Annotated in this window: 48 protein-coding genes and 1 pseudogene; 34 read left to right on the top strand and 15 right to left on the bottom strand. The window is 71.3% G+C overall.

The genetic code is table 11. The features are described 5' to 3' along the window. Positions 1-50 precede the first annotated feature (50 nt). Complete coding sequence (locus MET2598_RS40175) at positions 51-818, bottom strand: YncE family protein (RefSeq protein WP_198293041.1); 768 nt, start codon at positions 816-818, stop codon at positions 51-53. 176 nt (positions 819-994) lie between these two features. On the opposite strand from MET2598_RS40175, the gene MET2598_RS0133100 reads away from it, so the two are divergent. After that, on the top strand, positions 995-2,941 hold the full coding sequence (locus MET2598_RS0133100; protein WP_026191062.1) for an adenylate/guanylate cyclase domain-containing protein: 1,947 nt from the start codon (positions 995-997) through the stop codon (positions 2,939-2,941). 1,216 nt (positions 2,942-4,157) lie between these two features. After that, positions 4,158-5,180 carry a hypothetical protein gene (locus MET2598_RS0133090; protein WP_157182311.1) on the top strand — a complete coding sequence of 341 codons (1,023 nt, stop codon included), beginning with the start codon at positions 4,158-4,160 and terminating at the stop codon, positions 5,178-5,180. Here the strand turns inward: MET2598_RS0133090 and MET2598_RS40550 are convergent. Next, positions 5,159-6,294 (bottom strand): annotated as a pseudogene (locus MET2598_RS40550) (IS630 family transposase). The gene MET2598_RS0133090 and the pseudogene MET2598_RS40550 sit on opposite strands and share 22 nt — an antisense overlap. 150 nt (positions 6,295-6,444) lie before the next feature. On the opposite strand from MET2598_RS40550, the gene MET2598_RS41790 reads away from it, so the two are divergent. The 3 genes from MET2598_RS41790 to MET2598_RS0133055 all read left to right on the top strand — a co-directional run bounded on the left by MET2598_RS41790 (position 6,445) and on the right by MET2598_RS0133055 (position 10,617). Next, positions 6,445-6,954, top strand: a complete 510-nt coding sequence (locus MET2598_RS41790) for a PAS domain-containing protein (protein ID WP_018263749.1) — start codon at positions 6,445-6,447, stop codon at positions 6,952-6,954. A gap of 30 nt (positions 6,955-6,984) precedes the next feature. Further along, positions 6,985-8,171, top strand: a protein-coding gene (locus tag MET2598_RS0133060) for an IS3 family transposase (RefSeq protein WP_442918999.1) whose coding sequence is annotated in 2 segments (ribosomal slippage) — positions 6,985-7,279 and positions 7,279-8,171 — 1,188 coding nt in all. Because the reading frame shifts where the segments join, the coding sequence is not laid out codon by codon here. A 457-nt stretch (positions 8,172-8,628) separates the two neighbouring features. Further along, positions 8,629-10,617 (top strand): class I SAM-dependent methyltransferase, encoded by a 1,989-nt coding sequence (locus MET2598_RS0133055; RefSeq protein WP_018263746.1) that lies wholly within the window; start codon positions 8,629-8,631, stop codon positions 10,615-10,617. 127 nt (positions 10,618-10,744) lie between these two features. On the opposite strand, the gene MET2598_RS0133050 is transcribed toward MET2598_RS0133055, so the two are convergent. From MET2598_RS0133050 to MET2598_RS0133035, 4 genes are all read right to left on the bottom strand, one after another. Continuing rightward, positions 10,745-11,374, bottom strand: coding sequence for a L,D-transpeptidase (locus tag MET2598_RS0133050; protein ID WP_018263745.1), 630 nt, complete (start codon positions 11,372-11,374; stop codon positions 10,745-10,747). 96 nt (positions 11,375-11,470) lie between these two features. Further along, the gene (locus tag MET2598_RS43490; RefSeq protein WP_012335573.1) at positions 11,471-11,602 is read right to left on the bottom strand and encodes a hypothetical protein; all 132 of its coding nucleotides are present in this window, start codon (positions 11,600-11,602) and stop codon (positions 11,471-11,473) included. A gap of 194 nt (positions 11,603-11,796) precedes the next feature. After that, positions 11,797-12,063 (bottom strand): hypothetical protein, encoded by a 267-nt coding sequence (locus tag MET2598_RS0133040; RefSeq protein WP_012335574.1) that lies wholly within the window; start codon positions 12,061-12,063, stop codon positions 11,797-11,799. Positions 12,064-12,184: 121 nt separating this feature from the next. Beyond that, on the bottom strand, positions 12,185-12,484 hold the full coding sequence (locus tag MET2598_RS0133035) for a hypothetical protein (protein WP_012335575.1): 300 nt from the start codon (positions 12,482-12,484) through the stop codon (positions 12,185-12,187). Between the two features lie 178 nt (positions 12,485-12,662). Here MET2598_RS0133035 and MET2598_RS0133030 point away from each other — a divergent pair, with 178 nt between their 5' ends. Beyond that, on the top strand, positions 12,663-12,971 hold the full coding sequence (locus tag MET2598_RS0133030; RefSeq protein WP_012335576.1) for a hypothetical protein: 309 nt from the start codon (positions 12,663-12,665) through the stop codon (positions 12,969-12,971). 100 nt (positions 12,972-13,071) lie between these two features. Beyond that, positions 13,072-13,356, top strand: coding sequence for a hypothetical protein (locus MET2598_RS0133025; protein ID WP_012335577.1), 285 nt, complete (start codon positions 13,072-13,074; stop codon positions 13,354-13,356). A gap of 173 nt (positions 13,357-13,529) precedes the next feature. Here MET2598_RS0133025 and MET2598_RS0133020 read toward each other — a convergent pair whose 3' ends face one another. Then, positions 13,530-14,261 carry an alpha/beta fold hydrolase gene (locus MET2598_RS0133020; protein ID WP_012335578.1) on the bottom strand — a complete coding sequence of 244 codons (732 nt, stop codon included), beginning with the start codon at positions 14,259-14,261 and terminating at the stop codon, positions 13,530-13,532. A 102-nt stretch (positions 14,262-14,363) separates the two neighbouring features. After that, the gene (locus tag MET2598_RS0133015) at positions 14,364-14,840 is read right to left on the bottom strand and encodes a hypothetical protein (RefSeq protein ID WP_236728865.1); all 477 of its coding nucleotides are present in this window, start codon (positions 14,838-14,840) and stop codon (positions 14,364-14,366) included. 252 nt (positions 14,841-15,092) lie between these two features. On the opposite strand from MET2598_RS0133015, the gene MET2598_RS0133010 reads away from it, so the two are divergent. The 5 genes from MET2598_RS0133010 to MET2598_RS0132990 all read left to right on the top strand — a co-directional run bounded on the left by MET2598_RS0133010 (position 15,093) and on the right by MET2598_RS0132990 (position 19,513). Further along, on the top strand, positions 15,093-16,601 hold the full coding sequence (locus MET2598_RS0133010; protein WP_012335580.1) for an ATPase domain-containing protein: 1,509 nt from the start codon (positions 15,093-15,095) through the stop codon (positions 16,599-16,601). Beyond that, positions 16,588-17,628, top strand: coding sequence for a sensor histidine kinase (locus tag MET2598_RS0133005; protein WP_012335581.1), 1,041 nt, complete (start codon positions 16,588-16,590; stop codon positions 17,626-17,628). Before MET2598_RS0133010 ends, MET2598_RS0133005 begins: the two co-directional genes overlap by 14 nt. Before the next feature lie 69 nt (positions 17,629-17,697). Next, positions 17,698-17,988, top strand: a complete 291-nt coding sequence (locus MET2598_RS0133000; protein WP_012335582.1) for a GlsB/YeaQ/YmgE family stress response membrane protein — start codon at positions 17,698-17,700, stop codon at positions 17,986-17,988. Between the two features lie 105 nt (positions 17,989-18,093). Continuing rightward, the gene (lipA, locus tag MET2598_RS0132995; RefSeq protein WP_012335583.1) at positions 18,094-19,056 is read left to right on the top strand and encodes a lipoyl synthase; all 963 of its coding nucleotides are present in this window, start codon (positions 18,094-18,096) and stop codon (positions 19,054-19,056) included. Between the two features lies 1 nt (position 19,057). Then, positions 19,058-19,513 carry a type II toxin-antitoxin system RatA family toxin gene (locus MET2598_RS0132990; RefSeq protein ID WP_012335584.1) on the top strand — a complete coding sequence of 152 codons (456 nt, stop codon included), beginning with the start codon at positions 19,058-19,060 and terminating at the stop codon, positions 19,511-19,513. An 80-nt stretch (positions 19,514-19,593) separates the two neighbouring features. Here MET2598_RS0132990 and MET2598_RS0132985 read toward each other — a convergent pair whose 3' ends face one another. Next, positions 19,594-20,094, bottom strand: coding sequence for a CinA family protein (locus MET2598_RS0132985; protein ID WP_018263744.1), 501 nt, complete (start codon positions 20,092-20,094; stop codon positions 19,594-19,596). Positions 20,095-20,105: 11 nt separating this feature from the next. Continuing rightward, the gene (locus MET2598_RS0132980; protein ID WP_012335586.1) at positions 20,106-21,338 is read right to left on the bottom strand and encodes a bifunctional 2-C-methyl-D-erythritol 4-phosphate cytidylyltransferase/2-C-methyl-D-erythritol 2,4-cyclodiphosphate synthase; all 1,233 of its coding nucleotides are present in this window, start codon (positions 21,336-21,338) and stop codon (positions 20,106-20,108) included. A gap of 140 nt (positions 21,339-21,478) precedes the next feature. Here MET2598_RS0132980 and dusB point away from each other — a divergent pair, with 140 nt between their 5' ends. From dusB to ntrC, 3 genes are read left to right on the top strand one after another with little or no spacing between them, the layout of a single operon-like run. Continuing rightward, on the top strand, positions 21,479-22,534 hold the full coding sequence (dusB, locus tag MET2598_RS0132975; RefSeq protein ID WP_026191060.1) for a tRNA dihydrouridine synthase DusB: 1,056 nt from the start codon (positions 21,479-21,481) through the stop codon (positions 22,532-22,534). Beyond that, positions 22,531-23,634 (top strand): two-component system sensor histidine kinase NtrB, encoded by a 1,104-nt coding sequence (locus MET2598_RS0132970; RefSeq protein ID WP_012335588.1) that lies wholly within the window; start codon positions 22,531-22,533, stop codon positions 23,632-23,634. The genes dusB and MET2598_RS0132970 overlap by 4 nt, the downstream gene beginning before the upstream one ends. 18 nt (positions 23,635-23,652) lie before the next feature. Further along, positions 23,653-25,113 carry a nitrogen regulation protein NR(I) gene (gene ntrC, locus MET2598_RS0132965; protein ID WP_012335589.1) on the top strand — a complete coding sequence of 487 codons (1,461 nt, stop codon included), beginning with the start codon at positions 23,653-23,655 and terminating at the stop codon, positions 25,111-25,113. A gap of 202 nt (positions 25,114-25,315) precedes the next feature. On the opposite strand, the gene MET2598_RS0132960 is transcribed toward ntrC, so the two are convergent. Beyond that, complete coding sequence (locus MET2598_RS0132960) at positions 25,316-25,558, bottom strand: hypothetical protein (protein ID WP_018263741.1); 243 nt, start codon at positions 25,556-25,558, stop codon at positions 25,316-25,318. 476 nt (positions 25,559-26,034) lie between these two features. Here MET2598_RS0132960 and MET2598_RS0132955 point away from each other — a divergent pair, with 476 nt between their 5' ends. The 3 genes from MET2598_RS0132955 (at position 26,035) to MET2598_RS0132940 (ending at position 29,279) form a co-directional block, all read left to right on the top strand. Then, positions 26,035-26,472: a MucR family transcriptional regulator gene (locus tag MET2598_RS0132955; protein WP_012335591.1), complete on the top strand. Its 438-nt coding sequence runs from the start codon at positions 26,035-26,037 to the stop codon at positions 26,470-26,472. Positions 26,473-27,520: 1,048 nt separating this feature from the next. Continuing rightward, positions 27,521-28,639, top strand: coding sequence for an MBL fold metallo-hydrolase (locus MET2598_RS0132945; RefSeq protein ID WP_026191059.1), 1,119 nt, complete (start codon positions 27,521-27,523; stop codon positions 28,637-28,639). Beyond that, positions 28,632-29,279 carry an SCO family protein gene (locus MET2598_RS0132940; RefSeq protein ID WP_012335594.1) on the top strand — a complete coding sequence of 216 codons (648 nt, stop codon included), beginning with the start codon at positions 28,632-28,634 and terminating at the stop codon, positions 29,277-29,279. The genes MET2598_RS0132945 and MET2598_RS0132940 overlap by 8 nt, the downstream gene beginning before the upstream one ends. Before the next feature lie 148 nt (positions 29,280-29,427). Here the strand turns inward: MET2598_RS0132940 and MET2598_RS37830 are convergent, their stop codons facing one another. Then, complete coding sequence (locus MET2598_RS37830) at positions 29,428-30,219, bottom strand: adenylate/guanylate cyclase domain-containing protein (RefSeq protein ID WP_018263736.1); 792 nt, start codon at positions 30,217-30,219, stop codon at positions 29,428-29,430. A gap of 255 nt (positions 30,220-30,474) precedes the next feature. On the opposite strand from MET2598_RS37830, the gene MET2598_RS0132930 reads away from it, so the two are divergent. From MET2598_RS0132930 to MET2598_RS0132890, 8 genes are all read left to right on the top strand, one after another. Further along, positions 30,475-31,239, top strand: coding sequence for an SDR family oxidoreductase (locus MET2598_RS0132930; RefSeq protein WP_018263735.1), 765 nt, complete (start codon positions 30,475-30,477; stop codon positions 31,237-31,239). A gap of 178 nt (positions 31,240-31,417) precedes the next feature. Next, entirely contained in the window at positions 31,418-32,341 is a 924-nt protein-coding gene (sigJ, locus tag MET2598_RS0132920) for an RNA polymerase sigma factor SigJ (RefSeq protein ID WP_018263733.1), read from the top strand. A 79-nt stretch (positions 32,342-32,420) separates the two neighbouring features. Further along, complete coding sequence (locus MET2598_RS0132915; protein ID WP_018263732.1) at positions 32,421-34,790, top strand: sensor histidine kinase NtrY-like; 2,370 nt, start codon at positions 32,421-32,423, stop codon at positions 34,788-34,790. A gap of 212 nt (positions 34,791-35,002) precedes the next feature. Next, on the top strand, positions 35,003-36,373 hold the full coding sequence (ntrX, locus tag MET2598_RS0132910) for a nitrogen assimilation response regulator NtrX (protein ID WP_012335599.1): 1,371 nt from the start codon (positions 35,003-35,005) through the stop codon (positions 36,371-36,373). A gap of 249 nt (positions 36,374-36,622) precedes the next feature. Further along, complete coding sequence (hfq, locus tag MET2598_RS0132905) at positions 36,623-36,877, top strand: RNA chaperone Hfq (RefSeq protein ID WP_018263731.1); 255 nt, start codon at positions 36,623-36,625, stop codon at positions 36,875-36,877. 141 nt (positions 36,878-37,018) lie between these two features. Then, entirely contained in the window at positions 37,019-38,443 is a 1,425-nt protein-coding gene (hflX, locus tag MET2598_RS0132900) for a GTPase HflX (protein WP_012335601.1), read from the top strand. A 76-nt stretch (positions 38,444-38,519) separates the two neighbouring features. Next, positions 38,520-39,569, top strand: a complete 1,050-nt coding sequence (locus MET2598_RS0132895) for a hypothetical protein (protein ID WP_012335602.1) — start codon at positions 38,520-38,522, stop codon at positions 39,567-39,569. Between the two features lie 199 nt (positions 39,570-39,768). Continuing rightward, positions 39,769-41,001, top strand: coding sequence for a glycosyltransferase family 61 protein (locus MET2598_RS0132890; protein WP_012335603.1), 1,233 nt, complete (start codon positions 39,769-39,771; stop codon positions 40,999-41,001). Between the two features lie 46 nt (positions 41,002-41,047). Here MET2598_RS0132890 and MET2598_RS0132885 read toward each other — a convergent pair whose 3' ends face one another. Together MET2598_RS0132885 and mazG are read right to left on the bottom strand one after the other, a co-directional pair. After that, positions 41,048-42,040 (bottom strand): catalase family peroxidase, encoded by a 993-nt coding sequence (locus tag MET2598_RS0132885; RefSeq protein ID WP_012335604.1) that lies wholly within the window; start codon positions 42,038-42,040, stop codon positions 41,048-41,050. A 244-nt stretch (positions 42,041-42,284) separates the two neighbouring features. Beyond that, entirely contained in the window at positions 42,285-43,070 is a 786-nt protein-coding gene (gene mazG, locus MET2598_RS0132880) for a nucleoside triphosphate pyrophosphohydrolase (RefSeq protein WP_012335605.1), read from the bottom strand. 893 nt (positions 43,071-43,963) lie between these two features. Between mazG and MET2598_RS0132875 the strand changes: the two genes are divergently transcribed. Then, the gene (locus tag MET2598_RS0132875; protein ID WP_012335606.1) at positions 43,964-45,040 is read left to right on the top strand and encodes a replication protein RepA; all 1,077 of its coding nucleotides are present in this window, start codon (positions 43,964-43,966) and stop codon (positions 45,038-45,040) included. A gap of 459 nt (positions 45,041-45,499) precedes the next feature. Beyond that, positions 45,500-46,033 carry an HTH domain-containing protein gene (locus MET2598_RS0132870; RefSeq protein ID WP_018263730.1) on the top strand — a complete coding sequence of 178 codons (534 nt, stop codon included), beginning with the start codon at positions 45,500-45,502 and terminating at the stop codon, positions 46,031-46,033. On the opposite strand, the gene MET2598_RS0132865 is transcribed toward MET2598_RS0132870, so the two are convergent. Continuing rightward, positions 46,017-46,700: a S24 family peptidase gene (locus tag MET2598_RS0132865; RefSeq protein ID WP_012335608.1), complete on the bottom strand. Its 684-nt coding sequence runs from the start codon at positions 46,698-46,700 to the stop codon at positions 46,017-46,019. The two genes, MET2598_RS0132870 and MET2598_RS0132865, sit on opposite strands and share 17 nt — an antisense overlap. Positions 46,701-47,062: 362 nt before the next feature. Between MET2598_RS0132865 and MET2598_RS42460 the strand changes: the two genes are divergently transcribed. The 6 genes from MET2598_RS42460 (at position 47,063) to MET2598_RS0132825 (ending at position 53,612) form a co-directional block, all read left to right on the top strand. Continuing rightward, a complete protein-coding gene (locus tag MET2598_RS42460; protein ID WP_012335609.1) occupies positions 47,063-47,212 on the top strand; it encodes a hypothetical protein in 150 nt (49 codons plus the stop codon). A gap of 64 nt (positions 47,213-47,276) precedes the next feature. Next, positions 47,277-47,954, top strand: coding sequence for a transcription termination/antitermination protein NusG (nusG, locus tag MET2598_RS0132855; RefSeq protein WP_012335610.1), 678 nt, complete (start codon positions 47,277-47,279; stop codon positions 47,952-47,954). A gap of 229 nt (positions 47,955-48,183) precedes the next feature. After that, on the top strand, positions 48,184-48,804 hold the full coding sequence (locus MET2598_RS0132850; protein WP_018263729.1) for a hypothetical protein: 621 nt from the start codon (positions 48,184-48,186) through the stop codon (positions 48,802-48,804). A gap of 11 nt (positions 48,805-48,815) precedes the next feature. Next, positions 48,816-49,823, top strand: a complete 1,008-nt coding sequence (locus tag MET2598_RS0132845; protein WP_018263728.1) for a lipase family protein — start codon at positions 48,816-48,818, stop codon at positions 49,821-49,823. A 994-nt stretch (positions 49,824-50,817) separates the two neighbouring features. After that, positions 50,818-52,350, top strand: a complete 1,533-nt coding sequence (gene terL / locus MET2598_RS0132830; protein ID WP_236728864.1) for a phage terminase large subunit — start codon at positions 50,818-50,820, stop codon at positions 52,348-52,350. Then, a complete protein-coding gene (locus MET2598_RS0132825) occupies positions 52,350-53,612 on the top strand; it encodes a DUF1073 domain-containing protein (RefSeq protein WP_018263725.1) in 1,263 nt (420 codons plus the stop codon). The genes terL and MET2598_RS0132825 overlap by 1 nt, the downstream gene beginning before the upstream one ends. The last annotated feature ends 197 nt before the right edge of the window (positions 53,613-53,809 follow it).

Raw genomic sequence — 53,809 nt, 5'->3', positions numbered from 1 at the left:
TGACCCGCGGGGATGCGCCGTGGCCGATGCCGGCTACCGAGTGGCCGGCTTCATCTCGGAACGCTGGCCGACATCAAATCGGAACGCTGGCCGGCTTCGCCTCGGAACCGGTGGCCGACTTCAATCGGAATCCGCAGCCACAAGCCGACTGGTAGGTCCTGCTTATTATAACTTACCTTCTTGTTGGATTCAATGCTCAGCAAGGCTACCTTATGATTGACGAACTTACTTGCAATGGCCGTCTTTCCGTTCGGGGTGAATTCGACATGGGAGACCAGCTCATCAACGGGCACCTTCTGAGTCAGTTCGACATTCTTCCCATTAATCGAGAGGACACCCACGGCATTCTCGGCGCGGAGCGCAACAAGCGCCATTGTTCCATCGTGACTTATATCGAGGCCGGATGGCTGCTTACCAATCTCAAGAGTTTTCAGGAGCTTCGGCGGGCTGGCCTCAAGATCAATGACGTACAACTTGGTATCCGGAACCTGCTTAAGCGCGTCCCCATCCTTCACGACATCAACGGAATCAGCGACAAGGGCTAAGGTGCCGGACGGGTTTATGGCCAAATTGACGGGAGGGCCGACAACAGAATTCTTCAATGGCAGATTGGCGGCTATCTTCGGATTCTCAGGATCTTCAAGGTCCACAATCAACACGCTGTCACGGCCGCTTGGCGACAACACCGGTTTCCCATTCTCATCCCAGTTCAGTTTCTCGTCATTGCCGACGATCATGTAGGGCTTGGCTGCCACCGGGGGAGCTGCAAGTAATAATAAGGACGCGCAAACAAACAGATTCGCTTTATGGCTCCGCATCGTTTTCTCCCTAATATTCCTTGCCACTGTTATTTTTTTGGCCTGCTCACCTGATCATAGTCGCTCCAGTGAGGCAATGGGTTCAGCGTCCCGTCGACGTAGTGAGCGGTGAGGTGGATACGGACCTTCAGGAGGGGCGCGTTTCATCGTAACATTTGGGCTTGGGGGCTCTCGCCATGGTGCAGGCAGTTGCAGACAGGCGATTGGTCACGATCCTGGTGGCCGATGTGGTGGGCTACTCGCGCCTCATCGGACTGGACGAGAGTGGGACGCTCCGACGCCTGAAGGCACTCCGGCGCGAGATCATCGAACCGGCTGTGGTCTCCGCCAAGGGCCGAATCATTAAGACGGTCGGGGACGGGTTCATTGCCGAGTTCGGGAGTGCGGTTCGAGCGGTCTCCTGTGCGGTGGTGATCCAGCAAGGCGTTCCTCGTCACGAGGCCGGGGCAGGTGAGGACCGTGCCCTCCGCCTGCGCATCGGGATCAACCTCGGCGAGGTCGTCGTAGAAGCCGACGGGGACCTCTACGGGGACGGCATCAACATCGCGGCAAGGCTCGAGCCCTTGGCCGAGACCGGAGGGATCTGTGTCGCTCAGGCTGTCTACGACCAAGTGCGGGACCGGCTTGGCTACCCATTCGAGGATCGCGGCAGGCTCGAGCTCAAGAACATCATGAGGCCGGTCGGGGTGTTCGCTCTTTCAGCCTCGGCCATAGAGGGACTGGGCAGCGTGGCGACGGCTGAGACCCAAGAGGGGGGGTCCAAGCCGAGCAAAAGGCCGTGGAAGGCGATCGGTGCCGGAGCCAGTATCATTACCCTCCTTGCTGCGGGTGGGCTTCTCTGGCGCTCCTACACGGCCCCGACCACGATCCCAGCTGGCCAAACCATCGCTGCCAAGCTGACCGGAGAGGCCAAGGAGGCTCCTCGCCTATCAGTCGTGGTCCTCCCCTTCACGAACCTGAGCAGCGACCCGGAGCAGGAGTTCTTCGCGGACGGCATCACTGAGGATCTGACCACCGATCTGTCCCACCTCGCTGGCAGCTTCGTCATCGCCCGCAACACCGCCTTTACGTACAAGGGCAAAGCGGTCGACGTGAAACAACTCGGTCGCGATCTGGGTGTGCGCTACGTGCTGGAGGGCAGCGTCCGCAGGATTGGGGACAAGATAATCATTAATGCGCAGCTGATCTCTTCCGAGACCGGCTCTCACTTGTGGGCCGATCGGCTTGAAGGGGAGAGGAGTAGACTTGGTGAGTTGCAGGCGGAATTCGTCGCAAGGTTGGCGCGCCCCCTTGATGTCCAGCTGATACAGGAAGAGAGCCTCCGCTCGTTACGGGAGCGACCCAATAATCCTGACGTTGTTGATCTTACCCTTCGAGGATGGGCAGCACTGAATAGACCTCGCAGTAAGGTTAATGTCGCTGAGGCTATAAACCAGTTCGAGCAAGCACTGAGGCTTGATCCTGAGTCGCTGCAGGCCGTCGTTGGAATGTCGAGGGCTCTAGCCGTCCGGGCTCGTGCTGGATGGAGTGACAACCCTGTTTCAGAAGCCAACAAGATTGAGGAGATGATTGCCCCTGTCCTTGAGAAGAGGCCTCATAATGCGATGGCTCATTGGTCCAAGGGGCAGGCACTGGCCTTCAAGAAACAGTTCGAACAAGCCATATACGAGTTAGATGCCGCTGTTGATAGCAACGCAAACTTCGCTGATGGTCACGCGTTCTCAGGTCTCCTAAGGATATTCGCAGGGAGGTCGTCCGAGTCGATCCCATATTTCGAGAAAGCAATCCGCCTCAGTCCACGGGATCCGAACCTCAATATCTGGCTGTTCGATATATGTCATGCACACTCTCATATGGGAAATTGGGAGCAAGCGATTGATTGGTGTCATAAAGCAAATGCGATCGCGCCATACTATATGTCTTACATTGATCTTGCAACCTCATATGGGTGGCTAGGGCGTTACGACGAGGCGAAGGCGGCGAACGAAGGGCTACTGCGGCTGATGCCTGGATATACCGTCAAGAAGTGGGCCACGGCTGATTGGTCGAATAATCCTAAGTTCGTCGCCGAATACACGCGAATGGTAGAGGGACTTCGAAGGTCAGGGCTTCAGGAGGAATGATAATATCATTGGTGTAGCGGGCTGAGGGGTGGTGAGACATGCCGGCGATGCTGCCCGATCCTAAGCGCGGCCACAATAGCAGTGGGGCCGAACTCAGTATTGATATGGGTCGGTCGCGCCGGAAGGCCCCCACCCCTGAATAACCAGATGCTAAGCCTCGAACGGGTGGGATGGAACGCGCTCAGGGAGCCGCATACGTGACCACACCGCCGCGACCACCCCGCCTTCGTGTGTCCGTCACGAACCACGCGCAGTTCGAGGATGGTTCAGGGGAGCAGGTGCTGTGCTTTCTCCTCAACCTGTCGAACGAAGGAGCGTGTGTGTCGTTCCCTGATAGCGTGGCTACCCCCCGCGCTTCAGCTTTATCCTGGAGCCTATGGGCGATCCACACCCGGCGAAGGTGCACTGGCCGAACGGCAACACGGTCGGCATCAAGTTCGCCGTGGTGCTGACAAGCGGGGCGAGGAGACGGGTTACGCCCCACCTCATGGGGGCCGACTGAGGCCGCTCCGTCGAGGAGGTAGGCGCTTCTCAACCGCCGATGAACTGCCTCGCGGCGTAGCCTCGACCGATGAGCCGGCTGCGCTCCCGCGTGCGTCTGTCAGCCACCAAGAGGTCGGCCAGAGCATCAGTGACAGCCCACCTCAGCGCGAGTTCGGCATCACCACCCGTGAGCATGAGGTAGGCTGCGACGATGTCCCCGACAGGGCAGGTTGCCGCTGACTCTGGTGTCTCTGATACGCGCTGGTGCAACATAGGTTGTCCCTACCACACTAACTCAGCCGAGGGCCAATCTAAGAACGCACAGATCAGACCTGTGGTTCATTCGAGAGCGGGTAAATCGGTTTCAGCACTAACATCATGGGAGAGGATGGGGGGACGCGAGTCCCAGCCTGAGCTTAGATGATCTAGAGCATTTTCCGACGAAGTGGATGCCGGTTCGTCGCAGAAAATGCGGCAAGATCAAAGACCTAGAGCAGCACCCGATTGCAACGTGATCGGGTGCTGCTCTAGGGTCAAAACTCAATCAGCTTGACCATGCGAAGGGCCGCTGAAGGTGGACAGCGGCTGTTAGTGACGCGGCAGGAAGCGGACATAGCCCAGTGCCTCCGTCATGGAGCTGGAGATAACATGCGATAGTTGACCTTCGCTCGTGCCCCTGCCTCTTGGATCCATGACGCAGATCGACACGCGATGGCCCTTCGGGGACGGGGAGATGGCAGGGCGCATCCGTGACTTCGACTGGTCGGCAACGCCGCTCGGGCCGATCGCAGACTGGTCGGAGCGCCTGAAGCTGGCAGTCGAACTCATGCTTGCCAGTCCGCTCGTGTCGACACTTGCGTGCGGGCCGCACCGCCTCCTCCTCTACAACGCCGCCGCCGCCCGGCAGTTCGGCGACCACCATCCCGCCGCACTTGGCCGGCCCCTGCCCGATACCTTCTCCCTGGGGTGGGCGACCGTGGCGCCCTACTACGCGCGTGCCTTCGACGGCGAGACGGTGATGATCGAGGTGCTCCAGGACGGCGCCGGCAAGTGGGTGGATTTCCGGTTCCTCAATGTGAACCGCGCCTTCGTGAAGCAGACGTCGATGCCCTACCCCGTGGGCAAGACAGCGACGGAGCTACTTGGGTCACCGAACCCGCGCTGGACGGAACTCTATGGCCAGGCGCTCGATACCGGCGAGCCGATCCGGATCGAAGAAACCGAACATACGCTCGGCCGCACGTTCGACCTCAACATCTTCACCTTAGATGGGGCCCAGAACCAAGTCGCCGTTCTCTTCACCGACATCACCGCACGCAAGCGCGCCGAGGCTGCGTTGCGCGAGGGTGAGGAGCGGCAGGCGTTCCTGCTGAAGCTCAGCGACGCGCTGCGCCCCATCGGTGACGCGCAAACGTTGCGAGCAACGGCCTGCCGCATGTTGGGCGAGGGCCTGTCCGCCTCGCGCGTGTACTACGTGGGGTACGAGCCGCAGGCGGGCTACGGACAGGTTGCGGACGACTATTTGGTGGATGGTCTGCCGAGCCTCGCCGGGCAGTACCCGTTCGAGGCGTTTCGCGCGACCTACGGGCGTATCGCGGACGGCGCCACCTGGATCGTTCCCAACGTGTGGGAGGCCACCGACCTGCCCGAGCACGAACGTGAGTATTACGCCGCGCAAGATGTGAGCGCTTGGGTCAGCGTGCCCTTGGCGAGGGACGGGACACTAGCACCCTGTCAGGCTTCGATTGATGGGTAGAGGCTGCGCAGCTTGTCGCGAGCTTGCCCGGCGGTGAGGTGCCAGTTCACCTTTGTCTGCCCGGCGTTGCGGGCCTCCTCCCACCGAGCAACCTGTTGGGTGAGCGTGTTCACCTGGGCGATGCGCCGGGCCAAGCATTGCTGCCCCAGCGCGCTCAACTCGATCTCGGCCATGTTGAGCCACGAGCCGTGCTTGGGCGTGTGATGAAGCTCGATGCGCGCGGCCAAGCGGCGCGCCTCGGCGGCCGGGAAGGCCTCGTACAGGCTGGCCAGGGCATGAGTGTTGAGTTGATCCATCACCAGCACCACCCGCTCGGCCTCGCGCTAGCGCCCGTCGAGCAGGTCGCGCACGACGCGCGCCCAGTCCACGCGGCGTCGCTGGGCGGTGACGGCCACGTGCCGCCAGCCCGCCAGCGGCTCGCAGGCGAGGAACAGGCTCGCCACGCCGTTGCGCACGTAGACGTGGTCGTGGCGCGCCACTGCCCCGCGGCGCGGGGGCAGCGCCGGGCGGGTCTCGCCGATCAGTTGTTTGAAGCTCTCGTCCAGGCACACCACCGGCCGACGCGGATCATAGGGNCGGCAGTAGACCTCCAGCACGTCCTCCATGTGGAAGACGAACTCCGCCGAGTGCTTGGGCGGGATGCACCACATCTTCCTCAGGTGCGGCTTGAGAGTGTTTTTTTGAGTGTCTGACGCACCGTCTCGTGAGATACGCCCGGCACGTGCTGCAGTTCAACCATGCGGCCGGCCAACAGGCGCAGCGTCCAGCGCGCCCGTCCTTGAGGCGGCGACGAACAGGCCAGGGCGATCAGGTGAGCCTCCGCTTCGCCGTCGAGCGCGCGGGCGTAGAGGCGCTGGCCCTTGCGGTAGGGGCTCAGCGCCCGCTCCAGCCCCTCCTCGACGAAGCGCCGTCGCACCCGCTCCACGCTCGCCGTTCCGACCCCGACCCCTTCGGCGATTCGCTCGTCGGGCCAGCCCGGTCCCGCGGCGCTCGCGTCCGCCTTGAGCAACACCTGCGCGTGCTTGAGCCGGCGCACCTCGGCCTTCCCGCGCGACACCAGCCCAGAAAGCTCATCCCGCTCCGCCGCCGTGAGCGTCACAACGTACTTCTTCATCGCGCGCCTCCCGGGATACAGCCCCACCAACGCGCAACTCATCAAATCAGACCAGACAAGCCACTAGAGGCGGCGCTCTGCATCGTGCAGTCTTCGGCGCGAGGATGGACCCCGGTTGAGATCGCCCTCGTTGAGGAGACAGCAGAACGCTTGTGGTCAGCGATCCAGCGTGACCGCGCGGAGACGGCGCTGCGCGAGAGCGAGCAACGCTTCCAGCAGTTCGCTCGTGCCTCCTCCGCCGGTCTCTGGATCAGGGTAGCCGAGACCCTGGAGATGGAGTTCGTCAGCCCTGCTGTCGGCGCCATCTACGGCATGGAGCCGGACGCCTTGCTCGGTGATGTGAAGCGCTGGGCTTCGGTAATAGTACCGGAGGAGCGCGAGGCAGCGATGGGGCACCTGCAGGCAGCACGCGCCGGCAACACGTCCGTTCATGAGTTCCGCATCCAACGCCCTTCCGATGGCGCCTTTCGCTGGATCAGGAACACGGACTTCCCGTTGCGCGACGACGGCTACATCCCCCGCGTGGGCGGCATCGCCGAGGACATCACCGAGACGCAACGGCTCAACGAGCACCAGGGTGTGCTGCTGCATGAGTTGCAGCACCGGGTTCGCAACATCATGGGCATGGTGACCCTCCCTCGAGTTGGTGGACGCCTCTGATCCGCTCGTGGGGAGCGAGGAAGGCGTTCAATGGCGACGAAGGCGCGACGGGAGTTCACCCCCGAATTCAAGCGCGAGGCGGTGGCCCTCCTGGAGAGCAGCGGGCGCCCGCAGATGCAGATCGCGGCGGAACTTGGCATCCAGCCCTCGATGCTGCGCAACTGGCGCGCTGTTCTCACCGGCGAGGCGCCCCGCTCGCGGGCGGCCGCTCCGGCAGCACAGCCCTCCTCACCCGTGGCCTCACCCGCCGAGCAGGCTGCTGAGATCGCGCGGCTGCGTCGCGAGCTGGAGCGCGCCCGCACGGAGCGCGACATTTTAAAAAAGGCCATCGGCATCTTCGCGGAGACGCCGCGATGAAGTTCCGTTTCATCGATGACCACCAGGGCACTTGGCCCGTGCGCACCCTCTGCCGCGCGCTGCGGGGCTGGCCATCCGGCTACGACGCGTGGCGCTCGCGGTCCGAGAGCACCCGGGCAGCCGAGAACCGCGGGCTCCTCGAGGAGGTGCGCCGCCTGCATGCGCGTCATCACGGCCGCTACGGCTCGCCCCGCATGCACGCGGCTTTGCGTGCCGAGGGCCGGGGCGTCAGCCGTGGTCGCATCGAGCGGCTCATGCGGCGACACGGCATCCGCGCCACGGCGGCAGGCCGCGACCGGCCCGGCACGACCGACAGCCGTCACGGCCTGCCGGTTGCCCCCAACCTGCTCGAGCAGCGCTTCACCGCCTCGGCTCCCAACCAGATCTGGCTGGCGGACATCACCTACGTGCCCACCGGTGAGGGCTGGCTCTCCCTCGCCGCCGTTCTCGATCTCGCGACGCGCAAGGTCGTGGGCTGGGCGATGCGCGAGCATCTCCGCACGGAGCTGGCAGCAGCCGCTCTCCTGATGGCCGTTCAGCGGCAGCGCCCCGCGCCGGGGCTGATCCAACACACCGACCGCGGCTGCCAATATGCGTCGGGAGAGTACCGGCGGCTCCTGGACGCGGCAGGCCTCAAGGCCTCCATGAGCCGACGTGGCAACGGCCTGGACAACGCACCGATGGAGAGCTTCTTCCACACGCTTAAGGTCGAGCTCGTCCATCAGCGCCGCTGGGCAACCCGGGACGAGGCGCGGCGCGAGCTCTTCTCCTACAGCGAGGGCTACGCCAATCGGCAACGGATCCACTCGGCCCTCGGATATACGACACCCGAGCAGGCCGAGCGGCAGATGGTGAGCTAACTGCGTCCACCGAAACGCTGGAGGATCATCCCGGGTGACCGGCGAACGGAACCCCGTGCGGATCCTGTCTCGACGCAGCGGCGCGGGCGCTTTCCGGCGGCGAAGCGCCGGACCGGACGACGGCGCCGGTCCCGCCGCCCGGAACCAGCGGGCCGGACGGTAACCATCTCACCCAGGGTCGGCACGGCAAGCGATCCGGATCCTCGGGCAGATCCGACTCGATCATGGCCCATTCACCAAGCGTTCACCCGGCTCGATGATGCCTGAACGTGCATTCGTGCTGCCGGTGCGCCGCGAGGACGATGCGGCCTCCGGCGATCTGGGCATGGACCTGAAGTCGGATTATATTTACCTTTGGTCAGATCCCTGCGCGAAGGGCGTGCGGAGCCGAATGAAGCACGCTCCAGCCGTTCGGAACGGGCTGTCCCCGTCGCGAACGAGGATCGGGAGTTACGACGTGACCGCCGCCCAGCGCTTCGAGAGAGCCGTGTCCCTCATGCACGCGGGAGAGCATCGCGCCTCCCTCGACATCGCGGACGGCCTCCTCTCCGAGAATCCTCGCGATGCGCGCGCCAATCTGCTGTCCGCCCGCATGCTGCACATCGCGGGCCGCCACGCCGAGGCGCGGCGGCGGCTCGACGGCATCGCGGTCGAGGGCCATCCCGAGCGCGAACGCCTGGAGAACGATATCCGGGTGATGCGGGAATTCGGCCTGTTCCAGGAGGCCTTCCCGCGCGACGCGGCGATCGGAATGGCGCGCGCGCGCGAGCGCGCTCCGGCGCACCTGCGAGCGGGCGCCGTCGCCGACGCGATCGCCGCCGCGCTCCGCGAGCGGCGGGGCTTCAGCCTGATCCGCATCGGCGACGGCGAAGGCGCGTTCGTCTCCCTCGGAGCCGAGGACGAGGCGCGCTTCGCGGCCCTCTACGCCCACAACCGGCGCGATCGGGCCCAGATCTGGTTCGGGGGCGCCGTCGACCCCAACGCGGATCCGTGGATCTCGCAGGCCAGGACGATCACGGACGCGATCGCCGAAGCGGACATCGTGGGTCTGCCCTACCCGAGCTGGCTGGAGCACGAATACCGCATCGCCAGCATCACGGGCATCTCCGCGCTCACCAACGCGCTGCGCGCGTCCCGGGCAACCAACGGGCACACGTGCACGCAGCTGATCCATGTCGAACTGCACAATGCCGGCCTGATCCAAGACCTGCTGCGAGGGCAGAGGACAATCGGGCTGATCTCCTGCCACCAGGAATTGACTCGGTTGCTCCCCGAGGCGTTCGGCATCGCGGACATCGAGTTTCACCACGTCCCGGGGGAGAAGGGACACGACCACCTGCTGCCGGACTCGGCGACGCGGGGCGAGCATTGGCCGACCCGCTACCGCCAGATCATGGCCGATTTGTCCTCGCGGTCTCTTCACGGCAGGCTGTTCGTCGTGGCGGCCGGCATCCTCGGCAAGTTCTACTGCAACCAGATCCGCCGAGCCGGCGGCGTTGCGGTCGATCTGGGCTCGATCGCCGACGGCTGGGTCGGCATCGTCTCGCGCCCGGGCATGTCGGCCGACCTTCACCTGTCCCGGACCGCGCGCCCGAGCGCCCCGCCGAACGACCCGCCGAGCGATCTGGCGCTCGGGGCTTTCGTGCGGGACATCCTGGAAAGCGGGAGCAAGACCGCGCTGGACGGATCCTTCGTGGCCGAGATCGGCGATCTGGTCGACCAGCACTCCACGCGCATCATGGCGCCGGAGGAGATGCTGGCCGAAGCCTACCAACCGGACCGACGCCGCCTGCTCGATTACCGGTGCGGAACGGGCGGCTGGCGGCAGGCGATCGAGGGAATGGGCTACGCGTGGCGCGGCGTGAACTATCTCGCGGGCATGGCCGAAGGCGTCCGCGCCGAAGCCCGTGCCGAGACGGGCATCGATTTCTACGATGGAACGGCGCTCCCCTACCCCGATTCATCCTTCGACGTCGTCTTCTCGTTTCAAGTCTTCGAGCACGTTCACGACCCTCGCGGAGCGCTGCCGGAGATCGCGCGCGTCCTGAAACCCGGCGGGCGCCTGATCGGATCCGTCAGTTATCTTGAGCAGTTTCATGACTATTCCACCTTCAATTTTACTCCATATGGATTGAAATTGGCAGCGCAAAGCGCCGGACTGCGTCTGTCCCGGGTCTACCCGAGCTACGATGTTTTCACCTGGATGGGACGGCGGCTTCTGATCGTCACCAGGAGCCGGGACGACAACAAGCTGTCGGCCATGCTGTCACGAGAAAACGTCATTCATGAAGAGTTTCTGAAATACGGCGCTCGCATGGGACACACGCCGGCGGAGATCAACCTGATACGGCTGATGTTCTCGGCACACTTCTCGTTTCTCATCACGAAGCCCGACCGTGGAGACGGCTCCCACGACGCGGATGGGGATGCTTCACGATCGCGGTGAGACGATCGACGGCGCGGATGCCGCCGAACGAAACCCGGATGATTGCTGCGCCAAGCGGATGTCGGCGTCGCTCAGGCGCCGCGCAGGCTTGTGATGCGGGATCCGCTTCGATCAAGCGGAGCCCGGATCACTGGTCGGACCAGGGATCGTAGGCGGCCGGCCGGCCCGCGCGCAGCAGCAGCACGGGCCGGGCGCTCCGCTCGAAGCCGTCCACCGGGCGCGTCCAGGCCTCCGGCCCGGCCCCGTCCTCCTCGTAGAAGTCGAGGGGCCGCGGCCCCGCCAGCCTCCGGGCCGGCCCCTGGTGCCGGCGCGCCACGAGCCCGCCCCCGCCCTCCTCGATCACGATGCGGGTGCGGCCCAGGCCCTCGCGGCCGACCAGGGCGAAGAGGGCCGCGGCGTTGCGCACGCTCAGGCGCACGCAGCCGTGGGAGGCGCGGCGGCCGAGCGCGCGGCCGTGGCTCGTCCCGTGGATGGCGTGGCCCGCCTGCGTGAAGAAGAGCGAGAAGGGCATGGGCGCGTCGTCCCACTCCCGCGAGACGTGCTGCCGCTCCATCCGGAAGGGACGGAACGACCCGCTCGGGGTCTCGTGGGCCGGCAGGCCGGTCGAGACCGGCCACAGGTAGCGGGGCTGCCCGTCGACGCTCACCGCCATGCGCTGGGCGGTCTTGTCGATCCGGATCGTCACCTCGGCCCGGGCGGCCGAGAGCAGGCCCATCAGGAGGAGACTCGACAGGAGAACCAGGAGGCGGGGACGCATGGCTGACCTCGGCAGGGGGCCGCGGTATGACGGTCTTCCCCGGCCCCCGGTTCCCGGCAATCCGCATCGCGCCCGGATGCGGCGCCTCGCCCCGGCTCAGGGCGCGTCGCCCCGGGCGAGCAGGATCTCGGTCATGCGCTCCTGCTCGGCGTCGCGCAGCGCCGCGATCCGCGCCGCCTGCTCGACCCGCGCGACCTCCTCCGCCTCCTCGTCGTGCTGGTCCGCCATCCGGCCCCTCCGCTCCCAGGCTCGCCGGGGGGCCGTCGGCCCGCCTCCTGCGAGAACATAAAGAGAACAGATGGAGCGTCGGGCGGCGGCCCGCAAGCGGCCCGTCGCGTGGGCGCGTTGGGCGACGGCCCGCAGGCGGCCCGTCGCGTGGGTGGTTGGGCGGCGGCCCGCAGGCGGTCCGCCGCCCGGGCGCGTCAACCGCACATCCGGCGGTAGCGGCGGCAATTGCCGGCGCCCTGCTCGCCGAGTTCCTCCTTGTGCAGGCAGGCCTGCCGCAATTCGCGGCACATGCCGCGGCGGCGCCCGCCCTCCTCGGAATAGCCGCGGCGATAGCCGGGCGGGCCGCGGCCGTCGTCGATGCGCACGCCGCCCGGCCCGATCGAGAGGCCCTGGGCGAGACTCGCCCCCGGGCCGGCGATGATGGTGGAGAACGCAACCACTCCGAGCAGGAACCGTCTCATCTCTGCCCTCCCTAGCGTTTCGCGCGTCGCGCGTGGGCCCTTCAACGCGCGCCCTGCTGGGAAGTTTCCAGGCCGGGCGGGGCCCGGCGAGGTTCGAGGACGAGCCTTTCGCCCGCCGGGATCAGGCGGCCCGGCGCGGCGTCAGCAGGGCCGCGACCTCGCTCCAGCCGCGCAGGACGCCGTAGAGAAGGGCCGGCCAGGCGAAGAGCACCACGGCGGCGGGCAGGGACCAGTGCCACCCCACCACCGCCCCGAGGATGCCGGCCACCGATCCCACGTAGCGGAAATAGAAGAACGGGATCGCCACCAGGAAGGCGAGCGGCCAGGGCAGGCCCAGGACCTGGATCAGCCCGGCCTGCACGGCCAGCAGGTTGGTCACCCCCATGACGAGGAAGACCCCGAAGGCCAGCTTCTGCTGCATCCCACCCCCCGTGGCCGATTCGCGCGCGGCCCTTATCTTGGTGCAGAGAGCACGGCCCGGTCCGCGGGGCAAGCGGAGGCGGGCGCTCCGCCGCCGGTGCGGGTGCCGGCGAACCCGGAGCGTGTCTTTAGGGTTGGTTGAGGGACGGGCCGCACGGTGGCCCGGTGGAGGGTCGGTCATGGCCATAACGGGTCGCTTCAACTTCCGCCGCACCCTGACCGGCAAGCTGGTGCTGCAGGTCGAGGCCGTCCGCCCGGGCTGGTGGCCCTTCGGCAAGACCTCGTCGCCGGGCCATGTCTGGCGCGACGCCACCATGGCGGACCTCGCGGCGATCGAGCTCCAGCCGCTGCTCAACCTGCGCGGCAATCCGGGATACACGCCCCGCAGCCCGGTGATCTTCATGATGCACCCGGACAAGCCGGCCACCCCGCCGAGCGCCGAGGTGGTCACCCTCGCCTCCCACCGGGCCGCGAGCCAAGGGAGCTGAGGGCGCGGGCCGAGGCGCGGCCGAGCGCAACGCCGGCGGGGCTGCGGTGTTGTTGGGGACCGGCCGACGGAGCCGCGATCGCCCGGAGGGACACGCCCACATGGTCATGACTTCCGTGAACCAGGCCGTCATCGAGACCCTGTCGCGCCAGATCGTCGGCGCCTATCTGGCCGCCGCGGGCCAGGCCGACACGGCGAGCCGGACGAGGCTGATCGAGGAGGTGGCCCACGCCCTCGCGGCGCCGGTGGGCCGCCGCGCCCTGGCCGAGGAGGGGCCGGACGAGGTCAACGCCGCCCTGGCCGACTGGGAGGCGCGGGAGGGCCGCCCGTTCGGTCTCAGGCTGATCGAGATCGATCAGGCCCAGGCCACCGTCACCATGGCCTGACAGCGGCGGTCATGTCCCATGACCGTTCCCACGACCGTCGATCCTCTCGCAGTCCCGGCACGCGCGATTGGCGCGTGCCGGGACTGCGAGAGGATCGACGGCCCGATGCGTCCGCATCCTGGGCCGTCCGGACGGATCGGCGCCGGATCCGAACAGGCCGCGCGGAACCCGGATCAGGCGCCCGCGCAGTCCAGCAGGAGGCGGGCGGTGGCCTCGGGCGCGCTCACCATGGCGTCGTGCCCCGTCGCGAGGTCGGCGAAGCGCCAGCCCGGCTGGCGCCGGACCCACTCCTTCACGCCGTCGAGGGCCGGGTAGGTGGGGGCGGTGCAATCCACGTAGGTGCGCGGCAGCCCGTTGCCGACCGGGTTGCGCAGGACGAGCGGGCTCTCGTAGGTGCCGAGCGGGTGGGGCGTCAGGCGCCGGGCGAGCCAGGCGGCGTCGGCGGGATCGAACACCCCGAAGGCCTCGGGGGGCGGCACCGGCAGGCTCACACCCCCGCTCGTCTCGGCGGCGGCCCGGCGCCGGGCGGCGGCGAGGTCCGGCGGCACCGCGTCGAAGGGCGCGCGCCCGGGCTCGACCAGCATCGCGTCGAGGAGGACGAGGTGGCGGATCCGCTCCGGCATCGCGTCGGCGACGCCGCTGACCGGGAGCCCGCCGAAGGAATGGCCGACGAGCACGACGTCGTCGAGTTCCTCCGCGACGATCAGGCCCGCCACGTCCCGCACGAAGGTGTCGAGGGTGACGGCGCGGGAGAGGAGATGCGCCCGCTCGCCGAGCCCGGTGCAGGTCGGGGCGAAGACGCGGTGGCCCCGCCCGCGCAGCAGGTCGGCCACCCGCCGCCAGCACCAGCCGCCGTGCCACGCCCCGTGCACCAGCACGAAGGCCGGTCGCTCCCGCTCCGCCATGCGCCCCTCCCGGCCGGGGCGGCGCCGCGCCGCCCGGGCCCCACCCAAGCGCGCGCGGCGCCGGAGCGCAAGGCGGGGCGCCCGCGGCGGGCGCAGCCGCCCTCACTCCTCGTCGGCGGCGGGACGGCTGGCGCGGGCCGCGAGCAGCCGCTCCAGCGCCTGGAACTCGCGCAGGGCGTCGCGGGTGCGGCCCGCCGCGCAGGCGCCCTCGGCGGCCTGCTTCCACAGCAGCAACTCGTTGAAGGCGGCCTGGCCCGGGGCCGCGCCGATCCGGGCCCGGCGGGCAATCTCGGCCTCCATCAGGGTGCGGACCTCGTGCCCCGCATTCCGGCACAGGTCGGCCCCGGCCGGCAGGGCGGCCTGGGACACCGGCGGCGTGCTCAGCATCATCAGCCAGAACCCCGCCGTGGCGAGGCCGAGCGCCGCCGCCGCCGCCCCGAGCGCGGCGCGCAGGCGCCGGCCCATCCGGGCCGGGCGATCCGTCCGCTCGAAGGCCGGGAGCGCCTCGACGGCCTCGGCGCAGCAATGGGTGTAATGAACCGATCCGTCACAGTGACGGTGAGGCCAAGCAATCTGCATGACACGCCCCTGATCTCGGGCAAGCGCGGCAGCATTCTGCGTCGCTCGCAATCGGCGTCGTCCCCCTCAATAGCGCCGCTGTGGCGGAAATGATGTGTCCTGGCGCACATTGCGCGGGCATTCGCGCGTCGTTTGTGCCGTCTAATCCTGGCAAGACTAAAAGTAATCTGGAACACTGAATATCCTGGAGGCCGCGTGCAACCGCAGGCGGCATCTGTTAGGGGGGCGGCAGGATTCCACCCAGGGGCCGCCATGACCGCACCATCCGACGACGCGACTCGGATCGCCACCGGCGTTCCCGGCCTGGATTACATCCTCGGCGGGGGCTACGCGGCGAACCGCGCGCATCTGATCGAGGGGCGGCCCGGCTCGGGCAAGACCACGCTGGCCCTGCAATTCCTGCTCGACGGCGCGCGTGCGGGGGAGCGCTGCCTCTACATCACGCTCTCGGAGAGCCGGCGCGAGCTCCTCAACGTCGCAGAGCGGCACGGCTGGAGCCTCGACGGGATCGAGGTGTTCGAACTGGTGCCGCCGGAACTCTCCCTCGATCCCTCCCAGCAGCAGAGCCTCGTCCACTCGTCCGACCTCGAACTCGGCGAGACGGTCCGGATGGCGATCGCCGAGATCGACCGCATCAAGCCGCAGCGGGTGGTGGTCGACAGCCTGTCGGAGATCCGCCTGCTCTCGCAGGGCTCGCTGCGCTTCCGGCGCCAAGTGCTCGCCCTGCGCAGCTTCCTGCTCATCCACGACACGACCGCGCTGCTCCTCGACGACATCACCTCCGAGCAGGACGACCTGAACCTGCACAGCCTCTGCCACGCGGTGGTGCGGCTGGAGCAGCTCGCGCCCCTCTACGGCGGCGAGCGGCGGCGGCTGCGGGTGATCAAGATGCGGGCCACCGCCTTCCGGGGCGGCTACCACGACTTCGTGATCCGGAAGGGGGGCGTGTCGATCTTCCCCCGCCTGATCGCGGCCGAGCACGGCCACGCCTTCCCGGAGGAGAGGCTCACGAGCGGCATCGCCGCCTTCGACGCGCTGCTCGGCGGCGGGCTCGACCGGGGCACCAGCACGATGCTGCTCGGCCCCTCCGGGGTCGGCAAGTCGTCGAGCGCGCTCGCCTTCCTGGTGAGCGCCCTGCAGCGCGGCGATCACGCGCTGATCCTGAGCTTCGACGAGGCGTCGAGCGTGCTCAAGCGGCGGGCGCGGGGTCTCGGCATGGATATCGAGCCCTACTGCCAGTCGGGCCTGCTGCGGCTGGAGCAGATCGACCCGGCCGAGGTCTCGCCCGGCGAGCTCACGGCGATCGTGCGCGAGGCGGTGGAGCGGGACGATGCCCGCGTCGTGCTGATCGACTCGCTCACCGGCTACCACAACGCCATGCCGGAGGAGCAGTACCTGCTGCTCCAGATGCACGAGATCCTGACCTACCTGAACCAGCAGGGGGTCACGACCCTGCTGGTGCTGGCCCAGCACGGGCTGATCGGGCAGATGTCGTCGCCGATCGATCTCACCTACCTCAGCGACACGATCCTGCTGTTCCGGTTCTTCGAGGCCGGGGGAGCGCTGCGGCGGGCGATCTCGGTGATCAAGAAGCGGGTCGGCCCGCACGAGGCCGCGATCCGGGAACTGCGGATCGGCGGTGACGGTTTGCAGGTGGGCGAGCCCCTCTCGGCCTTCCGGGGCGTGCTGACGGGCGTTCCGACCTACGTGGGAGATCTCGGCCGGCTGCTGGCCGATCAGGGCGGTGATGAGCGAGACTGATCCACCGGTCCTGATCCTGGCTCCCACGGGCCGCGACGCCGTCGTGGCGAGCGCCATCCTGAGCGAGGGCGGCCTGCGGGCGGCCCTCTGCGCGGGGCTGCCCGACCTCGTGGCGCGCCTCGACGCGGGCAGCTGCGCGGTCGTCACCGAGGAGGCGCTGCGCGACGCCGACCGGCGCGACCTCGCGGCCTGGATCGCCGGCCAGGAACCCTGGTCGGACTACCCGTTCCTGCTCCTGACCCTGCGCGGCTCCCCGCCCGATCCGCGGCTGATGGAGATCCTGGGCAACGTGACGCTCCTGGAGCGGCCCTTCCACCCGACCACCCTGCTGACGGCGGCGCGCTTCGCCGTGCGGGCGCGCCGGCGCCAGCGCGAGGCCGCCGCCTTCCTGCGCGAGCGCCAGCAGACCGCCGAGCGCCAGACCCTCCTCATCCGCGAGCTGCACCACCGGGTGAAGAACACCCTGGCCACCGTGCAGGCCCTGCTCGGCGCCTCGTCGCGCTCGGCCACCAGCGTCGACGAGTTCTACCAGAGCTTCTCCGCCCGGGTGATCTCGCTCGCCAAGACCCACAATCTCCTCACCGACGATTACTGGCAGATGGCCTCGCTGCAGGAGATGCTGGAGAACGAACTCGCCCCCTACAACGACGCGGAGGGGCGGCGCATCGCCCTCGACGGCCCGCCCGTGGAGCTGACGGCGGACCTCGCGGTGCCGACCGGGATGGCGATCCACGAACTCACCACCAACGCCGCCAAGCACGGGGCGCTCTCGGTGCCGGAGGGCCGCATCGCGGTGCGCTGGGAGATCAGGGCGGCGGAGGGCGCCCGGCGGCTGCGGCTCGACTGGACCGAGCGCGGCGGCCCGCCGGCCCGCCCGCCCACCCGCAAGGGCTTCGGCTCGACCCTGCTGCAACGGGTGCTGACCATGCAGTGCGGGGCGGATATCCGCTTCGACTTCGCCCCGGCCGGCCTGCATTTCCGGATGGAGGCGCCCCTGGTGGAGACCCGCACGGTCCCCCATTATTGACCGGCACGGAATCGGATGCGCCGCGCCGCCCGGCCCGGCGCGCGGGACCCAGGGTCAAGGAGGGGATCAATGAACGGTCACATCTACGGGGCGCTCGGACAACCGGGCGTCGGCTTCTTCATGGCGATCGTCATCGGGGCGCTGGCGGGCTGGCTCGCGGAGAAATTCACCTCCTCGACCATGGGCCTCCTCGCCAACATCGTGCTCGGCATCATCGGCGGCGTGGTCGGCAACTTCCTGGCGGCGCAGCTCCACATCCCGATCTTCGGCTTCTGGCGCAACCTGATCTCCGCGACGGTCGGCGCCGTGATCGTCATCACCGTCTACCGGGCCGTGAAGGGGCAGCGCCCGACCTACTGAGCCGGGCGCGCGGCGGGGCGTCACGTCCCATTTGCCCCGCGGGCGGCGAGCCCTTAAGTCAGGGCCTCGGCGCCCCAGGGGTTGGGCGCCGCGCCCGGATCGCCCATGGCCGTCGTCCTCGATCTCCTCGCCCACGATGCCCGCCCGCGCCACCCGGAGAAGGCGCACCGGCCCGACCAGCCGATCCAGCGCAAGCCCGACTGGATCCGCGTCAAGGCGCCGGGCTCGCCCGGCTGGGCCGAGACCAACCGGATCGTGCGCGAGCACGGGCTCGTCACGGTCTGCGAGGAGGCGGGCTGCCCCAACATCGGCGAGTGCTGGGAGAAGAAGCACGCCACCTTCATGATCATGGGGGATACCTGCACGCGGGCCTGCGCCTTCTGCAACGTGCGCACCGGCCTGCCGCAGGCCCTCGACGGGGAGGAGCCCGCCCGCGTCGCCGACGCGGTGGCGAGGCTCGGCCTCTCGCACGTGGTCGTCACCTCGGTCGACCGGGACGACCTCGGGGACGGGGGCGCGGGCCATTTCGCGGCGGTGATCGGGGCGATCCGGCGGGCGAGCCCGGGCACCACCATCGAGGTGCTCACCCCCGACTTCCTGCGCAAGGACGGGGCCCTGGAGGTGGTGGTCGCGGCCAAGCCCGACGTCTTCAACCACAACCTCGAGACGGTGCCGTCGAAGTACCTCACGGTCCGCCCGGGCGCCCGCTACTTCCACTCGATGCGCCTCCTCCAGAAGGTGAAGGAGCTCGATCCGACCATGTTCACCAAGTCGGGGATCATGGTGGGCCTCGGTGAGGAGCGCAACGAGGTGCTTCAGCTGATGGACGACCTGCGCTCGGCCGACGTCGATTTCCTCACCATCGGCCAGTACCTGCAGCCGACGAAGAAGCACCATCCGGTGCTGCGCTTCGTGCCGCCCGAGGAGTTCCGGGCCTATGAAACCACGGCCTACGCCAAGGGTTTCCTCCTGGTCTCGGCGACGCCGCTGACGCGCTCCTCCCACCATGCCGGGGCGGATTTCGCAAGGCTCTCCCAAGCCCGGCGCGACCGCCTCGCCACCGCCTGACATGCCGAGCTTCCGCACCACCCGCAGCGTCCGCCACAGCCCGGACGACATGTTCGCCCTCGTCGCCGACGTCGAGCGCTACCCCGAATTCCTGCCGCTCTGCGACGCGCTGCGGGTGCTGCGGCGCCAGCCGGGCGAGGCCGGGGGCGAGATCCTCGTCGCCGAGATGAGCGTCGGCTACAAGGCGATCTCGGAGCGCTTCACCACCCGCGTCCAGCTCGACCGCCCCAACCTGCGCATCGTGGCCGAGTACATCGACGGCCCGTTCCGCCACCTGGAGAACCGCTGGACCTTCCGGGAGGCGCCGGGCGGGGGCTGCCTGGTCGAATTCTACATCACCTACGAGTTCAAGAGCCTCGCCCTCGGGCTGCTCATGGGCAAGATGTTCGACCGCGCCTTCCGCAAGTTCACGGACGCGTTCGAGAGCCGGGCGGACCGGATCTACGCGCGGGCCTGATACGCCATCCGGTTGATGGCGAAGCCATCAACCGGATGGCGTATCAGGCGCTGTCCGGACGTGATCGTCCGGGCAGCGCATCACACCTCGGTCAGCGCCGCCTCCAGCAGCCCGAGGGCGTCCTCCACCGCCTTGCGGCGCACCTCCGCCCGGCCGATATCGCCGTAGCGCCGCTCCAGGTGGCGCATCGTGCGCCCGGCCGTGACGAGGCCGAAATGCACGAGGCCGACCGGCTTCGTGGCGGTGGCGCCGGAAGGGCCGGCGATGCCCGTGATGGCGAGCGCCACGTCGGCGCGGGAATGGGCGAGCGCCCCGTCCGCCATCGCCCGGGCCACCGGCTCGCTCACCGCGCCGTGCTCGGAGATCAGGCCGAAATCGACGCCCAGCACCTCGGCCTTGGCCTCGTTCGAGTAGGTGACGAAGCCCCGCTCCACCACCGCGGAGGAGCCTGCCACTTCGGTGAGCAGCCCCGCCAGCAGGCCCCCGGTGCAGGATTCGGCGGTGACGATCCGGCGCCTGCGCTCCCGGTAGGCGGCGATGAGCACGCCCGCGCGGGCGATGAGGGCGGTGTCGGTGATCACGCGGCGCTCCCTCAGGCGGCGGGCAGGCGGAGCGTCGCGGCGGCCTGGGCGGCGAGCCCCTCGGCCCGCCCCACGAAGCCGAGCGCCTCGGTCGTGGTCGCCTTGATCGAGACCGATCCGACGGGGATCCCCGCCACCTCGGCGATGCGGGCGCGGATCGCCTCCCGGTGCGGGCCGATGCGGGGCTGCTCGCACAGCACCGTGACGTCGAGATGGTCGATGACGCCGCCGCGGGCCGCCACCCGGGCGACCGCGTCGGCCAGGAACTGATCCGAGGAGGCGCCGCGCCAGCGCGGGTCGCTCGGCGGGAAGTGCACGCCGATGTCGCCGTCCGCCAGCGCCCCCAGGATCGCGTCGGTGAGCGCGTGCAGCACCACGTCGCCGTCCGAATGGGCGAGCACGCCGCGCGCGGCCGGGATGCGCACGCCGCCGAGCCAGACGTGGTCGCCCTCCGTGAAGGCGTGCACGTCGAAGCCGGTGCCGAGACGGGTGACGAGGGTCATGGCATCTCCTGGAGCATCCCCTGGGGCGGGCGCGGCGCCGCCCGGGCCCGCGAAGGCGCGGTCCGCCTCCTCGAGGTCGGCCGCCTGCGTGATCTTGCGGTTGCGGACGTCGCCGGGGAAGACCGTCACGGGCAGGCCCGCCCACTCGGCGAGCGCCCCGTCATCCGTGAAGGCGTCGAGGCCCTGGGCGGCGGCGCGGCGATGCGCGTCGCGCAGCAGCGCGAAGCCGAAGGCCTGCGGGGTCTGCACGGCCCGCAGGGCATCCCGCGGCGGGGTCTCGCGCACCACGCCCGCCGCGTCCACGCGCTTGATCGTGTCGCTGACCGGCACGCCCGGGACCGCGGCGCCGTGGAGGCGCGCCGCCGCGATCGCCCGCTCGATCAGCGCCTCGTCCACGAAGGGCCGCGCGGCGTCGTGGACGAGCACGAGGTCCGGCGCCCCGGCGCGCTCCAGCGCGTCCAGTCCCGCCCGCACCGAATCCTGGCGCGTCGCCCCGCCCGGGACCGGCGGGAGCAGCTTGGCGGCGAGATCGCCCAGACCGGCGAGGCACTCCGCGTAGAAGGCGGCGGCGTCGGGCGCGATCACGACCTGGATCCGCGCCAGGCCCGGATGCCGCGCCAGCGCCTCGAGCGTCCGGGTCAGGACCGCCTTGCCGCCGACGCGGCGATATTGCTTGGGAGTGCCGCCGCCGACGCGGATGCCGCGGCCCGCGGCGACGACGACCGCGGCAGTCTCGGACATGGACCGGATCCTCACACGGCGGGGACGCGCGTCCCGACGGGATGCCCGTTCCTAGAAGGGGTGCGGCGCAAAATCAAATCGGCGGCCTGCGAAGCTTCTCCGCTTGCGCACGGCCGAGTTTTGGCTATTTGTTGTGCAGAATGAAGATTGACCATTCTTTGAGCGGCCAGCGGCCCGGGCCCGATCCGGGAGCGCCGCCACCCGAACCGGGGGCGCGCGCGCCCGGCGCCCTGCTCGCCCCCCTGTCGGGCGTGACCGACCTGCATCTGCGCCGGATCGCCCGCCGGTGCGGGGCCAGCGCGGTCGTCTCCGAGATGGTGGCGGCGGAGGATCTCGCCCGCGGCAGCGCGGAGGCGCGGCTGCGGGCCGAGGGCGAGGGGGTGCGGCCGCACGTGGTCCAGCTCGCCGGCTGCGACCCGCGCTGGATGGCGGAGGGCGCCCGGCTGGCGGAGGCGAACGGCGCCGACGTGATCGACGTCAACATGGGCTGCCCGGCCAAGAAGGTCACGGGCGGGGAGGCGGGATCGGCGCTGATGCGCGACCTCGACCACGCGGCGCGGCTGCTGGCGGCGGTGCGGGAGGCGGTGGCGGTGCCGGTCACGGTCAAGATGCGCCTCGGCTGGGACGACGCGTCCCGCAACGCGCCGGACCTCGCGCGCCGGGCCGAGGCCCTCGGCCTGTCCGCCGTCACGGTGCATGGCCGCACGCGCCAGCAATTCTACGCCGGCCGGGCCGATTGGGCGGCGATCCGCGCGGTGGTCGAGGCGGTGTCGATCCCGGTCGTGGCCAACGGAGATGTGGGCAGCCTCGCCGAGGCCCGCGCCTGCCTGGCGGAATCCGGGGCGGCGGCGGTGATGATCGGCCGGGCGGCGGTCGGCCGGCCCTGGCTCGTCGGCGCGGTGGCGGCCGGCTTGCGCGGCGCGCCCGCGCCCGCCCTGACGCGGGCGGCGCAGGCGGACCTCGCGGGGGAGCATTACGAGGGCCTGCTCGCCCTCTACGGCGTCGCCATGGGGGTGCGGCACGCCCGCAAGCACCTGGCGGCCTACGCGGACCACGCGGGCGGCCTCGCCGCAGGCGAGCGGGCGCGCCTCGTCACCACGACCGACCCGGCCGAGGCGCTGGCGCTGCTGCGCCGGGCCTTCGCGGGCGAGGGAGTCGCGGGGGAGGCGGCACCGGCCGCGGAGTGGGCGGCATGAGCGCGCCCACCTGCGACGCGATCATCAACGCGCTGCCGCTGCCGGTGCTCACCATCGGGCCGGACGAGCGCATCCTCCAGGTCAACATGGCCGCGGAGCACTTCTTCGACTATTCGCGCCGGCTGATGCAGCGCCAGCGCCTGCGCGACATCATCCCGTTCTCCTCGCCGATCATCGCCCTGGTGAACGAGGTGCGGCGGCGGCACGCGAGCGTCAGCGAGTACCGGGTGGAGCTCGGCTCGCCGCGCTCCGGCGTCGAGCGCAGCGTCGACGTGTTCGCGACCTATCTCGACGACGAGATGGTGGTCCTGATGCTGCAGGAGCGCACCATCGCGGACAAGATGAACCGCCAGCTCACCCATCGGCAGGCGGCCCGCTCGATGGTGGCGCTCGGCGCCATGCTGGCCCACGAGATCAAGAACCCGCTCGCCGGCATCCGGGGCGCCGCCCAGCTGCTGGAGCAGTCGGCGGGCGAGGACGACCGCATGCTGACGCGGCTGATCTGCGACGAGGCCGACCGGATCGTGCGCCTCGTCGAGCGCATGGAGCTGTTCGGGGACGAGCGCCCGGTCGAGCGCGGGCCGGTCAACGTCCACGGCGTCCTCGACCAGGTGAAGCGCTCGGCCCAGTCCGGCTTCGCCCGCCACATCCGCTTCGTCGAGAATTACGACCCCTCGCTGCCGCCGGTGCTCGGCAACCGCGACCAGCTGGTCCAGGTGATCCTCAACCTCGTGAAGAATGCCGCCGAGGCGATCGGCGCGGACGCGGTCGACGGCGAGATCACCCTCTCGACCGCCTTCCGCACGGGGTTGCGCCTGCAGGTGCCGGGCTCGCGCGAGCGGGTGAGCCTGCCGATCGAGGTCGCGGTGCGCGACAACGGGCCGGGCGTGAGCGCCGACCTGCTCCCCGACCTCTTCGACCCTTTCGTGACCACCAAGGCCCAGGGGTCGGGGCTCGGCCTCGCCCTCGTCGCCAAGATCGTCGGGGACCACGGCGGCATCGTCGAGTGCGATCCCGCCCCCCGCCGGACCACCTTCCGCGTACTCCTGCCGATGTCCCACGCCCGCGACGGGCGCGAATCGGCCCCGGATGCCGAGTGACCCCAGAAGAGCGGTTCCATGCCGAACGGACACATCATCGTGGCGGATGACGACGCCGCCATCCGCACCGTCCTCAACCAGGCGCTCTCCCGGGCCGGCTACGAGGTGCGCTCGACGGGCAACGCCGCCACGCTCTGGCGCTGGGTGGCGCAGGGCGACGGCGATCTCGTGATCACCGACGTGGTGATGCCCGACGAGAACGCCTTCGACCTGCTGCCCCGGATCAAGCGGGTGCGGCCGGACCTGCCGATCATCGTCATGAGCGCCCAGAACACCTTCATGACGGCGATCCGGGCCTCCGAGCGGGGCGCCTACGAGTACCTGCCCAAGCCCTTCGACCTCAAGGAACTCACCGCCATCGTGGGGCGGGCCCTGTCGCGGCCGCGGGGCAACGCGCTTCCCGGCGCGGCGCCCGAGAACGAGGACATCCCGCTGGTCGGGCGCTCGCCCGCCATGCAGGAGATCTACCGCTCGCTCGCCCGGCTGATGCCCACCGACCTCACGGTGATGATCACGGGCGAGTCCGGCACCGGCAAGGAGCTCGTCGCCCGGGCCCTGCACGATTACGGCCGCCGCCGGGCGGGGCCCTTCGTCCCGGTCAACATGGCGGCGATCCCGCGCGACCTCATCGAATCCGAGCTGTTCGGCCACGAGAAGGGCGCCTTCACGGGGGCGACCGCCCGCTCGGCCGGGCGCTTCGAGCAGGCGGAGGGCGGAACCCTCTTCCTCGACGAGATCGGCGACATGCCGATGGAGGCCCAGACCCGCCTCCTGCGCGTCCTGCAGCAGGGCGAGTACACCACGGTCGGCGGGCGCGTGCCGATCAAGACCAACGTCCGCATCATCGCGGCCACCAACAAGGACCTGCGGGTCTCGATCCAGCAGGGCATCTTCCGCGAGGACCTGTTCTTCCGCCTCAACGTGGTGCCGCTGCGCCTGCCGGCTCTGCGCGAGCGCACCGAGGACGTGCCCGACCTCGTGCGCCACTTCTTCACCCTGGTCGAGCGGGAGGGGCTGAGCCGCAAGCAGCTCGACGCGGACGCGATGGAGCGCCTCAAGCGCTACCGCTGGCCGGGCAACGTGCGCGAACTCGAGAATCTCGTGCGGCGCCTCGCGGCGCTCTACCCGCAGGAGACGATCACCGGCCCGGTGATCGAGGCCGAACTCGACACGCTGCCCCTCGCGGCGCCCGCGCCGGCGGGCGGCGGCGCGCGCAAGGGCACGCCCGACGCGGAGGGGCTCTCGGCGGCCGTGGAGCGCCACCTCGCCGAGTACTTTTCGGGCTTCCGGGACACGCTGCCGCCGCCCGGCCTCTACCACCGCGTGTTGCGCGAGATCGAGGGCCCGCTCATCGGCGCCGCGCTGGCGGCGACGCGCGGCAACCAGATTCGGGCTGCCGAGCTGCTCGGCGTCAACCGCAATACCCTGCGCAAGAAGGTGCGGGACCTCGATCTGCAGGTCTTCCGCACGCCGCGCTAGCGTCGCCGGCAGACCCGGGCGGCCGCGGCACAGCAGATCCGCGGCCTCGCCCGGCGGCGGCGGCCGCCTGAGCTCTCGGAATCAGCCGCGCGACCCACGCGAGGGCCACGAAGACCTGCGCCCGGAGCCACGAATCTGCGAGACATTTCGTCGCGGGCAGGGCCTCGGCTCGGCAGCCGGCCGGACCCGGCTCAGCCATGCCTCAGGCGCAGGGCAGTGCGGCCTCGTCGGCGACGACGGGGACGCAGTAGAGGCGCTTGCGGGAATACAACTTCATGTTGTCGTTCGCCCCCGGTCCCGGATGGCCATGGTACTCGTCGGAAATCTCGCCGGCCGTCAGCACGCGGCGGCGGGCCTGCCAAGTCGCCGGCAGAGTCTTCACCGGCTTTCGGCCGCGCGTTTTCTTGTGGCGACCGAAGATCTGGCCATCCTTGCGCTTGGTCATATTTGAAACGTCCCCCAATCCCGGCCTTCTTCTGGCAGGATGGACGCGCCCTCCGGTTGACCCGGATGCGTGCGCGCGCCGCGCCCCACATGGTTCCGAACCCCCTGAGGGTAGCCCGGAATCCCCCACAAAGTCCGGCGACATTTCGCCTTTCTCGAATCTCCGCCGGCCTGCGGCGACGCGGACACACGCGTTCGAGTGAGCTAGGCTTCCGGGTTTCGGCATAACCCGTAAGGACTAACTCAAGCCACTGAGGGCGCGTCGGTTTTCGGTCCGCGCGGCGGGCCCGGCCGGGCGCGGCCTCATGCAGCAGCGGCAAGGATCCGCGCCCCCGCGCCGGCCTGTCTGACGTTACGAAAGGGCGCCGTGCCCAAGCATATCCTCTCGGTTTCTGCCCCCGCAGACCTTGAAGTTGGCGGCATCTCGCGTAACATCTGCCGCACTGGATGGGGGCATGCCGTTTCAAGAGGATGATGATGGACTCCGACAACCAGACCGAGTTTCCGCAGTCGATTGAGCTGGTGTCCGACATCGTGTCGGCCTACGTGTCGAACAATTCGGTGCCCGTGGGTGAACTCGCCGCTCTGATCCGCAGCGTGCACGAGGCGGTGGCGCAACTGGGGGCTCCGGCCGCGCCGCAGCCGGAGAAGCTGGTCCCGCCGGTTCCGATCAAGAAGACGGTGACCCCGGACTATCTCATCAGCCTGGAGGATGGGCGGCGCTACCGCACGCTCAAGCGCCACCTCGCCGGCCGGGGGCTCACGCCGGAGCAGTACCGGGCGAAGTGGGGCCTCCCTCCGGATTATCCCATGGTGGCGGCGAACTATGCCGCCCAGCGCTCGGAACTCGCCAAGAGCATCGGCCTCGGCCAGAAGCCGGTCGCCCGCCGCCCCCGCGCCACGCAGGCGGCTTGATCCCGCGCCCGTCCCGGGACCCGCAACCGAATCAGACGCCCGCGGAAGACCGCTTCCGCGGGCGTCGTCGCGTCGGTGGTGCGCCGGCCGAGGGGAGGGGGCCCGCCGGGCGCGCCCCGGCCCCCGCGCAGCTCCGAGGGTCCGCGCGACCGGGCCGTTCCTTCGGCGGGCGGCTTTCGGCCGAGGCCGTGTGAGAACGCGACGGCGCGGACCGCGACCGGCGGTTCATCTCCCCAGAGGGGAGGTCGTCCCGCGAGGGGCGATTCCTCGGTCCGCGACGCCCGCGGCGCGGCGTGCTCGCATTCCCGCGCCGCCTGCACCCGTTGCGGGCCTCGCATCCCGCGTCGTTCGGGGAGGCGAGGGAGGGTCCGACGGGTGCCAGGTGCCGGTGCGGACGGCCCGCAGTCGATCTGCCCGGTCCAAGCTCGTCGGTGTTTGCCCGTCACTGCCGCTGCCGTCAGCGCCGAGGCGGATCACCGCTCGGCGAGGGCGCCGACGACCCGGACGATGCCGGCGCGGTCACCGGCGAGGCGCTCTGAGACGGCCGCGACGGGTGGCAGCTTCGAGACCTCCCGCCCCACCAGCGGGTCCAGCGTCCAGGCCCGCGCCGGGACGCGTCCCGCCTTGATCGGATCGCTGTCGGGCGATCCGCGATCCAGAATACCCGGCCCCGGTCCTGCCGGTTTGGGGAGAAGGCAAGCGCGATCGGGGCGCGATCCCTGAGCCTGCTCAGCACGACCCAGGGGACGATCCTGAGGGCAGGGGAACCACCCTCGGCAGCCCTCGGACGGGGCGCTCAGGTGGCTCTCGTTCACTTGCAAGGGTCACTTGCAAGGGTCACTTGCAAGGGTCACTTGCATTGCAAGGGTCCATGGCGGCTCTTCAGGAGTCGAGGCTCCCCTGAAGGAGCGACGGATCGGTTGGGTGCCCGCTACATGTATTGAGGTGAATTGGCCCGATGGAATAATTCGTGCTATAGAGCCTCAACCTCGAGAGTTCCACGAGCCAGCTAGGCAGCTGCGTCGGAACAGGTGGCGGGGGACGCGCCATGATGCGAAGCTTGGCACGACGGGACTTCCTGAAAGCTTCGGCCGCGCTGGGCGCGAGTGCCGCGGCGGGCTTCGCCTGCCTCGAGATCGCGACCGCCGCGCCGATCGAGATTCCCACGGTCGACGCGCTCACCCTCCGCGTGCTGGTCGATTCCGCGCACGATCAGTTCCTCAAGCCCAGCACCGTGCAAGGTGTCGTTCATCAGCCACCCGGCGGCGGCCGCGGCAGCGACTACAGGAAGGTTCTGCACAACCAGTGGGGTCTATCCCTCTTCGCCGAGTCGCAGCGACGCGACGAGACCAAGACGATCCTCCTCGACTTCGGCTACACGCCGGAAGCCCTTCTCAACAACATCGAGATCCTGAAGCTCGATCCGAGCAAGGCCGATGCCCTGATCGTCAGCCACGGGCACCACGACCATTACGGGGGCCTGATCGGCTTCCTGGACCGGTACAGGGCGTCGCTGCCGCCGGACGTCAAGCTGTTCGCCGGCGGGGAGGACAATTTCTGCCATCGGCTGGTGCCGAGCGGGACCGCCGGCCAGTTCACGGATTTCGGCCTGCTCGATCGGCGCGAACTGGCGGCCCGGCACATCACCACCGTCCTGTGCGAGGCGCCCACGGTGATCGCCGGGCACGCCTTCACGACGGGGCAGATCAAGCGCCGCTCGCTCGAGCGCGTCCTGCCCAACACCTTCGTCGAGCGCGGATTCAAGGACGGCGCGGGCTGCGATGCCGCCCACTACTCCCCGGCGGAGCTGGAAGGGAAGATCATCCCGGACGAGCACGTCCACGAGCACGCCACCTGCTTCAATCTCCGGGACAGGGGCCTCGTCGTCATCAGCTCGTGCGGGCATGTCGGAATCGTGAATTCGGTCCGGCAGGCGCAGGAGGTCTCGGGCGTCGAGAAGATCCACGCCATCGTCGGAGGGTTCCACCTCGGCCCGGCTCCGAAGGATTACCTCACCCAGGTCGTCGCCGAGATCGCCAAGCTGAAGCCGGACGTCGTCATCCCGATGCATTGCAGCGGCCTGAACTTCGTCCTCGAGGCGCAGGCGCAGATGCCGGAGAACGTGCTCGTGCCGACGACGGGCAGCCGGCTGCGCTTCGGTGCGTAGCGCCGTCCTGCGCGCCGCCCTGCTGGCAGGACTCGCCGGCGTCGCGGGCGGTCCGGTCCGGGCCGTTGAACCGGGCCGCCGGTCGGCGGCCGAACTCATGGACGTGCTGATGTGGAACCGCGAGCCGGTCGGCGGTCCCTTCGCGCTCGTTGACCAGACCGGACGCCCGCGCACCGACGCCGACTTCCGGGGCACACTGCTCCTCGTCTATTTCGGCTTCACGTCCTGCCCCGATGTGTGCCCCACCGACCTCGCGGAGATCGGCCGCTTGCTCGACCTCCTCGGAGACCGGGGCGCCTCGATCCAACCGCTCTTCATCACGCTCGACCCCGAGCGGGACACGGTCGCTCATCTTGCCGCGTACGTTCCGAGTTTCCATCCCCGGCTGATCGCTCTCACGGGCAGCGCCGAGGCCGTTCGCAACATTGCGGATGCTTACAAGGTCTATCATGAGCGCGTGCAGCTCGGCGGCAGCGACTACACGGTCGATCACTCGGCGTTCATCTATCTGATGGATCGGTCGGGCGGTTACCTCGGGTTTTTTCCTCCCGGCACGACGGCCGAACGGATGTCCGCGATCGTCGAGCCGCTTCTCACGACCCCCTCGTCCGATCGGTCGCGCCGCGACCGCCGACCTTGAGCTCTGGGCGGCGGTTCTCCGCCGGGCCTCGGGCAGGGCGCGCGCACGGCGCACGGGGTTCCTGCCCCGGACCATCGATCGTGCGGCATTCTCTGCGGCTGCGCACCGCTGCTTCGCGGATGACCGTCGGTCCCCTCGCCCTGCGCGGTCACGAGAGCGGCGCGGGACGCCCTGGCGGCACGGCCGCCGTCGATGCCGGGGCGCCCGGACGCGGGGCTGGCCGTCGCCACTCCGGCTCGGCCAGGATCCAGACCTCCGTCGCCTGCGCGCGACCGTGCACGACCAAGGGCGCGTGGCGGCGCAGGCCGTCGAGGGCGGGCTCGCCGGCCTCCGCGCGGACCCGCTCGACCAGGGCGTGACTGCTCACCAGCGGGGTCCGGAGGCCGCGGCTCTGCGCTTCGAGCCGGCTCGCGACGTTCACCGTGTCGCCGAGAACCGCGTATTCGAGCCGGCGCGCGTGGCCGATCGTGCCGAGCACGACCGGCCCGACATGCAGGCCGATCCCGATCTGCAGGGCCGGCTCGCCGAGCGCGCGGCGCTCGACGTTCCACGCGTCGAGGCAGGCCAGCATCCGGCGCGCGCAGGCCAGCGCATCCGCAACGTCGCGGGGGCCCGGCCTCGGCGTGCCGAAGGTCGCCATCACGCTGTCGCCCACGAACTTGTCGAGCGTTCCCCCCGCCTCGAACACGCAGCCGGCCATGCGCTCGTGGAAGCCGCGCAGCATCGCCATGACGGTCTGCGGCGAACGGCGCTCGCACAGGCCCGTGAACCCGACCACGTCGGCGAAGAGGATCGCGACGTCCTGGACCCGCGCGGGACCGAACGGCTCGTCGAGCGCGGCCAGCTCCTCCACGAGATTTGCCGAGACGTGGCGGGCGAGGTTGTCGCGGGCGCGAGCGACCCGCGCCTGCGCCTCGACCAGCCGGCGCGCGCGGTGCACGACGACCGCGAGGATCCCGGTGATCAGGCAGGCGGTGAAGACGCTCGTCGCCCAGGCCGCGGCATCGACGAAGGCGGGATCCAGGTAGCGCGCCAGGGCCCCGGGGCCGGCGCCCCCGTGACATCGCGCGGCGCGGCCGGTTCTCGGGCCGCAGGCCGGGCCGGCCGCCTCCGCCCGGATGTCACCATCCGATCCCCTGCCTCGTCAGGACAGGAGCCGGCCGCCGCGCCGGCGCCGTGCGACAGAGAGGCAACCATGAGAATCGTCGTCATCGGCGGGACCGGGCTGATCGGCCGTCAGGTCGTCGCGAGCCTGCGCGCGCTCGGCCACGAGGCCGTGCCCGCGTCACCCGCCTCGGGCGTGAACACGGTCACCGGCGAGGGACTCGCCGCGGTGCTGCGGGGCGCGCGGAAGGTGGTCGACGTCGCCAACTCACCCTCCTTCGAGGAGGAGGCGGTGATGGCCTTCTTCCGGACTTCGGGACGCCATCTCCTGCGCGCCGAGGCGGAGGCGGGCATCGCCCACCACGTCGCCCTGTCGGTGGTCGGAACCGACCGCCCGCAGGCCCCCGCCTACCTCCGGGCCAAGCTGGCCCAGGAGCAGCTGATCACGGCCGCGGGCATCCCCTTCACGATCGTGCGGGCGACGCAGTTCTTCGAGTTCATGGGCGGCATCGCCGAGGAGGGGACGCGGGACGGCGTGGTCCGCCTCTCGCCGGCGGCGATGCAGCCGATCGCTTCGGGCGACGTCGCGCGGGCGCTCGCGGAGGTCGCGCTCGCCGAGCCGGCGAACGGCATCGTCGAGATCGCCGGGCCGGAACGCGCCCCCTTCGCCGCGTTCGTCGGCACCTGGCTCCGTCACCGCGACGATCCCCGCCGCGTCGTGGTCGATCCGGCGGCCCCGTATTTCGGCGTGCCGATCACCGACGCGACCCTGACGCCGGGACCGAACGCGCGCATCATGCCGACGCGATTCGACGACTGGCTGACCGCGGCGGCGAGCCGCGAGGGGAGTGCCTGATGCGCGCCTCGTCCCCCTGCCTCGCGCTCGCGCCCGTGGTCGGGCCCGTGGTCGGGCCCGTCTTGGCGGCGAACGGCCTCGCGCGCGCCGCGCCGGTCCCGCGGGCGCGCCGCGGGATCGCGCCCGACGAGGTTCGTCCCGGCATGCCCTCGCGAGCCCGCGCGCGGGGGACCTCGCGATGACGCCCCGGAGCTCCGATCCGCTCTCCGGACCCACCGGGAGAGCCCTGCTGCCGGAGGACGCGCAGCTCGCGGAATTCGAGGCGCAGCGCCCGCGCCTGCTGCGCCTCGGCTACCGCATGCTCGGTGCGCTGAGCGAGGCCGAGGACGTGGTGCAGGAGGCGTGGCTGCGCTGGTCGGGCGTGCGGGACGGCGTCGCGACGCCGGCCGCCTACCTCACGCGCATCGTGACGCGGCTGTGCCTCGATCAGCTGAAATCGGCGCGGGCCCGGCGCGAGACCTATGTCGGTGCCTGGCTTCCCGAGCCGCTGATGGGCGCGGCCGATCCGGACGAGACGGTCGGCGGGGACGTCACGCTGACGCTCATGCTGGCGCTCGAGCGGCTGTCGCCGCTCGAGCGGGCGGCCTTCCTCCTCCACGACGTGTTCGGCGTCGCGCTGCCCGAAGTGGCCGCGACGCTCGACCGCGCGCCGGCCGCCGTGCGTCAGCTCGCGGTGCGGGCCCGCAGGCATGTCCAGTCCGGCCGTCAGCGCTACCGCGTCGACGCCGCGGAAGCCGAGCGCGTCGCGCGCGCCTTCTTCGCCGCCTCGCGCGACGGCGACACGGCGGCGCTCGCCTCGCTGCTGGCCGCCGATGTCGAACTTCGCTCGGACGGCGGCGGCCGCGTCCTCGCCTATCCCAACGTGATCCGCGGCGCGGACCGGGTGATCCGGCTCTTCGCCGGCCTCTCGGGCAAGGCCTATTTCCAACCCGTTCTCCTCAAGGTTGCGATCATCGACGGATTGCCCGGGTACGTCAGCGCCACGCGCGGCGGCCTGCTCCAGACGACGGCCCTCTCCGTTCGCGACGGGCGCGTCGCCGCCATCTACGCGGTGCGCAATCCCGACAAGCTCCGCCACGTCGCCGCCGCGCTCGGCCGGTGATCCGCGGGGCGCGGCGGCTGGCCGAAATCGCCGCGCTCCCGTATTAATTTCGCCACACTGTAGTGGCCTTGCATCAGCCATGTTGCTGTCGCGCCGCGTTCACGCGCCCGGGGCCTCCCCCGGTGCCCCGCCGGAGACGGCCCCGCGGGGGCCGGGGCTGTTCGGGGCCCTGGTCGTCGGGGTGGCGCTGGCGCTCGCCCTCGCCACCTTCCTGATCCTGGTCGGGGCCACCGGCATCGCCCCGACCCACGACGTCGTCGTCGCGCTGCTGCTCGGCAACGTCGCCCTGGTGATCGGCCTCGTGGTGGTGATCGCCTGGGAGGCCCGGGTCTTCCTGCGGGCGCGGCAGGCCAATGCCCGGGTGGCGCGGCTGCACACCCGCATCGTCGGCCTGTTCAGCCTCATCGCCACCCTGCCCACCATCCTGCTCGCGGTCGTGGCCTCGATCACCCTGGAGCGCGGCCTCTCGCCCTGGTTCTCCGACCGGATGCGCAACGTCGTGCTGATGTCCGTCGACGTCGCCGACGCCTACCTGACCAACCAGTGCCAGAGCCTCGCCCGCGAGGCCCGCATCCTCTCGGACGATCTCACCCGGGCGCGCCCCGCCTTCGAGGTCGAGCGGGCGTGGTTCGAGAACTTCCTCACCGCGCGCGCGAGCTCCCTCGGGCTGCCGATCGCCCGCATTATGCGCTCCGCCGACGAGACCGTGGCGCGCGCCAACATCGACGTGCTCAAGAACCCGCCGCTGCCCTCCGCGGCCGATTTCGAGGAGGCCGCCAAGTCCAACGACCCGACCTGCCTGCTGCCCCGCGAGGGCCGCGTCTTCGGGGCCCTGATGAAGCTGCCGGCCTACGGCGACGCCTACCTGCTGATCGAGCGCGAGGTGACGCGCCTCGCCGTCGAGTTCCCGGGCGTCTCGCGGGCGGCGGCGACCGAGTTCCTCACCATCGATGCCGGGCGGCGCAGCGTGCAGATCGCCTTCGCCAGCATGTTCGCCCTGATCGCCCTGATCGCCCTGCTCTCGGCGGTCTGGTTCGGGCTCAACTTCGCCAACCGGTTCGTCGCCCCGATCCGCCGCCTCATCAACGCCGCCGACCAGGTCGCCTCCGGCAACTTCTACGCCCAGGTCCCGCACCGCAAGACCGAGGGGGACCTCCAGCACCTGGGCGAGAGCTTCAACAAGATGACCCAGGAGCTGCGCCGCCAGCACGACGGGCTGATCGAGGCGCGCGACCAGATCGACCGCCGCCGCCGCTTCACCGAGGCGGTCCTCGCCGGCGTGCCGGCCGGCGTGCTCGGGATCGACGCGGAGGGCGTCATCACCATCGCCAATCCCTCGGCCGAGCGGATGCTCGGCCTCACCCCGCAGGAACTCGTCGGCACGCCCCTGCGGGTCGCGGTGCCGGAACTGGCGGGCCTCCTCGGCGCCTCCGGCGAGGGGCGCCTGCGCCCGCTCCAGCAGCAGATCCAGATCACCCGCAAGGGCCGCGAGCGCACCATCGACGTGCGGGTCACCAGCGAGCAGGCGCAGGGCATCGACCGCGGCCACGTCGTCACCCTCGACGACATCACGGACCTCGTCGCCGCCCAGCGCACCTCCGCCTGGGCCGACGTCGCCCGGCGCATCGCCCACGAGATCAAGAACCCGCTCACCCCCATCCAGCTCTCGGCCGAGCGCATCCGCCGCAAGTACGGCAAGGTCATCACCACCGACAAGGACGTGTTCGAGCAGTGCACCGCCACGATCGTGCGCCAAGTCGACGACATCAAGCGGATGGTCGACGAGTTCTCGTCGTTCGCCCGGATGCCCAAGCCGGCGATCTCCCGCAACGACCTGACCGAGATCGTGAAGCAGAACCTGTTCATGATGCGGGTGGCGCATCCCGACATCGATTTCGCGATGGAGGGGGAGGGCACCCGGATCAGCGCCGCCTTCGACACGCGCCTCCTCTCCCAGGCGGTCACCAACATCCTCAAGAACGCCGTCGAGGCGGTCCAGGCGGTGCCGGAGGCGGAGCGCGGCCGCGGGCGGATCGCCGTGCGCCTCCTGGAGGAGGGGGACGGCGCCGTGATCGAGATCACCGACAACGGCAAGGGTTTTCCGGCCGAAGGGCGCCAGAGGCTGCTCGAGCCCTATATGACGACCCGCGAGGGGGGGACCGGCCTCGGGCTGGCGATCGTGAGCAAGGTCTTGGAAGAGCACGGCGGCGGCATCGATCTCAACGACAATCCGGCGGGGCGGGGCGGGCAGGTGCGCATGCGCCTCCTGCGCGAGGTGCCGCGCCCCGCCTCGCCCGAGGGCGCGGCCGCCCCGGCCCAGAGCGCGGCGGCCCAAGGCGCGGCCGGCCAAGGCGCGGCCGCCCAGAGCGCGGCGGCCCAAGGCGCGGCGGGGCAGGGCGCGGCGGGGCAGGACGCCCCGGCGCCGAGCGCGCAGGGGGTCGCACCGTGAGCCGGCCGATCTCCGCTCGGGGGCCGATCTCCGCTCGGGAGCCGCTCCGCTCGGGAGCCGATCTCCGTTCGGCGGCCGGGCGCCGCAGCGCGCCGCGGGCGAGCGCCCCGCGGCCCGGCGCGGCGCGCCGGCAGGGCCGGACAAGCCATCGCGAGAACCATCAGGGTGCGGCCGCAGGGCCGGGCATCCGCAGCGCCGGGAGGCCGTGACCGATGAGCGCCGACATCCTGATCGTCGACGACGAGGCCGACATCCGCGACCTCGTGGCGGGCATCCTCGACGACGAGGGCCACCGCACCCGCACGGCCGGGTCCTCCGACGAGGCGCTCGCCGCCATCGAGCAGCGCCGGCCCCACCTCGTCTTCCTCGACATATGGCTGCAGGGCTCGCGCCTCGACGGGCTCCAGCTCCTCGACGTGATCAAGGCCCAGGCCCCGGACCTGCCCGTGGTGATGATCTCGGGCCACGGCAACATCGAGACCGCGGTCTCGGCCATCAAGGCGGGCGCCTACGACTTCATCGAGAAGCCGTTCAAGGCCGACCGGCTGATCCTGGTGGCCGAGCGGGCGCTCGAAGCCTCGCGCCTCAAGCGCGAGGTGCGCGACCTCAAGGCCCGCTCCGGCCAGGCGAGCCGCATCGTCGGCGGCTCGGTGGCGGTGAACCAGCTGCGCCAGACCATCGAGCGGGTCGCCCCCACCAATGCCCGCGTGATGATCTCGGGCGCGCCGGGCTCCGGCAAGGAGCTCTCGGCCCGCACCCTCCACGCGGCCTCGGGCCGGGCGAGCGGCCCCTTCGTGGTGATCAACGCCGCCACGATCACGCCCGAGACCATGGAGGCGGAGCTGTTCGGGGTCGAGGCCGCGGACGGGCGGCCCCGCCGCGTCGGCGCCCTGGAGGAGGCCCACGGCGGCACCCTCTACATCGACGAGGTCGCGGACATGCCCCGCGAGACCCAGAACCGCATCCTGCGGGTCCTCGTCGACCAGAACTTCCAGCGCGTCGGCGGCACCACCCGGGTCCATGTCGACGTGCGCATCATCTCCTCCTCCTCGCGCGACCTCGCCGAGGAGATCGCGGGCGGCCGCTTCCGGGAGGACCTCTTCCACCGCCTCAGCGTGGTGCCGATCCGGGTGCCGCCGCTGGCCGAGCGCCGCGAGGACGTGCCGGAGCTGATCGGCTTCTTCATGGAGCAGATCTCGATGGCGACCGGCCTGCCCCAGCGCCGGATCGCCCCCGACGCCATGGCGGTGCTGCAATCCCACGACTGGCCCGGCAACGTCCGCCAGCTGCGCAACAACGTCGAGCGGCTGATGATCCTCACCCAGGGCGATCCCGAGACCGAGGTCACCACCGAGATGCTGCCGAGCGAGGTCGGCGCCCTCGTCCCCACCACCCCGAGCGGGGCGGGGGGCGAGAAGCTGATGAGCCTCGCCCTGCGCGAGGCCCGCGAGATCTTCGAGCGGGAGTACCTGGTCGCCCAGATCGCCCGCTTCTCCGGCAACATCTCCCGCACCGCCGAGTTCATCGGCATGGAGCGCTCCGCCCTGCACCGGAAGCTCAAGTCGCTCGGCATCGGCGCGTGATCCGGCGCGGCCGGTCCGCATTTGACAATGCGGACCGGCCGCGATCTTGCTATGAGCCACGCGGCCGCCGCGGGCGCCCCGACCGGGTCGTCTGGCCGGTGTCTCGCGTCGCGGCCGGATGCCTCTTGCGCCGGGCCGAGCTTCACCGTGTAATGGGTCTCGGGTCCGGGGCCGCGTCTCGCGGCCCGCAAGAATCAACGGAGCGACCCGTCATCCGGGGCCGGCAGCGGGTTCACAAGGATAAGAAGAATGGCGGGCGAGCGCGCTCAGAATCTGCAGGACACTTTCCTCAATCACGTCCGCAAGAACAAGATCCCTCTCACGATCTTCCTGGTCAACGGCGTCAAGCTGCAGGGCGTGGTGACTTGGTTCGACAATTTCTGCGTGCTGCTGCGGCGGGATGGACATTCGCAGCTGGTCTATAAGCACGCGATCTCGACGATCATGCCCGGTCATCCGGTGCAGCTCTTCGAGCAGGGCGAGGAGGGCGGCGAGAAGGGCTGAGCCCGGTCCTCCTCGCGCCGGGGCGGCGAATCCGCCCCCCGGCGCTTGATTGCGGCCGGCTCACCTCCAATCTGACACCGATCGCCAGGCAGCGGATCGGCCCGCCGGCCTGCGGCGGGATTCTGGTGAGATCGGCACTTCATGGAACCTCGGATCCCGGGTGACACCCGGCTGTCGGACGAGGCGCGGCCGGGCGAGGCCCGGCTGCAGCGGATGGCGGAGCCGGAGGGCACCATCGCGGCCGCCACCCGGACCCTCGTGCTCGGCCCCTACCTCACGCGGAGGGGCGACGCGGCGCGGGCGCCCACCCGCCCCCCCGAGGCGAGGCTCGACGAGGCGGTGGGGCTCGCCGCCGCCATCGACCTCGCGGTGGTCGACCGGCTGATGCTCCCGGTCCAGGCGATCCGGCCCTCGACCTACCTGGGCAAGGGCCGCGTCGAGGAGATCGCCGGGCGGATCGCCGCCGAATCCGTGCGCCTCGTGGTGATGGATTGCGCCCTCTCGCCGGTGCAGCAGCGCAACCTGGAGAAGGCGTGGGGCGTCAAGGTCATCGACCGGACCGGGATGATCCTGGAGATCTTCGGGCGCCGCGCCTCCACCCGCGAGGGCGCGCTCCAGGTCGAGCACGCCCATCTCGCCTATCAGCGCAGCCGCCTCGTCCGCTCCTGGACCCACCTCGAGCGCCAGCGCGGCGGCTTCGGCTTCCTCGGCGGCCCCGGCGAGACCCAGATCGAGGCCGACCGGCGCCTGATCCAGGAGCGCATGACCCGCATCGAGCGCGAACTCGGGACCGTCACCCGCACCCGCGGCCTGCACCGGCAGAGCCGCCGCCGCGTGCCCTACCCGATCGTGGCGCTGGTCGGCTACACCAATGCCGGCAAGTCGACCCTGTTCAACCGCCTCACCGAGGCCGAGGTGCGGGCCGAGGACATGCTGTTCGCGACCCTCGATCCCACCGCCCGGGCGATCAAGCTGCCGCACGGCGAGACCGCGATCCTGTCCGACACGGTCGGCTTCATCTCCGACCTGCCGACCATGCTGATCGCGGCGTTCCGGGCGACGCTGGAGGACGTGATCGAGGCCGACATCCTGCTCCACGTCCGCGACATGGCGCACGAGGACACGCAGGCCCAGGGGGAGGACGTGCAGGCGGTGCTCGCCGAACTCGGCATCGCCCCGCAGGCGGACCGGATCATCGAGGTCTGGAACAAGGCCGACCTGCTCGGCCCGGAGGAGCGCGAGCGCCTGCTCAACCTCAGCCGGCAGACCGGCACCCGGCCAGTCCTGATCTCGGCCCTCACCGGGGAGGGAACCGACGCGCTCCTGGCCCGGATCGAGGGGCGCATCGCCGAGAGCCGGGCGAGCTTCGCCCTCGTGCTCGACCCGGCCGAGGGGGCCGGGCTGCACTGGCTCTACGAGAATGCCGAGGTGCTCGACCGGCGGGAGGATGCGGGCGGGCGGCTCCACCTCGTGGTGCGCGTCGCCCCCGAGAAGGAGCCCCGCCTCCTCAATCGGTTCGGCACGGCCCGGCGCCTGCGCGCCGCCGGGGAGGCGGCCCGGCCCTGACCGGGATCCCCGCGCCGGGGCGGACCGCTTCGGTCCGCCCTTGCGCGGCGGCCCCCGACGGCGCAGGGACATCTCCATGCTGTTCGGACTCCACATCCACCACCCGGCGCATCTCTCGATCTGGATCGCCCCGGACGACCAGCGCGTCGTCCCGCGCATCAAGGTGACGGTCGACGGCGTCACCACGGTCAGCTCGGCGAACGAGGTCGATCACAACCTCAAATCCTGGGGCTGGCACTCGACCGGCCTGTGCGCGTTCAACCTCCACGACGGGGCCTTCCCGGGCCTGAGCGAGGCCGCCCTGCTGGAGGTCCGCGACTACGACACCAACATCCTGCTCTACCGCCGCAGCCGCGAACTCGGCGACACGCAGCGCCGGGTGCTCTTCCTCGACCACACCATCGGCCAGGCCAGTCCCCTCCGGGACACCCTGTTCTCGAAATTCCAGATCTCCCACCTGATGCTCAAGGGCGTGAGCCAGCCCGTCCTCAACTGCATCATCGGCAATCAATTCCTCAACTCGCTGTTCTGCTACGGCCCGATCTTCTATCCGGTCTGCGAATCCTTTCTGATCGAGCACAAGTTCCTCAAGATCTTCCTGGCGCACGACCCCTACCTGGAGCTGGCCCGCCGCATCTTCTGGCTGCGCAGGGTCTCGGAGCTGGCGGTCAGCAGCGCGCGCCACTGGCAGATCGAGGAGATCGTCGATGCGTGCTACTTCGCCTCCTCGCTCGATTTCAGCGATCTGCCGCTCCTCAAGAAGAGTTTCCGGAATCTCGATGCCAAGACCACCAACACCCTGTCGAACCCGATGACCCGCTATCTCGGCGCCCGGGACGAGCGCGAGGCGCTGAATCCGGGCCACTGGTCGACGGCGATCCAGAACCTGTCGCGCTTCGAGGTGGTCGGGCACCACGACTATGCCGGGGAATTCTCGGCCTCGGTGATGCAGGCCCTCGACCTCCCCTACGAGGAGCCGGTGCCCCGGCCCGGGCCGCGCCAGGAGGTGCGCGACGCCGCCGAGATGCTGCGGGCGGTCAGGAACGCCGCCCCCCTGGTCGAGATGGACCTCGACCTCAGCGAGCGCATCCGCTCCCTGGTCGAGAAGTACTGGAAGCAAGCCTGAGCCCGGCCGGCGCCGCGCCCCGCGGCCGGGCCTCGCCCGGCAGCCGGGCCTCGCCCGGCGGCGGGGCAGCGGCCCGGCGGGAGCTTGACCCGGTGGCGGCGGCGCCGCCAACCCGGGGGCGTGGCGGCGCGCCGCGCGCCGCCTCGGCGGCCGCGGGACGGGACCGCCGGGTTGAGAGGTCGGTTGAGAGACGCGCGCGATGGCACCCGAACACGATCTGGTCCCGGTCTCATGCGACCTCGACCGCCTGTACCGGTCGGACGGCTCCTCCGAACTGGCGGACGCGCTGCCCCCGATGGAGCCCTCCAGCCCCGACATCGACTTCGTCGACGACCTGTTCCCCGCCTACGCGTACGAGCGGCCGGCCCCCCTCACGCAGGTCTGCGGGGACGAGGAGGCGGCGCGGCACATGCGGCAGATCGAGAGCGACATGGCCCGGGGCGCCCGGCGGGGCGCGGCCTCGGCCCTGTTCCGCATCCGCGACGCCGTCCTGTACGACAACGTCATCCATCTCCTGCGCGGCGCGCGCCGCGCCGTCGTCTACGAGACCGCGCGGCCGCAGGACCTCGCGCATTTCCCGCTCGACCAGGCGCCGCACCCGATCCGGGACCAGGATTCCTCCGACGGCGCCCTCAACCTCGTCTTCACGAACTCCGCCTCGTTCAATTACGGCCACTGGCTGGTGGAGGATCTGCCGCGGCTGAAGGCGGTCCGGGTGCTCCGGCGCCGCTTTCCCGGCCGGCCCATCAACCTGATCATCACGACCTATCACGAGATCATCGACCAGGTGCGGCTGCGCTCGATCAAGCTGATGCTCGAGGGCCTGCGGGGGATCCGGATCGTGACGATCACGCGCGACCAGCCGCTGCATTTCGACGTGCTGCACTTCGCCTCGCCGATCGCCCTGCACCCGGTGCTGAAATCCCCCGAGGCGCTCGCCTTCCTGGCCGGGACGCTGCGGCGCCGGGTGCTGCTCGCGCGCCTGCGCATCGCCCGCGACGCCCTGCTGGCGACGCCCCGGCGCCGGCCCCTGCGGCGGCGGCTCTTCGTCGACCGCGCGCCGGATTACGGGCGCCGCCTCCTCAACCGGGACGACGTGCTGGCGCTCCTGTCCGGCGAGGGTTTCGAGGTGGTCGATCCCCTGACCCTGCCGTTCGGCCAGCAGGTCGCGCAGTTCGCCGATGCCGGGGTGGTGGTGGGCGGCATGGGGGCCGCCATGACCAACACGCTGTTCAGCCTGCCCGGGACGCAGGTGATCCACCTCGCGGCCGAGGGCTGGAACGACCCGTTCTTCTGGGACCTCGCGGCGGTGCGCGGGCACCGCTACCACGCGCTCTACGGCGCGAGCGACTCGAAGGAGCGGCCGAACCACGGCGCCTTCACGATCGACCTCGACGCCCTGCGGGCCGCCCTGCGGGCGGCGACCGCCTGACCGGGGGCGGCTCGCCCCGCGACCGAGCCCCCGGTCGAGTCCGCCGCTACTGCGACCGGCGGCTGAAGGAGACGGCGTAGGCCTGCACCCGCGCGTCGATCAGCGGGTCGTCCGAGACCTCGATCCCGTCCGGCAGGGCGTTCGGCATGAAGAGCAGCGCCTTCTGGGCCTCCTCGCTGTTCGCGACCGCCTTCGTGAGGGTGAGCGTGCCCATCTCGACGAGGCGCCGGTCCTCCGGCCAGGGCCGCGTCGCGTCCCGGGTGGAATCGCCCTCGCTCGCGAGCTGGGCGAGGACGCGGAACTCCACCGGCCCCTGGGCGAGGCGCGCGGGCAGTTCGCGCATCAGGAAGTCGGGGTCGCGCTTGGCGGCCTCGGCCGCCTCCAGGTACGCGGTGCCGGCGACCGGGACGAAGCGGTAGCGGAAGGGCGTGCGCTTGCCGGCCGCGTCCACGAACACGAAGGCGTTGACCCCGTTATAGACCTGCCCGGCGAGGCTCGTCGGCGTGCCGATCACCGCGCCGGCCCGGCCCGCCGCCGGGTGGCTGGCGACGAAGGTCTCCACCGGCGTCGGGTGCGGCGCGCCGGGGCCGCTCGCCGCCGCGGCCTTCAGGAGCTGCAGGAACTCCTCGGGCGTCGCCACGGGGAAGAACTTCAGCGAGTTCACCACCACGTCCATCTCGCCGCCCTCCGCGAGGGCGAATTTCAGCGCCATCCCGTGCGGCTTGGCATTCGCGTCCCCGTCCGGGATGGTGGGCAGCCCGGTCGCGTCGGAGAAGCGCGCCCGCACGGGCACCGCCGGCCCCCGGAACGGCGAGGCCTTGCTCAGCGCGGCGGCCTCCCGGCTCGGCGTGAAGGAGCCCTCCACCACGACGCCCTTGGCGTGGTTGGCGCGGAAGCCCGCGTGCTTGCCCCAGAGCGTGTTCATCACGTCGACGAGCTGCTCGGGCACCGGGGCCTCCTCGGCCCGCGCGCGAAGCGGCCCCGCGATCGCCAGCCCGAGCCCCGCGGCCAGGACGGCGCCGATCTTGGCGTAACCCATCGAAATCTCCGGTTGCAGCCGCCTTCCGATACGATCGGGCGGACCATCGCCCGGACGGAAGGTCCGGCGCAAGACGGGTTGCGCTCAACTGGCCGTGGGGCGGCCGTCCCGCGCCGGCGGGGGAGGGACCCCGGCGGGCCGCGCGCCGCGATCGGTCCGGCTCAGACCCCATCCGCTTGATCCCCGGGATGGCGGATTGGGGCTTCGCTCACGCGCCGCGCGGGCGCGTGATCCGGGATCCGCTTCACTCCTCCCGCTTCACCGCCGCCCAGGCCTCCTCCATCGCGGCGAGGCCCGCCTCCGGCAGGTCCTGCCCGCGGGCGCGCAGGCGGGCCTCCATCGCCTCGAAGCGGCGCCGGAACTTGCGGTTGGCGCGCCGCAGCGCCTCCTCCGGGTCGATTCCGGCGTGCCGGGCGAGGTTGGCGACCGAGAACAGGAGGTCGCCGATCTCCTCGGCCAGGGCCTCGCCGTCGCCCGCCGCCAGGGCCTCGGCCACTTCCTCCGTCTCCTCCCTGACCTTGTCCACGACCTCGGCGGCGTCCGGCCAGTCGAAGCCGACCGCGGCGGCCTTGGCCGAGATCTTCTCCGCCCGGGTCAGGGCCGGGAGCGCGAGCGGCACGCCGCCGAGCGTGCCCTCGGGGCGGCCCCTGCGCGCGCGCTCGGCCGCCTTGATCGCCGCCCACTGGGCGCTGACCGCCTCGGGGTCGAGGTCGCGCGCCTCGCCGAAGATGTGGGGGTGGCGCCGCACCATCTTGTCGGCGATGGCGGTCGCCACGTCGGCGAACGCGAAGGCCCCGGCCTCCTCCGCCAGCCGCGCCTGGAACACGACCTGGAACAGCAGGTCGCCGAGTTCGTCGCGCAGGTCGTCGAGGTCGCCCCGGTCGACCGCGTCGGCCACCTCGTAGGCCTCCTCGATCGTGTAGGGCACGATCGAGGCGAAGTCCTGCCGCAGGTCCCAGGGACAGCCGGTCTCCCTGTCGCGCAGGCGGGCCATGATGGCGAGGAGCCGCTCGATCGGGGTGGTGCTCATGCGGGGTCTCGCCGGCCGACGCGCCGTCCCGGCGACGCCCCGTGCTCATAAGCCGGCCCGCGCCGATGGTGAAGGAAGCCGGCAGCGCCGCACTCACCCTCGATCGTAATATTCCATTTATTCCTTTCGAAGCGGCGGCCGCGGGGGCGGGGGGCGAAGCCATCCCGCTCCCGCATGCCTTCGTTCTGCAAAACGAACCCCGGATCGGCCCCTATACGAGACCCTATCGGGTATGGATTTCAGAGAGTCAGTTCTGTGGATTATATGGAGAGGCGGATCTCTCAACCGGGCCAAGGGGTTGGGCCGGGATCCGGCATCCGACTCTGCGCATTCCCGCATGGAACTCTGCGCGGCCGCGCATCGGATTCTGCGGGGATCGCACGGGGTCGCGCATCGGATTCTGCGCGGCCGCGCATCGGATTCGGCGTCGCCCGCCGCCCAAGCCCCTCGGAATCCCACAGGTTTTCAGACCCCCCGGCGCACAGAACTCTGCGCGGGGGGGGCCGCGGCGGATCCGGGGCGTATCGAACTCTGCGCGGGATCGCGGCGCCGTCCACCGCCCGTCCCGCTCCGCGCCGCGCTCGGCGACAGGGTGCTCCCGGCCCTGTCCCCAGACCGGTCCACACCCGGTCCCCGGCCCCGCCGGTCCCTGGCCGCGCCCCGGCCGCGCCGGCGGCGCCGGCGAGGGCCGCGGGCGCGGGGCGTCGGGCGAGGATGATGGGGCGAGGATGATGGGGACGACTCGCGGGAATCTTGGGATAACTCCGCCGGGCCACGGGATTCCCGGGAGCGGAATCGGCCATGACGGATTTCCGCAGGGTGGTGAGGCCGGATTCCGCGGCGAGGGCGAGCCTCGCCCCGAGGCCCGGTTGGGGAGGCGCAGGCATCGGGCCATGGGCATCGAGGCCAAGATCGAGGCGATCCGCGACGAGGATCTGAGGGCGGAGCTCGAGGCGGCCCGCGGCAGCTTCCTGTTCGCGGTGATCGTCGAGACCATCGCCCACCGGCAGGCCCAGCGCGACGCCGAGCGGGAGGCGGCGGCGCGCGCGGCCGAGGCGCGCGCCGGCATGTCCCGCGACCAGCGCCGCCGGGACGCCGTGCGGGCGGTGATCGAGACCGAGCCCGTCGCCCCCGAGAACATCCAGCACATCCACTCGGTGCTGGCCCTGTGCGGGCTGCCCTACCGCGATCCGGGCGAGACGCGGGAGTTCTTCCGCGAGTACGGCCGCAACACGCTCAGCATCCTGGCCGGGCGGATCAAGAACCCGGCGACCGGCCAGATGGAGCTGCAGGGCCTGCCCTACGGCCCGAAGGCCCGCCTCGTGCTCCTGCACCTCTGCACCGAGGCGGTGCGCCAGCGCAGCCCCACCATCGAGGTCGCCGACAGCCTGTCGGGCTTCATGCGCGAGATGGGCTTCGCGGTGACGGGGGGCGAGCGCGGCACCATCCGGCAGTTCAAGGAGCAGCTCAACCGCCTCGCCGCCTGCACCCTGCAGATCGGCCTCTGGGATGGCCAGTCCCGCTCCTCCACCCTGACCATGCCGCCCTTCCGCAAGCTCGACCTCTGGCGGGGCGAGGGGCAGGCCGCCGCCTGGTCGAAGACCGTGCAGTTCCACCAGGATTTCTACGAGAACCTGGTCAAGCACGCGCTGCCGGTGGACATCCGGGCCGCCCGGGCCTTCGCGGGCTCGGCCCGCAAGCTCGACCTCCTGTTCTGGGTCGGCTACCGGCTGCGCGCCCTGCCGCGGCCCCTGCGCCTGTCCTGGGACACGCTGCACAAGCAGTTCGGGGCCGACAACGCCTCCCTGCGCAGCTTCCGCCAGGCCTTCAAGGCCGACGTCGCCCACCTGCGCGAGGTGTTTCCGAAGCTGCCGATCAGCCTCGACGAGGCCGGCATGCAGCTCCTGCCCGCCGATCCGAGCACGCTCCTGGTGCCGCCCAAGCCCGCCCGGAAGAAGGCCGCCGGCTGAGGCCGGAAGGCGGCGCCGGGGCGGTGCGAGGGCCGCGCCGCCCTGCTCGCATCGAGGCGGCGTGCGCGCTCCGCGCCTCTCGCTGCTCACCCCCGGGATCGCCGGCGTGGCGCGCCCCCGCCTTCCCGCCGCACGTCACCCTCATCGGGCAAGGGCGCGGTGCCGGACCCGTTCGCGCGCGGCGCTCGCCGCGGATGCGGGTCTTGTGGGCGGCTCTTCCGGCTCCGTGGCGGATCCCGACGGCGATCCCTGGGAACCGGCCTTCGCTCCCCTGGCGCCCCTCGACGCGGGCGGCCCCGTGGCGCTGCCGCGGCGCGGGGCGAGGGAGGATTGTGGAATAATTCCGTAAGCGGAATGGAATGGATCGTTCCAACCGCTTGCGGAATGTCCCGCGGCGGCGATATTCCTTCCTGAGCGGACGCCTCGCCGGGAGGGCGGACGGAATCGGCTGGGGGCGTGATGGTCCTGTCGGAGGCGGAGGTGCGGGCGCGGCTGGAGGCCCTGCGCCAGCAGCGCGCGGCGCTCGACCGCGCCATCGCCGAGCACGAACTCTACCTCGAACTCGGCCGCCGGCTCGCGGCGGCAGAACCCGCCCCGGCGCAGGCTCCGCCCGCTCCCGCGCCAACCGCCCAAGCGCGCGCCCAAGCGAGCGTCCAAGCGAGCGCCCAAGCGACGCTTCATCCGGCGACGCCTCATCCGGCGGCGCCCGCTTCGCCCCGCTCGGCGGGGCCGCCCGCGGCGGGCGGGCGCGCGGAGGGCCGGCGGGTGATCGAGGCGGCCTTCGCGGTGCTCGCCGCGGCCGGGCGGCCGATGCACGCGGCGGAGATCTGGGAGGCGATCGCCGCGCGCGGCCACACCCTGCCGGGCCACGATCCGGTCGCCGCCCTCAACACCCGCCTGTGGAAGCGCGCCCAGGGCGGCACCGCCCTGCGCCGGCTCGGCGACGGGGTCTACGCCCTCGACGCGCCCGTGAAGGTCAGCGCGGCCCCGTGAAGCGCCGCCAATGCTGCGCGTGCACCGTGCTGATGATGCCGGAGGCCCAGGCGAGGCGGCGGTCGGTCATCAGCGGGGCGTTGTGGCTCTCCAGGTGGTAGGTGCCCCGCCGCGAGCCGCGCAGGATCTTCTTGAGGAAGCGGTTGCCGTCCGGCGTGGCCACCGCCGCGTAGCAGCCCAAGAGCCGCTCCGGGCTCTCCCCGCCCTGCGCGCACAGCACGATGTCGTCCGGCTCGTATTTCGGGTGCATGGAGGCGCCCGCGACCCGGAACGCGATCGTGCCGGGCGGGAGCCAGAACGGCACCGTCACCTCGAACAGGTTGCCGCTCGGGTCCGGCTGCTCGTCCCCCGTGGCGATCAGCCCCCCGGCGCTGATCACGCCGCGCACCCCCACGACCTGGCCGCTCTCCCCCGGGGGCTCGCCCGCCTCGTCGTCGCCGAACAGCAGGCCCTTCGCGGTCACCTGCACGCCGTCCCGGCGGAACCGGGCCGCGTAGCGCTCGGCGTCGTCCTGCCCGATCGTGCGCGTGCCAGCCTCGTGGGCCCGGTAGCTGCTCTCCGGCCAGCCGTTGCGCAGGGCCGCGTCGCGGGCCGAGCGGTAGCCCGCCGCCAGCCGCGCGAGGCGCAGCCGCTCGCCCTGATCGATCCGGAGACGGGCCTCGTCCATCTGTCCACAACCTTGAGAGAGGTATTCGCTACCTAGCGTGTTGATCGCGGTCATTACATCATGTAGTGATCGGTGAGACAAGCGGCCGGCCCGATCGCGCCCGCCGCGCGCTCTTCCGTAACGGCAGGAGAGTACCATGACACGGCGCCGATCCGCGCCGCGCGCGCTTCCGCGCGCGGACCGCGTTCCCGCTGGCGGGAGGCGGCCCTTCGAGGCCGGGGGGCGGGCTTCCGCCGGGCCCGGTTCGCCGCTAAGCCGGCCCGGCGCGGCCCGGTTCCCGGGCGCCGCCGCGGGCCCGCGGCGCGATCCGGTGCGGGCCGAGGGCCGGTCCGGCCCCGCGCAACCCCGCCGAGGACGCCCCCATGAAGGCCGCCCTGATCGTGCTCTGGACCCTCGCGGCGGGCGTGCTCCTGTTCGTGATCGTGCGCCGGCGGATCGACCGCGCCCTGCGGGACCTCGACCGGAACCCTCCCGGGGAGACGCGCGAGGCCGGCCGCGACCCGGAGCCCTGACGGCCGCTTCGGGAACGGTCGCGCGGGCCGCGGGATCCTCCCCGCGGCCGGCCGGGAGGCGCGCGTGAGCCGCGCGTCGCAGAAGCGCCGCCGCGTCTGCCGCCGCCGCCGCGCCGCCCTCGCCCACGACCGGCCGCCCGCCGCCGCGCCGGAGGCGATCCGCCGCCGCCGCCGCCGGCACCGGCCGCCGCGCATCCTGGTCGCGCCGGACCGGGTCTGGCTCGTCGCCCGCACCCGCCCGCGCTGGGCCCCCCGGGTCGTGCGGGACCTCGCGGCCCTGGGCCTGTGCGCCTTCGAGGCCCGCGAGGAGGTCGAGCGGGTCGGCCCGGACGGCGCGCGCCGGCGCGTCGCGGTCCCGCTCCTGCACCGCCTGGTCTTCCTCGGCCTGCGCGACGACGCCGACCTCGCCCGCGCCGAGGCCCATCCGGGCGTGCTCCGGGTGCTGTTCCGCGAGGGCCGCGCCGTGACGATCCCGGCGCCGATCCTGCAGGCCTTCGCGGACGCGCTGGCCGGCCGCGCCGGGGAGGGGGAGGACGAGGCCGTGGAGGCGGTGCTCCTCGCCCTCGGGGACGCGGTGCGGGTGACGCGCGGGCCGCTCGCGGCGCTGCGCGGCACGATCGAGGCGGTCGACCCCGCCCGGCGCCGCTACCGGGTCGCCCTCGGGCTGTTCGGCCGGGCCACCCGCGTCGACCTCGCGGCGGAGGAGGTCGCGCCGGACGAGGGCGCGGCGCCCGGCCCCTGAACCGGGCCGACGGAAAACTCTTTTGCGCAACAAAATGAGTGAAACTTACCTTGATGAACTCAGAGAATCATGGGATGAAATCTTCGATGGCGGAAGTCTTCGCCATCCCCATCACAACAAGCACGCAGACCGGGCGCAGTCATCGGCATGATCCGAGCGGGGGGGCGGCATCCGCGCACGCGGTTCCGGCCGGCCGCGCAGGCCGATATCGCCCGCGGGAGGACATTTCATGCCCCTCATCGCCAACCCGTCCGCCGCCTTGGCGGCCCCCGACGACCTCCTCGTCCCCGATTCCGACCCCGCCGCGGTCGCGACCGTCCTGATCCCCTTCGAGGTGCTGGGGGAGCCGATCGTTCCGGGCCTCACCCAGGTTCCCCTGGTCCTGCAGGGCATCTTCATCCAGATCACCAACACGTCGGCGGTCGGCAGCGCCACCCTCCAGCTGACCTACCTGCCCACCGTTCCGTTCGTCGTCGCGCCCCCCGGCGGCAAGATCCAGCTCGCCGCGAACCTGATCGGCAGCGACCTCTCGATCAGCAACATCACGCCCGAATTCGCGAATCGGCCGGGCCGGCCGACCTTCGGACGCACGATCCCGCCCGGCGGGACGATCATCGTCGGGGTCGAGTACGTGGCGACCGGGCTCGGCCTGGCGAGCCAGGGCGTGGCCGCGACGGAATCGGCCGCCAACCGGGGCTCGGTCCTGCTCCAGGTGAATGCCGGAACCCCGCTGCTCGTGACGGCCACGATCCGGCAATACTTCGTCAGCCAGACGGGCAATCCCCTCGTGCCGATCGCGGCGGCGGCCTATTCGGTCGCGATCCCGGGCGGCCCGGTCGTGGGCGGCTGAGGGAGGCGACCATGGCGCTCCCGGCGGCCGAACTGATGACACTCGCCGGGATCGCCTACGGGCACCCGGCCGCGATCCCCGCCTACCTGGCGACGAGCCCGGTGACGGGCGGGATCTGGGAGGCGATCTGGATCGCCCGCGACGAGGCGGTGCCGGTGAACTTCGCCTTCCTGGCGCGGGACCGGCGCCCGGGCGGCGGGGTCGCGCTCGCGATCCGCGGCACCTACCCGAACCCTTTCTCGCCCGCCTACTGGGACGATGCGCGCCAGGATTCGCCCTTCGGCCCGATGGCGCGATGGCCCTCCGGCGCGACCGTCGACCCGGGCGACCAGGAGCCGGGGGATCCCTGCATCTCCGGGGGCACCTGGGCGGGCTTCTCGTCCCTGATCGCCCTCACGGACGAGGCCGGCACCAGCCTCGCCCAGGCCCTCGACGGCCTGCCGGCGCAGACCCCGCTCGCCGTGACCGGGCACAGCCTCGGGGGCACGCTCGCCCCCGTGGTGGCGCTCTGGCTCGCGGGCCGGGCGCCGCCGCGCCGGCCGGAGGTCGCGACCTTCGCCGGGATGACGCCGGGCAATTCCGCCTTCGCGGCCCTGTTCGGGCCGGGCACCCTCCTCGAGGGGCGCGTCGCGCGCCTCTACAACACCCTCGACAGCGTGCCCTACGGCTGGGACGACGTGCTGGCGACACGCGACTTCTTCCAGCCGGCGCCGCAGGGCGGCGTGATCCTCGACCTCGCCCTCCACGCGACGGCGTGGCGGCTGCGCGGCTACGATTACGCGGCGATCGGCACGCCGGTCCCGCTCGCCGGGCAGGTGGCGCGCCCCGTCACCGCCTGCACGCCGATCGCCTTCCTGATCGAGACCCTGCACCAGCACCTGCCCGACACCTACCTGGCGCTCCTCGGCGCCCCGCCGCTGCCCTTCCGCATCGGGCTCGGCGCCGTCGTGCTCCCCGGCGACCATCCGGCGGCGGGGGCGCTCGCCGCCCACGCCGTCCCGCCGGTCTTCCTGCCCTGAACCGCGGCAGGGCGGCCGCCCCGCCGGTCGCGCCGCGACGGGGAGGCGGGCCGGCCCGCCGCCGGTGCGGCAGGTGCCCCGGACAGGCGGCGCTATCCCCGGTCCCGAGCGGCGACCACGCGGTCGGCGGCCGCGCTCGACCTCCCCAGCACGGAGACGATCTCCTGCCCGCCAAGGGCCGGCAGGAGTTGGGCCGGCAGGAGTTGGGCCGGGAAGGCCCCGCCCGGCTCCACGGGGCCGAGCGCCGCGTCCCGATCCGCCGCGCCGGCACGGGCCCCGCACCGTGCAGAGCCCGCCGCCGGCCCCACACCGAAAAAGAACATTTGACGAACAAAACGGGATCATGTACGAAGGTCGCAGGTGTTCCGGGTCCGCCGCCCGCCTTCGAGGCCGTGGCCGCCCGACTGCCCCGCCGATGGATGCTCGTCCGTCGCCCGGGGATGTGTCCCCGGACCCGGCCCACGGCATCACCGAGGCCAAGGCCGGCTCGTGTCCCGCGGCTCGTGTCCCGCGGCGCGAGCCGCCCGGAGCCGAATCCCGGATCCCATGACAGACAGAGCAATCGACTGGGCGGCGATCAGGGCCGCGTGGTGCGCCGGCGCCTCCGCCCGCGCCCTGGCGCGGCGCTTCGCCGTCGCGCACAGCAGCATCCTGGTGCGGGCGCGCCGGGAGGGCTGGCCGCGTGGCCAGCCGCGCCCGGCCAAGGCCTTGCCGGATCGGACCCCGCCGGATCGGACTCCGCCGGACCGCGGCCGCGTGGTCGCGGCCCACCGGATCGTCATCGAGCAGGGCCAGGCCCTGACCCTGCGGCTCCTGGAGGAGGTGCTGGCCGCCTCCGCGCAGATCGATGCCCTCGCGGACGAATCGGAGGGGGACGGCCGGGAGCGCGCCAACTCCCTGGCCAAGCGCAGCACCGCTCTGCGCGACCTCGCCCAGGCGGCCCGCCTCTGGATCGCCCTCGAACGCCAGGCCTGGGGCCTGAAGGACACGGCCGGTGACGAGACGCCGCGACCCGACCTCGACGCCGCCCTCGCGGGCCTCGCGCCCGAGGAGCGCGAGCAGCTCCGCCGCATCGCCGAGAGCGTTTCTCGACGATCCGGCGGCGCTCCTGAGGGCGCTTGACCGGATCGAGGGCGAGGAGAGCCTCGCGGGCTTCGTGCGCCGGGCCTGGCCCGCCGTCGAGCCCGCCACCCCCTACGTGCACGGCTGGCCGATCGAGGCGATCTGCGCGCATCTGGAGGCGGTGACCCGGGGCGAGATCACGCGGCTCCTCATCAACGTGCCCCCGGGCCTGTCGAAGAGCCTCTGCGTCGGCGTGTTCTGGCCGGCCTGGGAATGGGGCCCGAGGAACCGCCCGGGGCTGCGCACCCTCGCCGTCTCGCACCGGCAGGCCCTGGCGGTCCGCGACAACCTGCGCACCCGCCGCCTCGTCACCTCCGGCTGGTACCGGGCCCTCTGGGGCGACCGCGTCCGCCTGCGCCGGGACCAGAACCGCAAGCAGCGCTTCGAGACGACGGCCTGCGGCCTGCGCGAGGCGCTCTCGCCCGGCGCCATCACGGGCGCCCGCGGCGACCGCGTCATCCTGGACGATCCCCTCTCGGCCGAGGACGCCAATTCCGAGCGGCTGCGCGAGGGGATCGGCCGCTGGTTCCTCGAATCCGTGCCGACCCGCCTCACCGATCCGGCCCGCTCCGCCATCGTGGTGGTCATGCAGCGCCTGCACGAGCGCGACCTCTCCGGCCTGATCCTGGCGCGGGACCTCGGCTACGAGCACCTTATGCTGCCGATGGAGTTCGAGCCGGAGCGGCGCTGCACGACTCGGATCGGCTTCTCCGACCCGCGCCGGGAGCAGGGCGAACTGCTCTTCCCCGCCCGCTTCCCGCGCGCGGTGGTGGAGCGCGACAAGGCCGCGATGGGGCCCTATGCCAGCGCCGGCCAGTTCCAGCAGCGGCCGGCCCCGCGCGAGGGCGGCCTGTTCAAGCGCCACTGGTTCGGCCGCCTGCGGGCGCTGCCCGCCGGCTGCCGCCTGGTGCGGGCCTGGGACCTCGCCGCGAGCCTGCCGCGTCCCGGCCGCAGCCCCGCCTTCACCGCGGGGGTGAAGCTCGCCCGGGCGCCGGACGGCCGCTTCGTGGTGGCGGATGTCCGCCGCGACCGGCTCTCGCCGGGCGGGGTGGTCCGCCTGATCCTGGCCACCGCCGCCGAGGACGGGCCGGATTGCCGGATCGCCCTGCCGCAGGATCCCGGCCAGGCCGGCAAGGCCCAGGCCCAGGACCTGATCCGGCAGCTCGCCGGCTACGACGTCCGCGCCAGCCCGGAGAGCGGCGACAAGCTCACCCGCGCCGGCCCGGTCTCGGCGCAGGGCGAGGCCGGCAACCTCCTGCTCCTCGACGGCCCCTGGAACGAGGCCTTCCTGGACGAGGTCGCCGCCTTCCCGAACGGCGCCTTCCTGGACCAGGTCGACGCCCTCTCGCGGGCCTTCTGGACCCTGAACGGGCCGGGCCGCTACGGCATGCTGGGAGTTGTCTGATGTGGCTGGCCGACCGCCTCGTCCACCTGCTCACCGGCCTCGGCGGGCCGCGCGACAAGGGCGCGGGTCACCGCCACCTGCACGTGCCGCGGGGGCGGGCCGAACTCGACGCCGCCTACCGGGACAATTGGCTCGCCCGCAAGGTCGTGGACATCGTGCCCTTCGACATGCTGCGCGAGTGGCGCGCCTGGCAGGCCGCCCCCGCCGAGGTCGCCGCCATCGAGGCCTCCGAGGCGCGGCTGCGCCTGCGCGAGGGGCTGCTGCGGGCCCTGCGCCTCGCGCGGCTGCACGGGGGCGCGGCGATCCTGATCGGCGACGGCGCCCCGGACCCCGCCCGGCCGCTGCGCCCCGAGACGGTGGGACGCGGGGGCCTGCGCTACCTGCACGTCCTGTCCCGGGACGCGCTCCAGCCCGGGGCGATCGCGCGCGACCCGCTCTCGCCCTGGTTCGGCGAGCCCGACACCTACACCCTCGCCGGCGGGCAGCGGGTGCATCCCTCGCGCATCGTCCGGCTCGTCGGCGCGCCGCTTCCCGCCGACGCGGCCGAGGCCTTCGGGGACAGCGTGCTGCAGGCGCTGCTGGAGGCGATCGACCAGGCGACCGCGGCGGCCGCCCACACCGCCGCCATGCTGCCCGAGGCCAAGCAGGACGTGATCTCGGTCCCGGGCCTGTCGCAGGCCCTCGCCACCGAGGAGGGCACGCGCCGCCTCACCGAGCGCTTCGGCTACGCCGCCGCCATGAAGTCGATGTTCGGCATGCTGCTGCTGGAGGGCGACGGCCGCTCCCCGGAGGGCGAGCGCTACCAGCAGAAGCAGCTCGACTTCGCCGGCCTGCCCGAGGTCGCCCGGCTCTTCCTGCAGATCGCGGCCGGCGCCGCCGACATCCCGGTGACGCGGCTCCTCGGCCAGTCCCCGGCCGGCCTCAACGCCACGGGCGACGCCGACCTGCGCAACTACTACGACCATGTCGCGGCCCGCCAGGCGGTGGAGCTGACCCCCGCCCTGGCCCGCCTCGACGCGCTCCTCCTGCGCGATGCCCTCGGCCGGGACGCGCCGGGAATCTGGTTCACCTGGCGCCCGCTCCTGCGGGATTCCGAGCGCGAGAAGGCCGAGATCGGGCGGATGCGGGCCGAGACCGCCGCGACGCTGGCCCGCGAGGCCCTCGCGCCCCGCGCGGTGCTGGAGGCGGGCGTCGAGGGCTGGCTCGTCAATGCCGACCTCTTCCCGGGCATCGAGGCCGCCTATCGGCGCGGGCAGCCCTGAGCCTCATCCGCCGGAATGGTCCCCGGTTCGGCGGCCATCATGAGGCGGGAACAGGCCGGTGATACGCTGTCCGGAAGATCACGTCCGGCCGGACGATCACGTCCGGACAGCGTATGCCAAGCCCGCGCGGCGCTTGAGCGAGGCCCAAAGCCGCCATCCCGAAGGGATGAAGCGGGTTTGGTATGCCAAGCCCGCGC

It is taken from the genome of Methylobacterium sp. WSM2598, assembly GCF_000379105.1.
Lineage (GTDB): Bacteria > Pseudomonadota > Alphaproteobacteria > Rhizobiales > Beijerinckiaceae > Methylobacterium.
Note: the sequence above shows the minus strand (reverse complement) of the source record. Positions and strands in the feature narration are given on the sequence as shown.

What these genes read in the sequence shown, in the direction of transcription:
- MET2598_RS0132895 (WP_012335602.1), top strand. Translation starts at nt 38,520, where the DNA reads ATGCTGTTCGGACTCCACATCCACCACCCGGCGCATCTCTCGATCTGG.
- MET2598_RS0133035 (WP_012335575.1), bottom strand. Translation starts at nt 12,484, where the DNA reads ATGCAGCAGAAGCTGGCCTTCGGGGTCTTCCTCGTCATGGGGGTGACC.
- MET2598_RS0132915 (WP_018263732.1), top strand. Translation starts at nt 32,421, where the DNA reads ATGTTGCTGTCGCGCCGCGTTCACGCGCCCGGGGCCTCCCCCGGTGCC.
- MET2598_RS0133020 (WP_012335578.1), bottom strand. Translation starts at nt 14,261, where the DNA reads ATGGCGGAGCGGGAGCGACCGGCCTTCGTGCTGGTGCACGGGGCGTGG.
- MET2598_RS0132980 (WP_012335586.1), bottom strand. Translation starts at nt 21,338, where the DNA reads ATGTCCGAGACTGCCGCGGTCGTCGTCGCCGCGGGCCGCGGCATCCGC.
- MET2598_RS0133030 (WP_012335576.1), top strand. Translation starts at nt 12,663, where the DNA reads ATGGCCATAACGGGTCGCTTCAACTTCCGCCGCACCCTGACCGGCAAG.
- MET2598_RS0133005 (WP_012335581.1), top strand. Translation starts at nt 16,588, where the DNA reads ATGAGCGAGACTGATCCACCGGTCCTGATCCTGGCTCCCACGGGCCGC.
- MET2598_RS0132850 (WP_018263729.1), top strand. Translation starts at nt 48,184, where the DNA reads ATGCCCCTCATCGCCAACCCGTCCGCCGCCTTGGCGGCCCCCGACGAC.
- MET2598_RS43490 (WP_012335573.1), bottom strand. Translation starts at nt 11,602, where the DNA reads ATGGCGGACCAGCACGACGAGGAGGCGGAGGAGGTCGCGCGGGTCGAG.
- MET2598_RS0133010 (WP_012335580.1), top strand. Translation starts at nt 15,093, where the DNA reads ATGACCGCACCATCCGACGACGCGACTCGGATCGCCACCGGCGTTCCC.
- MET2598_RS0133050 (WP_018263745.1), bottom strand. Translation starts at nt 11,374, where the DNA reads ATGCGTCCCCGCCTCCTGGTTCTCCTGTCGAGTCTCCTCCTGATGGGC.
- MET2598_RS0132890 (WP_012335603.1), top strand. Translation starts at nt 39,769, where the DNA reads ATGGCACCCGAACACGATCTGGTCCCGGTCTCATGCGACCTCGACCGC.
- sigJ (WP_018263733.1), top strand. Translation starts at nt 31,418, where the DNA reads ATGACGCCCCGGAGCTCCGATCCGCTCTCCGGACCCACCGGGAGAGCC.
- MET2598_RS40175 (WP_198293041.1), bottom strand. Translation starts at nt 818, where the DNA reads ATGCGGAGCCATAAAGCGAATCTGTTTGTTTGCGCGTCCTTATTATTA.
- lipA (WP_012335583.1), top strand. Translation starts at nt 18,094, where the DNA reads ATGGCCGTCGTCCTCGATCTCCTCGCCCACGATGCCCGCCCGCGCCAC.
- dusB (WP_026191060.1), top strand. Translation starts at nt 21,479, where the DNA reads ATGAAGATTGACCATTCTTTGAGCGGCCAGCGGCCCGGGCCCGATCCG.
- ntrC (WP_012335589.1), top strand. Translation starts at nt 23,653, where the DNA reads ATGCCGAACGGACACATCATCGTGGCGGATGACGACGCCGCCATCCGC.
- MET2598_RS0132825 (WP_018263725.1), top strand. Translation starts at nt 52,350, where the DNA reads ATGTGGCTGGCCGACCGCCTCGTCCACCTGCTCACCGGCCTCGGCGGG.
- MET2598_RS0132945 (WP_026191059.1), top strand. Translation starts at nt 27,521, where the DNA reads ATGATGCGAAGCTTGGCACGACGGGACTTCCTGAAAGCTTCGGCCGCG.
- MET2598_RS42460 (WP_012335609.1), top strand. Translation starts at nt 47,063, where the DNA reads ATGAAGGCCGCCCTGATCGTGCTCTGGACCCTCGCGGCGGGCGTGCTC.
- MET2598_RS0132970 (WP_012335588.1), top strand. Translation starts at nt 22,531, where the DNA reads ATGAGCGCGCCCACCTGCGACGCGATCATCAACGCGCTGCCGCTGCCG.
- MET2598_RS0132870 (WP_018263730.1), top strand. Translation starts at nt 45,500, where the DNA reads ATGGTCCTGTCGGAGGCGGAGGTGCGGGCGCGGCTGGAGGCCCTGCGC.
- MET2598_RS0133000 (WP_012335582.1), top strand. Translation starts at nt 17,698, where the DNA reads ATGAACGGTCACATCTACGGGGCGCTCGGACAACCGGGCGTCGGCTTC.
- MET2598_RS0132845 (WP_018263728.1), top strand. Translation starts at nt 48,816, where the DNA reads ATGGCGCTCCCGGCGGCCGAACTGATGACACTCGCCGGGATCGCCTAC.
- MET2598_RS0132875 (WP_012335606.1), top strand. Translation starts at nt 43,964, where the DNA reads ATGGGCATCGAGGCCAAGATCGAGGCGATCCGCGACGAGGATCTGAGG.
- MET2598_RS0132865 (WP_012335608.1), bottom strand. Translation starts at nt 46,700, where the DNA reads ATGGACGAGGCCCGTCTCCGGATCGATCAGGGCGAGCGGCTGCGCCTC.
- MET2598_RS0132885 (WP_012335604.1), bottom strand. Translation starts at nt 42,040, where the DNA reads ATGGGTTACGCCAAGATCGGCGCCGTCCTGGCCGCGGGGCTCGGGCTG.
- hflX (WP_012335601.1), top strand. Translation starts at nt 37,019, where the DNA reads ATGGAACCTCGGATCCCGGGTGACACCCGGCTGTCGGACGAGGCGCGG.
- MET2598_RS0132960 (WP_018263741.1), bottom strand. Translation starts at nt 25,558, where the DNA reads ATGACCAAGCGCAAGGATGGCCAGATCTTCGGTCGCCACAAGAAAACG.
- MET2598_RS0133040 (WP_012335574.1), bottom strand. Translation starts at nt 12,063, where the DNA reads ATGAGACGGTTCCTGCTCGGAGTGGTTGCGTTCTCCACCATCATCGCC.
- MET2598_RS0133090 (WP_157182311.1), top strand. Translation starts at nt 4,158, where the DNA reads ATGGCAGGGCGCATCCGTGACTTCGACTGGTCGGCAACGCCGCTCGGG.
- mazG (WP_012335605.1), bottom strand. Translation starts at nt 43,070, where the DNA reads ATGAGCACCACCCCGATCGAGCGGCTCCTCGCCATCATGGCCCGCCTG.
- MET2598_RS0133015 (WP_236728865.1), bottom strand. Translation starts at nt 14,840, where the DNA reads ATGCAGATTGCTTGGCCTCACCGTCACTGTGACGGATCGGTTCATTAC.
- MET2598_RS0132930 (WP_018263735.1), top strand. Translation starts at nt 30,475, where the DNA reads ATGAGAATCGTCGTCATCGGCGGGACCGGGCTGATCGGCCGTCAGGTC.
- MET2598_RS0132955 (WP_012335591.1), top strand. Translation starts at nt 26,035, where the DNA reads ATGGACTCCGACAACCAGACCGAGTTTCCGCAGTCGATTGAGCTGGTG.
- MET2598_RS0132990 (WP_012335584.1), top strand. Translation starts at nt 19,058, where the DNA reads ATGCCGAGCTTCCGCACCACCCGCAGCGTCCGCCACAGCCCGGACGAC.
- ntrX (WP_012335599.1), top strand. Translation starts at nt 35,003, where the DNA reads ATGAGCGCCGACATCCTGATCGTCGACGACGAGGCCGACATCCGCGAC.
- hfq (WP_018263731.1), top strand. Translation starts at nt 36,623, where the DNA reads ATGGCGGGCGAGCGCGCTCAGAATCTGCAGGACACTTTCCTCAATCAC.
- MET2598_RS0133100 (WP_026191062.1), top strand. Translation starts at nt 995, where the DNA reads ATGGTGCAGGCAGTTGCAGACAGGCGATTGGTCACGATCCTGGTGGCC.
- MET2598_RS0133025 (WP_012335577.1), top strand. Translation starts at nt 13,072, where the DNA reads ATGGTCATGACTTCCGTGAACCAGGCCGTCATCGAGACCCTGTCGCGC.